Source organism: Candidatus Thiodiazotropha sp. AKAK2, from assembly GCF_058244685.1.
In genome coordinates this window covers 57,672-115,342 of the sequence record NZ_JBSYOP010000037.1, presented here as the reverse complement: position 1 = coordinate 115,342, position 57,671 = coordinate 57,672, and the positions used below count along the sequence as shown (strand labels likewise).

Below are 57,671 nucleotides of genomic sequence, written 5' to 3'. Positions count from 1 at the left end.
GAGCAGCCGTAAGCTGTCAGACTCAACAGGCCGAGGTAGAGAGCGGGTTTCACTGCTGCTGTACCCCTCTGTCCGTACTGATGTCGAGCAGACTGGCAACCCCGAAGCGTGCCTGGATCAGGTAGTTGTTAACCAGTGTTTTGCGTTGTTCCAGCCTGGCCAATGCCATCTCCTGAAGGTGTTTTGCCTGTTGTTTACGTAGCACCGTAACCTGCTCCAGCAATTCGGGAATTCTCTCCTGCAGGCTGTCTATGCGTGCTGACAGATCACCGAATCTGTTCTCTGACTGCTCTCTTGAGGCAGCCAGCTCTGTCTGCTGGACTTTTACCGACTCGATGTTCTGGGTCAGTGCCTTCATCTGTTTTTTCAGATTCCAGACACGGGCCGGGTGTTCCGTCACGGTTCGCCAGATCAGGATCCCCTCCATCAGTTGGGCAATCTCCTTTTGCACCTGGAACTGTTCTGGGGAGGCGGATTCATTGATCAGACTCTCGATACGCTGCATACGTTCGATTAACGTCTTCTCCTCACCCGTTGCCAGAATAAAGGCCGGTTCTTCCTCCGACACCGCGATGTTGTAGTGCGCGTCCAGCTCCGCGTGCTGCTCCTGCAGTTGCTTCAGCTTGTCGCCCCTGAGGAAGGCTTCCACCCGGGGTAGCTGTTCTTTATAGGTCTGCTGCTGATTGTCGAGCATGGTGAGATAGGCGGTGATCTTGGTCTGCCACTCCTGTAGGTTATTTTCCAGTTCCTGTAAGTCCCGGTAGTCCTGAAGTCGCTCTTGAAAACTGTTGCCTGTGAGCAGAAAGGGCAGCAGGGTATGCAGTTTTTGCTTATCCTCCTGGTTTTCCACCATCAGGCTGTCGGGGAAACCGCCCTGGTTGATCTGTTGAATGATCTGATCGACCGAGCCGAGGGTTTGATCGTAGGTTGTGATGGCGTTCTGATAGGCGTCCAGGGATTGCTGTTCGGCTTTCAGCTGTGCCAGTACATAGGGTATCGCCAGCTTGGCCTCCAGAACAGCTGGATCGCTTGGATTCCGCCCGGCAAGTAGTTGCCAGGGAGCGAGTGCCTGCTGCTCCTTGCCCTGCTGCAACGATGCCCAGCCAAGCCCAAGCAGGGCCTGGTTGCTTGAGGCTCCTTTCAGACGTACTTTTTGCAGGGAGTCCTTGGCGGGTTGCGGCTGTTCTGCCTCCAACAGCAGATACCCCCGGGTGAGATTCGCCCGGTCCCGTATCGCTTTGAGCTCTTCGTTATCCTGCTCGCTATGGCCATCACCGATGGTTTTGAGGATCTCCAGAGCTGAACTGGACTGATCACTCTGCAGCAGCGCCAATGCCCGGTTGAAATCACCATACAGCGACCACTCACTGTCACCGGAGATTTCCGTCAGCGACTCAACTGCATCCGTTGGCTTGTTCCGTTTCAGTGCGATCAGTCCTTCAAGGTGCTGTTTTTCATCTTTCGCATCGGTCGGTTGTTCAGCTCCGATCTGACTCAACGCCTTGGCCGCTGCGGGATCCTCTCCCCGGCGAAAACGGGATTTGCCCAGCTGCAGCCAGGCCTTGTTCTGTATTTCGGGGGTGGCGCTTGTCTTCAGAACCCGGTTGAACAGGTGTTCCGCCGTATCCGGCATGCCATAGGCCAGATAGAGTCCGCCAAGCAGCAGCTCAGGTTCATCCGCGTAGTTCTGCATCAGTCCCTGCTTTCTTGCTGAGAGCAGACGTACAATGGCAGGGAAGTAAGCCTCCTGGTAGAGCTGGAAGAGCGCCTCACCATAGTGCAGATCACGTAATTCCTGTGGCTCTCCCGGTTTTATCTCCGCGCTTGCGGTGATCGGGAGGGCCAGGCTGATCGTGAGGAGCAGACGGGGTATCAGACCGTGTGACACCTATCTCACTCCCACTCCCGGATCTCGAAATCCGGTTGCTGCAGTGCCGCGCTATCGACGATCTTAAGTTCCAGGTACTTGGGTCCCAGGCCTTTCTCGAAGCTGACCGTCGCGCCTCGCTTGTAATCCCGGCCTTTGGGGCCAACGCCGGTAAAGAAGGCAACCAGTTCATGGGTGCCCGCTTTCAGATTTCCCAGATAGATCCGCTGTACACCACCCCGTTGCAGCGCTTTCAGTTCACGTTCTGTATAGAGGTGGTTGGAGAGCTCCTTGTTATCGATCTGCACTTGTACGGAATCGAGTTTGAAGTAGGTGCCGATGTCCAGGGAGAGAAATACCGAGACCTGGGTATTCCCCGGAAACAGCAGCTCTTCCTCAAGGATAAAGAGTTCTCGGTTCAACTCGATCACTGCCTTTTTCAAGCTCTCGACCTGTTTGTCCAGCCCTTGGTCAGCCTGGGCAGGATCAGCGGCCCAGGAGGGCAGACTGAGGCAGCAGGCGAGGAGAAATAGCGTGCGGAATAAGATCTTCAAGATGTCATTTCCCGGGTCATGAATAAAACTGTGTAATGAAGAAACAAATCTATATGAATTAGTGTGTTGCGTTTGCGATCATAGTCACAGGTTGATCTTGGAAGTTGGTAAAAAATGCCCAAACAAGCAAATCATATGTGATGTTGCCGGTAATCGCTACGATTTGCTGATGATTCGGGTTTGCAACTGAAACTGGCTTAGGACCCTGTGCAATCTTAACTGATCGCGATTACACAAGTATTGGTTGAATTTATTATAAAAACTAGGGTCATAGCCGTTACGTAGTTTGTGATTGTATGCAATAGTTAGCAGACAGTCGCATATGAATAAGAACTAACTCCTTGTCGATCGCCGTCGTGTTGATCGGCCAGCACAATGTCTGTTGCATTGCTTCATGGTTAAAACTAACCGGTTCTGTCAGTCCTGGGAAGAAAATTCCCTTTTGTTGATCATTTTTCGGTCAATCTTGCTGCTTTGTTCGACAATGACCGGGGTGGCTCAGGCCAGCCAGCCGGAGCCTTTTCATGTGCGCAACATGAATCCCTTCACCCTGTTGCATGGTCTTCCGGTGGCCACACCCTCCGAATTGCTTGGTGATCAACAAAACAGCCTCAGCCTGCAGTTGGATGTGGCCAACACCTCGATGGAGACCGTTGAGGAGAGTGAGCAGGTGACGCTGGATGGGGAGACCTACCGGCTGGCCCTGACCTGGCAACGGGGCATAGGTTCCGGATGGCAGGTGGGTGTCGAAGTGCCCTACCTCTCTCATCGGGGAGGCGGCCTGGACAGCCTGATCGAAAACTGGCACGACCTGTTTGGTTTTTCCAATTCGGACCGGGATGACTGGCAGCAGAATCAGTTGCGTTATCTCTATATCCGGGATGGTGTGACTGAAGTCGATATCCAGGAGAAGGTCAGTGGTATCGGCGATATACAGTTTCACCTCTCCCGGGAACTGAGTCTGGCGGATGAAGAGATGAGAGCTTCCGTACATATGGGCTTGAAGCTGCCTAGCGGGGATGAGGAGTCACTGCTGGGGAGCGGTGCACCTGACCTGTCGATCTGGCTTACGGGTTCCGATCGCAAATTACTTCCCGGTTGGCCCTTTGGCGGGTATGGCCATATGGGTGTGTTGTTGATGGGTAAGGCGGAGGTCCTTGAGGAGGATCAGCGAGAGTTTGTGTTGTTCGGAACCCTGGGAATCAACTGGCGGGTCTATCAATGGTTGGACCTGAAGGCCCAGGTCGATGCCCATACCCCGTTTTATCACAGCAGCTCGGATCAGCTGGGCGGCTCAGCGGTAATGCTGACATTCGGCGGAACCATTCCTTTGGAGGGTGGTGATCATATCGATCTCTCGCTGGGGGAGAACATGACCACCGATATGGTGCCGGACCTGATTTTCAACATCCGCTATGAAGCCAGGTTCTAAACCGGAATAGCGTTTACTGCCGTCAGTCTGCCTGCTGATCTGTTTTGTCTCGGCTTCTTCGGAGCGCCAATATGATCAATACAACACCGGCGGCGATAAAGGGCAGGCTGAGAATCTGTCCTGTGCTCAACATGACATCGGTGGTGTAAGCGGCTTGTTTGGATTTAACAAATTCAACCAGAAACCGGGTGGTGAAAACGCCAATCAGAAACATCCCGAAGATCAGTCCATCCTCAATCTTCAGGCGCATGCGTCGGTAGAACAGCATCAGTACGACAAAGATCAGCCCATAGCCTATCGCCTCATAGAGCTGTGCCGGGTGGCGGGGAATCTGGTCGATTCGCTCGAAGATAAAGGCCCAGGGGAGATTGGTCGGGGTGCCGTAGATTTCCGAATTAAACAGATTTCCCAGACGAATCAGCATGCCCACCAGCGCAGTTGGTATGGCAAAGCGGTCGAGTAGCCAGAGAAAAGTCTCACCGGACTGGCGTTTGTGGATGTAGAGCGCGAGGATTACCCCGAGCCCTCCGCCATGACTGGCTAACCCCCCCTCCCAGAAGGCGAGTATCTTCCACGGATTAGCCAGAAAATAGGCTGGATCATAAAGCAGGCAGTGGCCCAGCCTGGCACCGGCAATCGTCGCAATCACCAGATAGATGGAGAGGCGTTCCAGGTGCGCGGCATCCCGCCCATCATTTTGATAGATCCAATAGATGGTCTGATAGCCCAGAAGATAGGCCAGTGCGAAGAGCGCGCCGTACCAGCGAATCTCCAGCCCGGCAAAGGCAATCAGTGTGGGATCGGTATTCCAAACGATGAAATCGAGGGCTTGTTGCTCCATCTTGGGATCTTCCTGGGGGATAACTGCAGGGGTGAATTCTAATCAATCGCAGGCTGGATTGGCAGCTGTTTTACCCGGAAATGTCATCAGTGTTGTCAGATAGAGCAGAATCGCACAGAGTAAAACGATTTTGAAGCCAAACTGGATGGCGATCACTGTGGAGAGCCCGGCGCTGATCACCGAAGCATAGCCATTGATTCCCCAGGCCCAGGGTATCTGATCTGCCCGGTTCTGCTTCATGGCTGCGATCGCCAGTGGAAAAGGCATCCCCATGCAGATTGCCATCGGCGCAATCAGCAGAATGGTTATCGCGATTTTTATTGCCATCGGGAGGTGGATGAGGGCGTCAAACAGGTCAGGGAGCATCAGCAGATATCCCAGACCGATTGCGCACAGGACGAGTATCGCCTTGCCGGCGCTCTGTTTGTAGCGCTGGTTTTCGGAAAGTCGTTCGCTTAGATAGCTGCCCAAGCCTGAAAAACACAAAAAAGCTGTCAGGGATGCGGCGATGGCGTAGATCGGGTGATGCAGAAACAGCTGGAATTTTTGAATGGTGCCGATCTCAATCAGCAGAAACGCCAGACCGATGGCGCCGAAATAACCGATGACGGATCCGTTCAGGTTGTTGCGGTCGGATGGCGATGGGTTTTTTGGCATCAACAGCAGTGGTAGCAGGATCAGCAAACCGCTAAGCAGACCAGTGATCCCCAGACTGAGCAGTAACACCACATAACCCCACTCAATCAACGGCATGCCCCCACTGCCGCGTAGCTCCAAGGCTTCGATAAAACTCTGCCATTTAAAGAAGTGATTGAAGTAGGGACGATCATCTGTAGCGGGTCGCAATTCAAATTTATAGTTGTCGATCAGATTCTCCAGCTCACCCGAGGCAATTTGTTGGGTCGCCTGATAGAAACTGACTTCGCTGAGCAGGTTGTAGCGATTGCTCTGCTCCGCTTTTAGTTGGTGGTGGTAAGCCTGGTCAAACAGACGCGTACGGCAGAACTGCTGCGTTTTCTCCAGCTCCCGGTTTGTGAACAGACCGTTCTTGATCAGTAGAGTACTGGTCTGCCAGTTACGAATCATCAGCAGACGTTTTTCGATGTTATCAAGTTGCCTCATCTGGAGAGCCTGGTGAGCGGTTGCAAACAGCTTCAGGCTGTCCCTGGGAGGCAGTTTGATCCAGCGGGTGATCGACAGAATACCGTCCGGACGCAACTTGGAGAGATAGAGTTGTATCGCCTCTCGGGTGTAGAGATAACTCTCATTGAGTGCATAAAGCCCTGATGAAGAGGCGCTGGCACCCTCGGTCAATGAGAGTTTGATCAGGTCATATTGCTGTTGATTCTCAAGCAGATAATCCCTGGCCTCTTTGATATGCAGCTGAGTGAACGGGTTGTCGTACACCGGTCCGGCAAAGGATCTGTAATCGCGGTTGACCAACTCTATGATCTGCGGGTTGAGTTCCAGGGCATCGATCGATTCAATCCGGTGGTAGTGAGCCTGCAACAGGTCTGAACCGGTACCGCTGCCGATCACCAGCAGCTTGTCAGGAGTTTTAAGATGATAGGCCAGCGCCGAGGTGGTCTGGTCGAGATAACTCAGCTCCTCGAGACGTTGAGGATAGCGGGTGATGGCACTCTGATTGTCCCCATCGATGAACAGACCGATCTGCTCTAGAGGTTCAGCCGTATTGAGCAGGCTCAGTCCTGGCGCATGCCGGAATGGTATCTGGGGATTGGTCACCAGGGTCAGATGGCCGAGCGGGCTGGTCCGTTGATCGATGATGCTGGCGCCTTTGACATTCAGGGTCTGGGCCAGCGCTTTGTAGGGCGAATAGTTGAGTTTGATCTCAGGGAGGATTGTGAAAAACAGTGCTGTGATCGTAACGGTCAGCAGCTGCAGGATCGCTTTAGGCTTGATCGCCGTTTCCCAAATCGCGATGAGTGAGGCAAGCACACCGGTCAGACTCAGGCTGACCAGCAAATATTGAGGCATCACGTAATAGATTGCGATCAAAGTGATGATTGCGCCCAGGCCGGCGCCGATCAGATCAGCCGCATAGAGTTTTGAGACTGTGCTGCGCGGATAGTACATGAACGTCATACAGATGGCTGAGGCGGCAAAGGCAAAAGGCAGGGCCAATAGCAGAAAGATCAGAATCAGTCTGAGTATCTGGGCTGGATTCCAAAACAACTCTTCGATATTGAAGCTGATCGATTGTGCGAGCATGAATCCGCTGATGCTGCTCAAGGCAAACAGCAGAAGGGCGAGAGCATAGAGCTGACTGAAGCGGCGTATTACGATGGCTGGCCTGAGGTAGAGCAGGCTGCCGCTGATACCGTAACCCAGCAGCGCCAGAGCGATCACCAGGTAGGCGAAATGGTGCCATTGAATGATCGAAAAGAGGCGCATCAGCAACAGTTCATAACCCAGTGCCGATGCGGAGAGCAGCATCAGTGAGAGATAGGGTGGCGAGCTTTTGCCGGTCACAACTCGGACTTGTTGATCAGCGGTACGAAGCGAACCGGCAGAACCTGCCGTACGGTCACTTCATTCTGCTGGTCCTTGTTCACCAATAGCAGTTGTTGGGTCATGAAACGGCTGCCCACCGGTATGATCATTTTGCCGCCGGGTTTCAGTTGTTCGATCAGTGGGGGTGGGATATGACTGGCTGCGGCAGTAACGATGATGATGTCGAAAGGTGCCTCTGAAGCCCATCCGTGATAGCCGTCCTCGATGGCCACCTCGACATTCCGGTAACCAAGCTTCTGCAGTCGAGCTTTAGCAAGCTGGCCTAATGGTTCGACGATCTCCATGGAGAAAACCTGTTTCACAAGCGGTGACATCACTGCAGCCTGATAGCCGGAACCGGTTCCGATTTCCAAGGCCTTATGTTGCGCTTGCGGCGCGATCAGATCGGTCATGATGGCAACGATGTAGGGTTGTGAAATGGTCTGTCCGTAGCCGATCGGCAAGGGTCTGTTTTGATAGGCTGAATGGCGTTGTGATTCTGGTACAAAAAGATGCCGGGGAACCGTTTTCAAGGCTTCGATGACCCGCTCATCAAGCTGTTTCTTCTCCAGGTGGTCACTGGTTTGACGCACCTCCCGCTGAATGGTTTGCACCATTCTCTGCCTTTCTTCAGTGTAACCCTGGTCCGTTTGCTGAGCTGTTAAGCCGGTGGCCACCAGGCTTATCAGCAGCGCTGTGAAGAGTTGTCGAGTCGTCAACATGAGCAGCTCCTACAGGCCCTAAGACCTTGAAGTTGTCTGATTCAGACGGATTGGAATAGATTGAGAAATCCTCTGGTCATTTCATTTTTCGTCATCCTGGCATATGCCGGGTTCCAGGAAATCCGGCACATAACTTTTCGATCTAACCGAAATGTGCAATCCTGATAACTTAAATATAGCTCGAAGTGAATCTGTGCAGTAAATTCGTCTCAACAGGCCTTGGCAGTTGGGCGCTATTGGTAAGCGCAGTTGGCGCCGTTGGGCAGGGTTTCCGATCTGAGCCAGGCGATGGCGCAATCTTCAGGATCATAATCACTACTTTGCTCGACCCGTCGCAACAGCTCATCCATCGATGCCGCAGTGCCGACATTGGCAAGGAAGAATTCTCTGAGGATTTGATCGAGCAGATCCACACCCAGTGAAAATTCCAAGTGTCTGAAGAAGAACGCCCCCTTCATGTAGGGGGCTGTACCGAACAGCCCATCCTGCAGAATATCGATCTGCTGGCATCCGGCCGGCCAGGCGATTTTGTTGCCACTGCTCTGTTGCAGTTGGGCCAGTCTCGCTGCATAAGATGCCCAGACCTGTTCACCAGATGCCTCACCGGCGATCGCACTGACGGCTCGTGCCGTTAGGTATGAGGCAAGGCCTTCAGAGAGCACGAAATCCTCCCAGCAGGCGATGCGCACACCGTTGCCAAACCAGCCATGTGCGGCTTCATGAACATGCACCCATGGATCGGATATCGAGCTTGAGGCGATATGCCAGAAGGGGTGGTGCTCCATGCCGCCGAACTGGCCTGGACCCCAATCGACCGAGACACTGGCAACAGCCTGACCGAACGGGTAGGGACCATAGGTCTGTTCATACCAGTCAAACGCATCACGCAGATAGCGACTACCGTCGAGCGCCTGCTGTTGCAGGTCCGCTGGATAGTAGACGCCTACCTCAGTACCGGCTGCGGTCGTTCCCAGATTGCTGAAGGTATAATCGCCTACCGACCAGGCCAACATGTAAGCCGGTGCATCGCTGATTACCGATGCCGGGTAGATCGCTTCAGAACCCGTTGGCGCGCCATTGATCTGCAGTTCATAGCCGCTTCCCTCTGCCGGTTCGGACTTGCATGGGAACAGATTGCCGCAGTAGTAGGGCCAGGTGAAACTCATGCCGCCATCCAGTAAACCGTTAAAATTACTCTGCAGGTTGAGGCTGTAATCGATGGAGAGTGTCACTTCAGCAGACGATGGGGGGACGCCGATATGCAGACTGCCGTTTTCGTTTCGGTAGTTGAGCTGGCGGCCGTTCGCCGTGACCTGTGCAATGATCAGATCGCCCGCCTCAAAGGAGGCGCCACTGGAGGTGGTTGAGCCCGCCAGCAGGATGTCCGCACTGCCTTGCATCGCATCGAGGTCGATGGTCAGGCTGGTGAGTAGGATATCCCGTTGCCAATCCTCTGTTGCCTGTGGTGTGGTGCTGTTCCCCGAGTCATCACCGCCACCACAGGCGGACAGCCACAATGCGAGGCTAACGGTTGCCGGGTAGAGTAGTCGTTGTCTGTTATCCGAGGTAGAACGCTTGGCCTTATCCACTGGCAGCTCTCTGAAATCAACACGCCAGCATTAATGATACTTGTTTATGAGAATAAAACCGCAAATGAGTGCCATTCACTGCGAAAAGCGCTAGCGATAAGGCTTCTTATTGCGGTGATTGGAATTGCGTTAACAGGCCCATATTTGCAGTTAATCTTTAAATAAAGGCCTGCCGCGCCACACTACATAATCGGATTGAAAGCGGTCAGACTGTCGAGCATGGTTGCATTCCCCAGACTGGTGCCAAACAGGGAGCTGAACTGACCCTGTTCACCATGCAGCGCGAGGTAGTTGAGCGCAACGCTCAAGACCAGCTGATTGACATTGTTGGCCGCCGGGCTTGAGCCGTTGTCCACCGCACCATCGGCGGTGAAATAGCCGATCTGCTGATGGCGCAGCTGCTCATCGGCGCTGGCGCCTGCCAGTGTGGGTTGGCCGGCCGGGTTGAACACTAGGAAGAAGGAGGCGGCGGTGGATTGATTATCACCGGTCCAGACTCCCTTGCCGCGACCGTCGGCCGAGTTGTCCAAGGTGCCGTTACTGGAGACTGAGCCGTCACTGAAGACATACAGCATCAACGGGGTGCCGATACGGGCGGCATACTCGATACAGGCCCCCATGCAGCGACCGGCTCGAAGATCCCGAATCTCCCCAACCGCACGGTCACCGGTGTGGTAGTCGTAGCCACCCATGGTGATGGTGCCGGCGCCGGCATAACCGTTGATGACCAGTTTCATGACTGAGGCGGTTTTGCGGAATTCACCGTCACCGTCGAACTCCTCCTGAGTGAAGATCGGGCCGATGATGTCCGGGTCTGCGGTGACATCCAGCGCCGCCGGATCGCCATAACGATCCACCAGGTCGGCACTCTTTACATAGCCGCAACGGACCAGCTCTTTGACGATCTGGTCGGTGGAGATGCCGGTGTTGACACTGTCCAGCTTCATATCGGAGATCCGCTGGATCGCCTCCATAACCGCAACCGCATCGGACTGGTCGAGCATGCCGACCAGCTTGCCGGTGTCCACCAGGCCGGTGGTGTCACTGGGACGATCGACTTTGGTAGGCCGCACGGCAGGATCGATCTGATCCGCCGGCGCCAGGGAGTTGCCACCCGAGTCCGAACTGCGGGAACCGATCAGTGTCAGCAGTTCCCCATCGGCGCCGCAACGGTTGATCGCATACATCGGATTGTGGGGATTGTTGCCGGTATCGTTTTCCGAGCGGGCCGGAATGATCGCGCCATTGATATTGGCCCGATTGCCCACCGAGACCTTTTCCAGAATACCCCGCAGAAAAGCACTGTCAGAGTGAAAGGCCAGCCCCAGCTCACTGTTGATGAAGTCGTTCAGATTGGTATCAGGGTTGACGATCGAAGGCACCATGTCACCCGGCAGCCCAAGCCGGTTGTATCCCGCGGTGGTGAGGAAGTCGAGCTGACCTCCCTGGCGTCCGGCCAGGACGTTGGAACCGGCGATATTCGCACCGCCCGCCAGATCGAAACAGATGAACGGTATCTTACCGCCACCCAGGGTATCGATACCGCAGCTGTTCTTGAGAGTCTCAAGGTCCGGCGAGAGAGCGGCCCTGGCTTCACCGGGATTGGCAAACAACCCGAACAGGGAGGGGGTGGTGACCGCACCGAGACCGGCCATCATGCCCTGACGGATAAAATCCCTGCGGCTGACCGGGCGAGGGTGATCCGGGTGGAGCAGGGGGGCGTCCGGCGATAGGTTTTTCACTTTTCTACGCATCTTTATCTTTCCGTCTGGGTTTCTATTGCAGTAGCACTATGGCACTGCCCAGCAGTGAGGCACAGGCTGCCTTGGTTGCCTTTTCAGTTCGGTCCGCGGCACATTGACCGCTACAGCGGGCCAGTCCGACACTGCCGGTAAGCAGGCTCATCAATTCGCTCTCGACCATTGCAGGATCGGGTTGGGTGGTGAGATTCTCACCCATGAAATTGACGATCAGTGGGGATACCACCTGACTCTGCCAGGTCGCTGCAGCGATGTCGTTGGCGTTGACATTGAAATCGAATCCGGGGAAGAAGCCCGTTCTCAATGTGGTGTCGTCAACCATCGCGCTGCAGTATTCGATCGCCAGTTGCGAAACAGCCACCTGATGGGATGAGAGAAAGCCGTTGATCGCTTCCGCTGAGGGCAGTTGTTGCTTGATGGTGGTATAGGTGGTCTGTACCGCTTCAAGGGTCTGACTGACACCGGTGAGGGATGCCATGGTGGCGTTGATCTCATCGAAGGTGCGCAAGCCGACTGAGGAAGCCGGTTCACCATCAGACGGCTCTGCCGGGGGCAGTGCTTCAGGCTCTATGAAGACATTGGTGTGTTCACCCAGTCGCTCGAAGGTGAGGAAGAACTGATCGTTTTCCGAACCCTTCTCGGTGGCGATGGTGGTGCCGATGTTCGACAGCAACTGACCATTGAGCGTGTATTCCGAGTCGTTGATGGTGGTATCGAGGGTGGCATAGGCCTGACCAATGGCGGCCTCTTTACCATTGATACCGATACGCATCCCCTGAATCGGAATCGAGCCCGGCAGCACGCTCTCATCCAGGCTGATGAACTTCGGCTGACGGAACAGGTAGCTGTAGTTATCGAACTGGCTGACCTCGATCATCACATAGCTTTGAGGCAGGTTGAGCAGGCTGCTGACATTGAACAGCAGGAAGTACTTTTCACCAACACCCGCTTCGAAATTCTGTTGGATCTGTGCGGCATTCAATGCGCGGTTGTGGATTGCCAGCAGTCGCACCTTGCCCGCCCAGGGGCGATCGCCTGAGGCCTCATTTCCCAGTACCAGCGCGTAGGTGTCGTCCCAGTCGTTAAGATTGCCCGCTGCGGTCTCATCCAGGTCATCGGTGTGGATGCCGTTGACATAGACTTGGCGTCCATTCTCCGGGTCGAAAGTGACCACCACATGTTGCTCGGTGGCCTGCAGATCCTCGTCATCATCCGAAGTAGAGTGGGCTGGCTCACCGTTGCCGTCCGTGGTGCTGGAACGGTGCAGGAAGTTGTAGTTGTAGAGAGTCTGTCCCAGGGTGAAGTTGCGATCATCGGTACCTGCAGAGTAACTGATGATTCTGGCCGGACCCTCCTGGGTGACGTTGCTTGGCACTACCCAGGCCTCCACCGTATATTCACCGGTTGCCTGGATCAGCTGGCTGAGCTTGCGGCTGTCGCTGGTACTGCCTTGGGCCTTACCGGTTCTGAACTCCAGTCCCCAGCCTTCCACCCAGGTGGTGTCCCCACTCAGGGTCAGATTGATTGACGGATCCACACCGCTGGTGTCGTAGGCGGTGTTACCGCTGCCGGTTTTGAACTCATACAGTGCGATGACATCGTTCTCCTGGCGACTGCCGCCACTCGCCACCGTACCTTCCGGCAGGGTCAGCGCCCGACTCACCACCAGATCCGGGTCAACCGGAGTCGGCGAAATGCCGCTGGCCATGTCGTCGATCGCGGTCTCCATCTCCTGGGCATTGCTCGGGCAGTCATCCCAGCAGTTGTGCAGCTCGATCAGACGTTGAACCAGACGGGAGTTGGATGGGGTATCGAGATCAATCGAAGTCTTGACAGCCGCATAGGCGGTCTCCACATCCGCTGCGGCAAAATAGGGGGATTGGGGCGCAGCCGCATCATCAACGTGACATTCAGTGCAGTAGTCGGTCAGTAGCGGGTGGACATGACTGGCGAACAGGCTTGAATCGTCCGGGAAGACCTTGCTTTCCCCAACCACGTTTTCCGGCGGGGCTTCCAGTTCGATCTGTCGGCCCGCATTGGCGCCACCACCAACCCAGGACTCGATGTAGTTGGCGATGATGGTGGCACAGGCGCTATCGCTGGCCTCCCAGCAGTTGTGTCCAGCAGCGACCTTGGTGACCAGGGAAGACTCATCCGGTTCGCTGCGGTTGATAAAGGGATTGGCCGCCTCATAGGCCTGATTGACATCATCCTCGCGGACGAACAACGGTGCCTGACCACCGGCGTTGTGACAGGAGCCACATCGATTCTGTGCCCTCAAAGGCTCCCACACACTGACCCTGAACCCCTGTATATCACTGGTTCGGGCGGCCGGTCCGCTGTAGGTGCTGGAGGTGACCGTGGTCTCCTGCTGCGAATCGTTGGAGACCCCATCCTGGCACGCCTGCAGGCCGAACAGTGAGAGTGCCGTTAACAGCAGCCAGGTAGATCCGTTGATTCCCCGATGGTTTTTATATCCGTTTAACATGTTCACTGATCACTCTCCCGCACAATGGACGGCCGCTTGTGCGAACACGCTCTTCATGTTGTAACCGGATTTGAAACTGCTGGTAATTTCGGCGATCTTGCTGCGGTCCGCACTGTCCACCGGTGCACGCAGACAGACCGCCTGAAATGCCTTGGTGACCTGGCACTCGGCAAACGCGTCGCTGTTGGCCAGCTCCTCGCCCATCGACTTGGCGCCGAAACCGGTACCCGGCAGGCTGCTGTCCCAGCCCAGGCTGGCATTTGGCCCCTCCCGCCAGTAGTTATCCCAGCGATCGTCCGGTGTGGCATAACCATCTTTGAATACTGAGCTGTTGATCAGAAACTTAGGCTGAACGCTGCCCGGGGTATAGGCCAGAGCGCCGGTCTCCGGATCATCGGTATATTCAAAGTTGTAGTAGGCGTAGGCCTGTCCGAGGGGTTCCATACCGGCGTGGCAGCCGACACAGTTGTTAAAATAGACGCGGCTGTCACCACCTGGACTGCGCGATGCGTCCTGGCGTACACGGTCACTGGGGCGAGTTGGATCCTTGATCAGCTCCAGGTCCTTGCACAGATGGTTGAGCATGGTGAAGCGGAACATGCCCCGGTTGGTGCCATCGATGAAAAAGGCTCGCGCCGAGGCGCGGGTAGTGATCACCCCAGCGGTGCCTTCAGGCGGCAGACCGGTGACACTCGATTGGGTGTTTTGCTGTAACACCTGTTTCAGATCGAGGCCCTGGTTTTCCATCGTCTCATAGTGATCGTTGTTACTGTTGGAGTAGGCTGGGGAGTTGCTGCCTGTGTAGATGATGTCCGCAGAGAGCAGCTGATTGAACGGTACCTCGTCGCGTACCATGCCGATCACGGTCGCCGTGTAGTCATTCAGGGGAGCAAAAGGGGTCTGGTCCTCATTGGTCCAGGGGGTCGCCCAGTTTTTCAGGGTAACGTTATAAAAACCCGGGTGTTCAATCGCCAACATGGCGGCGGCGAGCGGATCGTTGTTGTTTTCGATCTCGTCGACCATTTGTGCCAGGGTATCGGCACTCGGGGGAACCCCGGCGATGCGATCATGCATACGCTTTGCCTGTTCCCTGGGGCCGGAGACTGCCGGCATCATCGTGCTTAGCGTCAGAATCAACGCAACCACCTTTACCGATGTTGTTGTAAAGTTTTTTCGAGCCGCAGATGGGTGTGTTTCCGACATATTGACTTGCCCCTAAATCCCTATTCTCTACACCGACGGCTGAATGCTCGGTCGGCTGAATGCAACGCTTTCCCTTCCTTCTATATCAGGGGCTGTTTTTGTCAATCCTAAGTCGCGGATTCGTGAACACTGTTTCTCCAGGTTGTGAACTTGAGCACTGATTGGGGTTTTCGATGAGGTAGACTCTCAAGTCCATGATTTTATTAGTCGATAGCAGAATTCAACTCTATCCAAAAGAGACCTCTGTCCGAGCTGCGACAATCATTTTTTAAGGGAACGGACTGTTTAATGAGACCAGTGAAATCCAAGCGGCTATTGAGTCCTCTGTTAGTGCTCTCAATGGTCATTTTGCTGTTCGGTTGCGGTGGCGGTGACAGTCAGGATCCAGACCCGGTGGTGGTCGACTATCCGGTCGCCTACGTCAAACGGCCGATCACGGAGGAGAGCACAACCGATATCCGGCTCAGTCAGGCCACCGAGACGGGTGGGGATCTCTACCTGAAAGACAATGCCTCTGCCGGGGCGGATGAGATCAATCTGACCGGAAATGTGACCGGCGGTGAAGGGGATGTACGGGATGTTTCGGTCTCATTTGACGGCATGAAACTGCTGTTCTCCCTGAGACTGCCGTTGATTGAGGATGCGGAGCCTGAGGATCAGCCCACCTGGAATGTCTGGGAGTACGATATCCCGGCGGCACAACTGAGACGGGTGATTGTCTCCGATATCACGGCAGAGGATGGGCACGACCGTTTTCCCCACTACCTGCCCGACGGACGCATCGTCTTCTCCTCGACCCGTCAGCGGCAGGCCAAGGCGCGTCTGCTGGATGAGGGCAAGCCACAATATCTGGCGATGGAACGGGCGGTGAATGAGCCGGCGATGGTGCTGCATGTGATGAATGCTGACGGTACCGACATCAACCAGATCTCATTCAACCGCAGTCATGACTTCTCACCCACGGTGATCTCCAGCGGCAAGATCGTATTCAGTCGTTGGGACAATGCGGACGGCAACAATGCGATTCACCTCTATCGCATCAACCCGGATGGTACCGAGCTGGAACTGCTGTATGGTCTGAACAGTCACGACACCGGTACCGACGGCAGCACCATTCAGTTCATGCGTCCCCAGGAGATGCCGGATGGCCGGATCCTTACGCTGATCCAACCTTTCGACGGAACCCAGGAGGGTGGGGCGCTGATCTTCATCGATGCCGAGACCTATATCGATAACGAACAGCCAACCTGGGACAACCAGGGGATGACCGGGCCTGCCCAGAGCAATGCCACAAACCACGAAATTCCCACCGATGGTACGATCACCATGGGCGGACAGCTACGCAGTGCCCACCCCTTGTTCGACAACACCGACCGGTTGCTGATCAGCTGGAGCCCCTGCCGTGTGATCGAGGATGAACGCATCGTTCCCTGCAACGATGAACGATTGGCCGATCCGGCCGTTGAGCAGGCGCCTCCCCTCTACAGCCTGTTCATCTACGATCCGTCGAAACAGACCCAACTGCCGATCGTGAAACCTCAGGAAGGGGTTATCTACAGCGACGTGGTTGTGGCGGTTGAGCGTTCCGAGCCGCTGATCATCCATGACAAGACAGCCGGTATCGATCTGGATCCGACTCTGGTATCTGAGAAGGCGGGTCTATTACGTATCCGCAGTGTTTATGACCTGGATGGTGTGGATAGCGCAGAGCCGGATATCGCTACCCTGTCCGACCCCACGCTGACCAGTGCCGACAATCGGCCGGCCCGCTTTCTGCGCCTGATCAAGCAGGTTACCCTGCCAGACGACGATGTGCTTGAGTTCTCCAACTCCGCCTTCGGCGCCACGGCTCAGTTCGGCATGCGTGAAGTGCTGGGCTATGCACCGATCGATCCCGATGGGTCGGTACAGGTCAAAGTCCCGGCCAATGTACCGGTCAGCTTCAGCGTACTCGACGCAGACGGTCGGCGTACCGGCGAGGTGCACAGTTTCTGGTTGCAGTTCAGGCCAGGTGAGGTGATCGAATGCGGCGGTTGCCATGCCGGCGACAGTCCACTGGCTCATGGTCGTCTGACGGCGGCGCCACCCAGTGTGAACAGCGGCAGCCTGGAGACCGGACAGCCCTTCCCCAATACCAATCCGGAACTCTGGACCGATGTGGGCGAGACCATGGCTCAGACCCGCAATCGTCTGCAGTGTAGGGCCGGCTCCTGTGATCCGGAGTTGGATCTGGTGTTTGAGGATGTCTGGAGTGATCCTGCGATGCGCCAGCCCGATTCGCCATTCACCTATCGGTACGCCGATCTGGACACTCCGAATCCACTCAATGATGCGCTCTGCACCTCCAGTTGGAATGAGCTGTGCCGTGCCATGATCCATTATGAGCGGCACATCCATCCGCTCTGGTCTCTATCCCGGCTGATACTGGACAATGAAGGGAATACCCTTGAGGATCGTACCTGCAATGTCTGTCACGATACGGACGATGCCGGCGAAACCGTGGTGCCCGATGCCCAGCTCGATCTGAGTGACGGCCCATCTGAAGATGAACCGGAACACTTCAGTGCCTATCGGGAGCTGCTGTTTGCCGATAACATGCAGGAGGTCGTGGATGGCCTGCTGGTGGATATATTGGTGCCTGCGGTGGACGAGAACGGAAATCAGCTGTTTGAAACGGATGAAAACGGGGAGCTGGTTCTTGATGGTGAGGGAAATCCGATCCCTCTGCCCGATGTTCCGGTGCCGGTGCCTGGCGGGGCCTCGATGGTTGCGGGTTCTGCCAACGACAGCCGCTTTACCGAGGTTTTTGAAGTGGGTGGCGCGCATGCGGGCTATCTCACGGATGCGGAACTGAAACTGATCTATGAGTGGCTGGATATCGGTGCGCAGTACTTCAATGATCCATTCCTTGCACCTGCGGATGACTGACGCTTGAGACGGTTTAGTAAAATTCCATTGCGCATCGGCGGGCTGCTGCTCGGGCTATTGCTTTCCTGGCCAATGCTGGCGGAAGAGACACCGATGCGGGTACAGGTCTTTGCCCCTTTTATCGAGATGCATACCGGTCCAGGAGCGGTCTATCCTGTCCACCATGTGGCCGAACGGGATGAGTGGGTGGTGATTCACAAGCGTCGCACCGACTGGTTTCTGGTGGAGACCCGCAGAGGCAAGCAGGGTTGGGTGGCGATCGATGAGATGCGCCAGACCCGCCTGGAGGATGGTACCCCTTTACCGTTGACGGCCTACTCCGAGAAAGATTTTCGTGATCGTACCTGGGAGTTCAGTTTCTACGGCGGTGACATGGAAGGTGCGGCCCTGCTGGGACTCTACGCGGGTTATGCCTTTAACGAGAATCTTTCCACCGAGGTCAGCTTCTCCCAGGCGCTCGGGGACTTCTCCAGTGAGTATCTGTTTGATGTCAATCTGGTGTCCCAGCCCTTTCCGGAGTGGACATTCAGCCCCTTCTTCACCCTTGGCGGTGGTGTGATCCGCACCAACCCAAACGCTACCCTGGTGGAGACTGAGGACCGTACAGACACTACCGCCCATGTGGGTGCCGGATTGAAGGTCTATATGACCAGGCGTTTCTTCCTTCGCGGGGAGTTTCGTCACTATGCCGTATTTACCAGTCGTGATGAGAATGAGGATTTTGACCAGTGGAAAATCGGACTCGGTTTCTTTTTCTGAGTACAGCAGCCCTGCTGGGTCTGTTTAACCTCTCTACCGGCCAGGCGGAGGAGCAGCTGCTTGGCGAAAACCTGCGTGAAGAGTTGCTGGTGGAGCCCGAGATCGCCCGTCGGGAGATCACCGAACCCAATTTCGATGAAGAGGATTTTGAGATCGGAGTGTATGCCGGGCTGATGAACATCGAGGATTTCGGTACCAGCGCCGCCTATGGTTTGCGGCTCGCCTATCATGGTACGGAGTCGATCTTTCTTGAGGCGGCCATTGGCACTTCCGAAGCCAACGAAACCAGTTATGAGCAATTGAGCGGCGATGTTCAGCTGCTCACCGACAGTGAGCGTCGCTTTACCTATTACAATCTCTCCGCCGGTTACAATATTCTACCCGGAGAGGTATTTCTCGGCGGCAAGTATGCCTATAACAGTCAGTTCTATCTGATTGGCGGGATCGGCACGACACGCTTTGCCGGGGATGATGAATTCACTGTGAATGTGGGTGCAGGCTATCGCTTGCTGATTAATGATTGGCTGACCATCCATCTCGATGCCAGGGATCACATGTTCGAATCGGATTTGCTCGGCGAGAGCAAAACCACCCATAACTTCGAACTCACCGGTAGCCTGAGCTTTTTCTTTTGAGGTATAGATAACGTGAAGATGAACTCCTTGCTGTTGAAGCGAATCTTGAAATCCACCCTGCTGCTTGGTCTGCTGACCAGCTTCACGGTTTCACTCGCCGCCACGGGCGACACCACCCCGGCACCGGACTTCACCCTGAAGAGCCGTAGTGGGGAGAACATCAAACTGAGTGAACTGCGGGGCAATGTGGTGATGGTCAATTTCTGGGCCTCCTGGTGCGGTCCATGCCGTCAGGAGATGCCTTTGTTGCAACAGCTCTATGATCGCTACCAGGGGATGGGATTCACCCTGCTTGGGGTCAATGTGGATGAGCAGCCAGCCGCAGCACAGAAGATGCTGAAAGAGATTCCGGTCGACTTCCCGATCCTCTACGACAGCAGCAACCAAGTGAGTAAACAGTATCAGGTGAAAGCGATGCCCAGCACCTTTATGGTGGACCGGGATGGCAACATCCGGCATCTGCATCAAGGTTACAAACCTGGATACGAAGATGACTATCAGCAGCAGATCCGGGCATTGCTGAAAGAGTGAGGCAAGTTGTCATGTTAACCAATCATCGTCTGCTGCCGGTTTTGCTTCTGCTGGCGCTCAGCGGATGCAGTATCGAGCCTTGGGTGCAACCCTATGAACGGGCGCGCCTGGCGGATCCGATCATGAGCTTCGAGCGGGATCCGGTAGCCAACGGATTCCGTCACCATGTCTACCAGACCAGAGAGGCGGCCCGTGGCGCCGAAGGTGGTGGAGGAGGCGGCTGTGGCTGTAATTAAGCCTCGTGCGCTGACACAAAGGATCGCTTCGCTGCTCTCTTCCGGTCGTCTCTGGCTGCTGCTGATGCTGGTGTCTCTGCCCGGATTCAGTCTGTTTGCCACGGTCCTGCCGGAGGATCGGGCCGACGTCATGTACCACCGTTACGATGGAGGCGGTGTCGAGGTGGATGGTCCCTCGATCCTGGTGCGTAAATCGGTGATGGATACGGTTTCATTGAGCGCCAACTACTATGTGGACTCGATCTCCAGTGCCTCTGTGGATGTGGTCTCCACCGCTTCGCCTTACACCGAAGAGCGCACCGAGAGCAGCCTCTCACTGGACTATCTGCACAACAAAACCCTGATGAGTCTGGCGTTGACCAAAAGTGACGAGAGCGACTATCTCTCCGAGACCGGCAGCGTCAGCATCAGCCATGACATGTTCGGCGATCTGACCACTGTCTCCCTGGGCTACTCGGTTGGCAATGACGATATCAGTCGTAATGGGGATGCGGATTTCGGTGATCAGGTGAAACGCCAGAACTACCGGGTAAGCCTGAGTCAGATCTTGACCAAGAACACGATTCTGGGGGTTGGTTGGGAGACCATCACCGATGAGGGTTTTCTCAACAACCCCTATCGCTCCTATCGTTATCTGGATCCCCTGGCCGGGAATGGCTTCAGCTATCTGCCGGAGGTCTATCCACGTACCAGAACCAGCAACGCGCTGGCATTCAGGTTGAAATACTACCTGCCGTATCGGGCGGCTCTGAGCAGTGAGTATCGCTACTTCAACGATACCTGGGGTATTGACGCCAACAATTTCGAGCTGGCCTATACCCACCCATTCAGGGAGAAGTGGATCTTCGATATTCGCTACCGCTACTACACACAGGATGGGGCCGATTTCTACAGTGATCTGTTCTCCCGGCGCGCCCCCCAGACCTACCTGGCGCGGGATAAAGAGTTGAGCAGTTTTCAGAGCCATACCCTGGGGCTGGCGATGAGCTATGAGATCAAACCGGGCTTCCTGCAGTTCGTCGATCGCGGCACACTCAATCTGGCCTATGACTACATCCGCTTCAACTACGACGATTTCCGCGACCTGACCCGGGGTGGGGTAGTCGGCGAAGAGCCCTTCTACTCCTTCTCCGCCAATGTGATCAAGGCTTATGTCTCGATCTGGTACTGATACCTGAATCAATTGGGTGCGGCTCTGCCGCACTTCCAGTCCGGCTTCAGCCACGATCGTTTAAAGGGATTGGCCTACAGTTTGTCAGAGAATAAACCGCAAATGAACGCGAATCACCGTAAAATGTCGCGAATAGCCGTAGGGTGGGGCCCTGCCCCACCATGAGAGGCAAAAGAACCGCAAGTTTTTTCCGGTTTTAACCATTTCGGTGGGGCTGGGCCCCACCCTACGATTGGGGGAGAGGGCTTTTGATACTGATATCAAGGATGATTGTGAGTAAACGGACCGCAATGATTTGATCCAGGTTTAACACTGTTATATTCAGCTTACCGGTCTCTGTCGGTTCAATGTAAACACCTCATCATCTGATTCATCAACTTCCCCGCAAGATGAGAGTAGGATCTGAAAACGGTAATCAAAACCCTGCAACCCCTGATTCTTGCACGCTTCTGTGTCATAATCGGCGGCTGAATTTTTCTGCCCGGTGCAGCCACAACTGAGCTGGGCTGACTTTTTATATCCCCATTGAGAGGTTGATAGCGATGAGTTTCTTTATTTCCGATGCCATGGCGGAAGCGGCACCCGCCGCCGGTCAGGCTGATGCGATTACCGGTTTACTGCCATTGGTGATCTTTGGCGCGGTGCTCTATTTCCTGATGATTCGTCCCCAAATCAAACGTCAAAAAGAGCACAAAAAGCTGGTTGAAAGTCTGTCGAAAGGGGATGAAGTGGTAACCGCTGGCGGCGTAGCCGGAAAGATTTCCGATCTGGGTGAGAACTTTATCCTGGTCGAAATCTCTGAAGGCACTGAGGTCAAGGTCCGCCGCTCGGCTGTGGAGACCGTAATGCCCAAGGGGTCACTGAAAGAGCTCTAGTCCTCCTCAGGCAAGCGGGGGCAGCCTCTGCGGGTTGCCCATTTATTGATGGTTAAACTGAATTAGAAAAACACAATGAACCAATATCCAATTTGGAAGAATCTGATGGTTCTGGTGGTGGTCCTGCTGGGTGCGCTGTATGCGCTGCCCAACCTGTTCGGTCAGGATCCCTCCATGGAGATCTCGGCAACCCGTGATGCGGTGGTGGACCAAACCACCCAGAGTCGGATCGAACAGGCACTGGAGAAGTTGGGCATCAGTGCTAAAGGGATGGAGATGCAGCAGCAGAAACTGCTGGTGCGTTTCAACTCCTCGGAAGATCAGCTGAAAGCGATGGATCACATCGCCGCAGCTCTGGGTGAAGATTATACTGCAGCGCTGACGCTGGCCCCCGATCTGCCCGATTGGCTGATCGGTCTGGGTGCGGAACCCATGTATCTGGGTCTCGACCTGCGGGGAGGCATCCACGTGCTGATCGATGTGGATATGGAGTCCGCCATCACCCAGGCGGCAGAGCGTTACAGCAGCGATATCCGCACCCTGCTGAGGGAAGAGAAGCTGCGCTATGTCCGCATCAGCCGTGAAGATGAACGGGTTGTGGTGAAATTCAATACCGCTGAAAAGCGGGATCAGGCGATCGAACTGATCGGTAACGAATTCCGCAATCTGAATGTCAAGGATGTCGACCAGGAGGAGGCATTCCTGGTGGAGGTCAGCCTCTCCCCGGCTGAGAAGCAGGAAGTTCAGCGATTTGCCCTGCAGCAGAACATCACCACCCTGCGTAATCGTGTCAATGCCCTGGGTATCTCAGAGCCTTCCATCCAGCAGCAGGGGGTACGACGTATCGTTGTCCAGCTCCCCGGTGCCCAGGATCCCGGCAAGGTGAAGGAGATCCTCGGTGCCACCGCCACCCTGGAGTATCGTCTGGCGGATACCGAACACAGTGTCGAGGATGCGGTCAACGGGCGTGTACCGCCAGGCGCCAGCCTCTACTACGAGCGTGATGGCCGGCCGGTATTACTGAAAAAACGGGTGATCGTCACCGGTAACCAGATCGTTGACGCCTCCTCAGGCCTGGACCAGCAGAGCGGCTCACCCGCCGTGTTTGTCAGTCTGGATGGGGTGGGCGCCAAGCGCATGCGGCGCATGACCAATGAAAATGTCGGCCGACCGATGGCGGTGGTGTTCATCGAGAACCGTACCACCACCCGTATGGTCGACGGCAAGGCGGTAAAGGTGAAACGCAAGGTGGAGGAGGTCATCTCCATTGCCACCATTCGTGAGCCCTTTGGCCGCCGCTTCCAGACCACCGGACTCGACACCACGGAAGAGGCCCGGGATCTGGCCCTGTTGCTGCGCGCCGGTGCCCTGGCTGCACCGATCGAAATCGTCGAGGAGCGGACCATCGGACCCAGCCTGGGACAGGACAGTATCGATCAGGGCTTCGCCTCTGTGATGATCGGCCTGGCATTGGTGATGGTCTTCATGGCGGTCTACTACCGGGTCTTCGGACTGGTGGCGGATATGGCCCTGGTGATGAATCTGGTGTTGATCGTGGCCATTCTGTCGCTGTTACAGGCCACGCTGACGCTGCCGGGTATTGCCGGTATCGTGCTCACCGTCGGTATGGCGGTGGATGCCAACGTGCTGATCTTCCAGCGTATCCGTGAGGAGATCGCCAACGGCAATTCACCCCAGGCGAGTATTCAGGCCGGTTATGAGAAGGCGTTTTCAACCATCATCGATGCCAACATCACCACCCTGATCGCGGCGGTGGTGCTATTCAGTTTCGGTACCGGTCCGATCAAAGGCTTCGCCGTAACCCTGGCGATCGGTATTTTAACCTCCATGTTTACCGCCATTATCGGCACCCGTGCCGTGATCAACTGGATCTACGGTCGTAAGCGCGTGCAATCCCTGGCGATTTGAAGAGGCTAAACAGATGCAGATATTGAAAAAAGGCACTTATCTCGATTTGATGGGGAAACGCAAGCTGGCGATCTATTTCTCCTCTGTGCTGCTGCTGATCGCACTGGGTGCGATTATCGCGCGGGGGCTCAACCTGGGCATCGATTTCACCGGTGGTACCCTGGTCGAGGTGAAATACCCTGAAGCGATTGAGCTTGCGGTTGTTCGCGAGGCTTTGAATCAGAATGGTTTCTCGGAAGCGGTGGTGCAGCACTTCGGCACTCCTCAGGAGGTGTTGGTCAGACTGGCTCCCCAGGAAGGGATGGAGAGTGCTGAGCTGAGTGATCGCGCCTTCCGCGCCATGCAGGGCATTACCTCTGACGCTGAACTGCGACGGGTGGAGTTTGTCGGTCCCCAGGTGGGTGAAGAGCTTACCGAGCAGGGTGGCCTGGCCATGCTCTACGCCCTGATCGGCATTCTGATCTACGTCGGTTTGCGGTTTGAGTACCGCTTTGCGGTCGGTTCGGTGATCGCCCTGGTACATGACGTATTGATCACAGTCGGCTTCTTCGCCCTGTTTCATGTGGAGTTCGATCTGCCGGTCCTGGCTGCGGTCCTGGCGGTGATCGGTTACTCACTCAACGACACCATCGTGGTGTTTGACCGCATCCGTGAGAATTTTCGCAAGATGCGTAAAGGTGAGACGGTCGAGATCATCAACACCTCGGTCAATCAGACCCTCTCCAGAACATTGATCACATCCGGTACCACCTTGCTGGTGTTGGTCGCTCTGTTCCTGTTCGGTGGTGAGATCATTCACGGTTTCGCTCTGGCCTTGATCGTGGGTGTGGTGGTCGGTACCTATTCTTCCATCTATGTGGCCAGTAGCTCAGTGATATCCATGGGCGTCAGCCGAGCTGATCTGATGCCGGTGAAAAAGGATGATGAGGTAGTGGATGAGACGCCCTGAGGGGGCGTAACAGGGAGAGTATCCCACAAGCCGATGCAGACAGATCGGTTCTTATTGCTGGTTGAAGTTGATCGCGGGCCCATACATGATGGGCCTGCAATAACCAGTCAGAGGTGTGAATCGCTGTTACTTCAGCTGCGATTTTTTACCGCTTCGAATAGCCTCCGTATTCTCGTCCTGTGAGGTCATTAAGATCTCGGCGGATGATGTTTCCAGGCACTCTTTCCCTAACTGCATTGAGACATCCATCAGTCCACTCATCACATCACGCATGACCAGCTCAAGCGCTCGGTCACTCAGAGTTTTCTTCTTTTTAAGGTCTTCTAGCATCTGCAATTGCCCATCTGGGTGAGAGATTATCTACACTCCAACTAACGGTTATTTGGGGCAATTCTTGAGCGGCAGATAGACTGCTACCTGCAATCTGTGAACCGGGTTCTTACGCCTGGGAATTAAGCGGTGAGTTTGTCATTCAGATGGGGGCGGATGCGTCTCAGCATGGCGTTGTGGACCTTCACATTACCGGCAATCACATTCCCGGTCTCCAGGAAGCGCTCTCCACCACCAATATCGGTGACCAGGCCACCGGCTTCCCTGACCAGTACTGCACCGGCGGCAAAGTCCCATTCACTGAGACCAAGTTCCCAGAAACCATCAGTCCGGCCGGCGGCCAGATAGGCGAAATCGAGGGCGGCTGAGCCGGGACGACGGATGCCGGCGCTGTCTTTGATCAGATCGCGCAGCATACCCATGTAGTTCTCTTCGAATCGGAAGTCCCGATAGGGGAGTCCGGTGCCCAGCAGGGCGCCATCCAGACTCTTGCGTTTGGAGACCCTGATTTTATGATCGTTGAGCAGAGCCCCTTCACCACGACTGGCGGTGAACATCTCTTCGCTGATCGGATCGTAGACCACGCCGAGTTCCAGGCGGCCTTTGACCTTCAGTGCAATGGAGATGGCAAACTGGGGGAAGCCGTGCAAAAAATTGGTGGTGCCGTCGAGGGGATCGATGATCCACTGATAGTCGTCGCCGGCCTGCAGGCCACTCTCTTCAGCGAGAATGCCATGGCTGGGAAACTTCTCCCGCAACACATGGATGATCGCGGCTTCCGCATTGCGGTCCACTTCGGTGACGAAGTCGTTACTACCTTTGTCGGCGATGGTCAGTCGGTCGATCCGATTGAAGTTGCGGGTGATCACCTTACTGGCCTCGCGGGCAGCACGTACAGCTATATTTACCATGGGATTCATGGGCGGCGAGGATACAGCATGTGGCTGGCGGGATAAACACTTTCTTCCGGATCCCAATCGTCCGGCGGTGAAATCTCTCATTTTCAGGGCTTCTGGTCTGCCCTTACTACCCAATGTGGCTCCTGACCCGTCGAAACCCAATTTCTGCTGGCACGCCTTGCGGTCAGCCCCCAAAAAGAGCTGCTGATTGGCAGAGACTCCATGATGGCATAGAGCAGCTACAATCGAATCATCGATTCAGGTACTCTTACCCGGTTATGCTGAACAATATCCGAATCGTGCTGGTCGATACCAGCCACCCGGGCAATATCGGTGCGGTTGCCAGGGCGATGAAAAACATGTGCCTCTCCCAACTCTATCTGGTCAATCCGCTGCAGTTTCCTGATGCGGAAGCCACTTCCCGCGCTTCCGGAGCCGATGACCTGCTGGATCGGGCCAAGGTGGTGGAGACGCTGGATCAGGCACTCGATGGCTGCCGTCTGGCGGTTGGCACCAGTGCCCGGGCCCGAACCGTCAACTGGCCCGTCACATCCCCCAGAGAGTCGGCGCAAAAACTGGTGGCTGAGGCGGCACTGGGGGATGTGGCCTTGGTATTCGGCCGGGAGCGCTCCGGCCTCACCAACAGCGAACTGGATCGCTGTACTTTTCTGGTACACATTCCCACCAACCAGGAGTACAGCTCTCTCAATCTCGGTATGGCGGTTCAGGTGTTGAGCTACGAGGTCTATCTGGCGCACTTGCAGAAAACCCCTGCCGAGGCAGAGCCAGCCAGGGATCTGGCCACCGCGGATATGCTGCGGAGCTTCCATAGTCACCTGGAGCAGGCACTGGATGATATCGGTTTTACCGATACCCGGCAGTCGGAAAAACTGCTCAGACGACTGCGCAGTATGTTTCAACGGGCGCGGCTCGACAAAGACGAGGTCAACATCCTGCGGGGTATTTTCAGTGCGATGCAGGGGCGTAAATCGATGCGCCGCTAAACGGCTCGGTAACCGCACCTTTTCGCTCTTTGGGGTCAAGTTAATATATCTTATAAAAACAAACAGTTAGTTTGTTATCTCATGTCTGGCATGGAACTGGATTGATCAATACCCTAGTATTTTGTGCGGGATTGTGGATAATCTGCTCCCCTCATGCCACCATTATGCTTATGGAACCTCTGTTTCATACCGGATCCGGCCTGTTCTAAAGACAGCCCGATTGCACTTTCTGGACGCATAGAGTGGCCTCACCGTTAACACAACCAGTCGTAGGTAAGCAGTTGCAAGAATCAGGAGAACGTAAAGTTTCACGCTGGAAAGAGGATATCCAGAGTGTTTTCGAGCGTGATCCTGCCGCCCGCAATGCCTTTGAGGTGATCACCACCTACCCGGGTGTGCATGCGGTGATCTTTCATCGCCTCTCACACGGGTTATGGAATATTGGGCTGAAATGGCTGGCGCGGATCATCTCCAATCTTGCCAGATTGCTGACCGGGATTGAGATCCATCCGGGCGCGGTGATCGGCAGACGGTTTTTTATCGATCACGGCATGGGTGTGGTGATTGGTGAGACAGCGGTGATCGGTGACGATTGCACCCTCTATCATGGCGTGACCCTCGGTGGCACCAGTTGGGAGAAGGGCAAACGACACCCGACCCTGCACAACGATGTAGTGGTTGGTGCCGGTGCCAAGGTACTCGGCCCCATTGATGTCGGTGAAGGGGCCAGGATTGGTTCCAATGCGGTGGTGGTGAAAGATGTTCCTGATGGGGCCACGGTTGTGGGTGTCCCCGGTAAGTTGATTACACCGAGCAAGCCTGAGACCAACGGCCACCGGGAAGAGATCGCCAAAAAGATTGGTTTCGATGCCTATGGCGCAACCAAGGATGCCACCGATCCAGTGGCGCATGCCATCAATTGCATGCTGGATCATATCCACGTCATGGACAACAAGATGCAGTCGATGTGCGAGGCGATGAAAAAGCTCGGTATCGATGAGGATGGCACCCGGCTGCCGGATCTGGATTCCTGCGAGATCATCTCCACAGCAGATGAGCTGAAAAAGTTGGATGAGGTCTCCACCGAAGCTGAGAAAACCACCGAATGATCAGGGTGGGATAATCTTGACTAATTTGGTTGGGAATGTATATTAGCGTTTGGAAATATTCATGGAGCTGACGAAGTGAAGCTGACCACAAAAGGCCGTTATGCGGTAACTGCAATGTTGGATCTTTCACTCCACTATGGAGAGGGTCCGATCACCTTGGCGGATATTGCCCAACGGCAGGGTATCTCGCTCTCATATCTGGAGCAGCTGTTTTCACGCTTACGCAAAAAATCCCTGGTTGCCAGTGTTCGCGGGCCCGGTGGCGGATACAGTCTGGGACGCAATGCAAATGAGATCTTCGTTGGCGAAGTCATCTCGGCGGTTGATGAGAATATCGACACCACTCGCTGTAACGGCGCCCACAACTGCCAGAACAATGAACGTTGTCTGACCCACGATCTGTGGTCGGATTTGAGTAATCAGATATACGGCTATCTCAACAAAATAAGCCTTCAGGATTTAATGGACCGTCAGGCGGTTCGTGAAGTTGCCGAGCGACAGGGGCAACCGGAGCAGGAAGCGAATCCGGGCATGGATGTTTCAATGACAGATATGTCCAGTGGTCCTGCCGGGGCCTGATCAGTTCTAGAGTCGGAGTTTGAGATGAAGTTACCCATATACATGGATTATTCGGCAACCACGCCGGTTGATCCCCGTGTTGCGGAATTGATGTGCAGCTATCTGACACCGGATGGTGATTTCGGCAATCCTGCCTCTCGCTCCCACGCCTTTGGCTGGGCTGCAGACGAGGCGGTTGGCAAAGCCCGGCGACAGGTGGCGGATCTGGTCAATGCCGATCCGAAAGAGATCGTCTGGACTTCCGGCGCGACCGAGTCCAACAATCTGGCGATCAAAGGTGTTGCTGAATTCTACGTCAAGAAGGGCCGCCACATCATCACCTGCAAGACCGAACATAAAGCGGTACTTGATACCTGCCGACAGCTTGAGCGTCAGGGTTATGAAATCACCTATCTCGATCCTGAGCCGAACGGCCTGATCGATCTGCAGAAGCTTGAATCGTCCCTGCGGGAAGACACCATTCTGGTCTCCATCATGCACGTCAACAATGAGATCGGTGTGATCCAGAACATCGAAGCGATTGGCGAGATAACCCGTGAGCGCAAGATACTGCTGCATGTGGATGCCGCACAGAGTGCCGGTAAGGTGCCGATCGATCTGCAGAACCTGAAGGTCGATCTGATGTCTTTCTCCGCACATAAAATCTATGGACCCAAAGGCATCGGCGCCCTCTACGTGAGGCGCAAGCCGAGAGTCCGTCTGGAGGCCCAGACCCATGGCGGTGGCCATGAGCGGGGGATGCGTTCCGGTACGTTGGCAACCCATCAGATCGTCGGCATGGGTGAGGCTTTTCGCCTGGCTCAGCAGGAGATGGCGGCTGAGAACGAACGAATTCTCGGCTTGCGGCAACGACTCTGGGACGGTATCAAGGATATGGAAGAGGTCTATTTGAATGGTGACGAGAGCCATCGGGTGGCCGGTAACCTGAACGTCAGTTTTGCGTTTGTCGAGGGGGAATCCCTGATCATGGCGCTTAAGGATCTGGCGGTCTCTTCAGGATCCGCCTGCACCTCAGCCAGCCTGGAGCCAAGTTATGTACTGCGCGCACTGGGGCGTGAGGATGAGCTGGCGCACAGCTCGATCCGCTTTACCCTGGGACGCTTTTCCACTGTGGATGAGGTGGATTACGCGATCAACAAGATCCGTAGCGAAGTGGAGCGACTGCGGGAGCTGTCGCCTTTATGGGAGATGTTCAAGGACGGCATCGACCTGAAATCAATTCAATGGGCTGCGCACTAAGCGCGTCATTACGAGGTTAGATTATGGCTTACAGTGACAAGGTCCTGGATCATTATGAAAATCCACGTAACGTGGGTGCCTTCGATAAAGAAGACACTCAAGTCGGTACCGGTATGGTCGGTGCGCCGGCTTGTGGCGATGTGATGCGTCTGCAGATCAAGGTCAATGACGATGGTGTGATCGAAGATGCCCGGTTCAAAACCTATGGTTGCGGCTCTGCGATCGCATCCAGCAGTCTGCTGACCGAATGGGTCAAGGGCAAAACCCTGGATCAGGCACAGGAGATCAAGAATTCAGAGATTGCCGAAGAGCTGGCGCTGCCGCCGGTCAAGGTTCACTGCTCGGTTTTGGCGGAAGACGCCATCAAGGCCGCGATCAAGGACTATTCGGACAAAAACGAGAAATAATTTCGGCACTGTCCACTGCCGATCTGATAGAGTAGAGACATGGGTATCACGATCACAGAAGCCGCCGCACAGCGTGTACAGAACTTCCTCGTCAATCGGGGTAAGGGAATCGGCATACGTCTGGGTGTCCGCACCTCAGGTTGCTCCGGCATGGCTTACGAAATGGAGTTCGTCGATGAAATACACGATGATGACCAGGTGTTTGAAGACCGGGGTGTGAAGGTCATCATCGATGAGAAAAGCCTGGTCTATCTGGATGGCACCGAGGTGGATTATGCCCGGGAGGGGTTGAACGAAGGCTTCAAGTTCAACAATCCCAACGCCAGTGGCGAATGTGGTTGCGGTGAAAGTTTCACGGTTTAGAACATCATTAACAAAGGATAAGGGACGGCTGCCTTAGGGCAGCCGTTTTTTTCGATATGCTGGATTTTTCGAAAAATTACTTTGATCTTTTTGGACTGCCTGTGGGCTATATTGTGGATGCCTCCTCCCTGGCGGATCGCTATCGCGATCTGCAACGGGTGGTGCATCCGGACCGATATGCCAACGGCACTGAACAGGAGCGACGTCTCTCCGTTCAGGGAGCATCATTGATCAACGAGGCGTTTGAAACCCTCAAGGACCCGGTGGCCCGAGCCGCCTATCTGCTCTCCCTGCATGGTGTGGAGATGGATGCGCAAAACGAGTCGACTCAGGACATGGCCTTTCTGATGCAGCAGATGGAGTTAAGGGAAGAGCTGGAGAGCCTGCGGGAACAGGCCGGGCCTTATGAGACCCTGCTCGACCTGAGTGGCAGAATCAACAAACAAATCACTGATCTGGTGGCACAGATAGCGATGCAGTTTGAAACCCCAAATGATGAGCAGCTGCAGGAGGCTCGAGAGATATTGCGGAAAATGCGCTTTCTACAGAAGCTCCGTTCGGAAACGGAGCGTGTGGAGGCGGAACTTGAAGATCGTTTGAATTGAGTGGAATGAGATAGATGGCACTTCTTCAGATTGCTGAACCCGGTCAGGCCCAGGCCCCCCATCAGCACCGACTCTCTGCGGGGATCGATCTCGGCACCACCAACTCACTGGTTGCCACCGTTCGCAGCGGTAAGGCCGAAACTCTGCCGGATCCGCAGGGGCGTCATCTGTTACCTTCCGTGGTGCGCTATCGGCAATCCGGTATAGAAGTCGGCTATGAAGCCAAACAGTCGGAAGTGGACGATCCGCTCAACACCATCTCCTCGGCAAAACGTCTGATCGGTCGTGGTGTTGATGATATCAAGACCCTGGGCAGCCAGTTGCCCTACGATTTTGTCGGGCAGCAGAGCAGTGTCCCTCGAATCAAAACTGAAGCCGGTGATATCTCCCCGGTGGAGGTCTCAGCCGAAGTGCTCAGACAGCTCTCGGAACGGGCCGAGGGAACGCTGGGCGGTCCGCTGGAAGGGGTGGTGATCACCGTACCCGCCTATTTCGATGAAGCGCAGCGTCAGGCAACCAAGGATGCAGCCAAACTGGCGGGACTGCATGTCTTGCGACTGCTCAATGAACCAACGGCCGCCGCAGTCGCCTATGGTCTCGACAAAGGGGCTGAAGGGGTGCATGCGATCTATGATCTGGGTGGTGGCACCTTCGATATCTCCATACTCAGACTCAATAAAGGTGTCTTCGAGGTTTTGGCCACCGGTGGCGATTCGGCACTGGGTGGCGATGATTTCGATCGCTGTGTGGCTGAATGGATTATGCAGCAGGCCGGTCTTGATGAGAATGTCAGTCCGGGGATGGTGAAACGTCTGATGCAAGCCGCCTGCACGGCCAAAGAGGCCCTTACTCAGACTGAACAGACAGACATCGAAGTCTCAATCGAGGCCGGTGAGAGCTGGCAGGGTAGTTTGAGCCGTGAACAGTTCAACTCCCTGGTCGATCCTCTGTTGACCAAAAGCATGATGGCCTGCCGTCGCACCCTGCGAGATGCCGGGGTGAGTGTCGACGAGGTTCAGGAAGTGGTGATGGTGGGTGGCTCCACCCGGGTACCCCGGGTCCGGGAAAAAGTCGGCGAGCTGTTCAATACCAAACCCCTGGTGGACATCGATCCGGATCGGGTTGTGGCTGTAGGCGCCGCAATCCAGGCGGACATCCTGGTAGGTAACAAACCCGGTGATGAGATGCTGCTGCTGGATGTTATCCCACTCTCGCTCGGGATAGAAACCATGGGTGGTCTGAGTGAGAAACTGATCAGCCGAAATACTACAATACCGGTTGCCCGGGCCCAGGAATTCACCACCTTCAAGGATGGTCAGTCGGCAATAGCGATTCATGTTGTGCAGGGTGAGCGGGAACTGGTTGCGGACTGCCGCTCACTGGCCCGATTCGAACTGCGCGGCATTCCACCGATGGTCGCCGGCGCGGCACGAATCCGAGTAACCTTTGCAGTCGATGCCGATGGCTTGTTGAGTGTCAGTGCGATTGAGCAGAGCAGTGGTGTTCAAGCCAATATCGAGGTGAAGCCCTCATACGGTTTGACCGATCAGGAGATCGAAACCATGCTACGAGACTCCATTGCCCACGCGGATCAAGACAAACAGGCACGTAGCCAGAGAGAGCAACAGGTCGAAGCGGAACGGGTGATCGAAGCGCTGCAGGCCGCGCTGGCCGAGGATGGGGAAAGGTTGCTGGATGCAAAAGAACGTCAGCAGGTGGATGCTGCCCTCGAAACCCTGCGTAATGTGAGCAAGGATGGCGATCAGGAGCAGATCAAGAATCAGATAGCCGAACTCGAAAAAAGCTGTGGCTTCTACGTGGAGAGACGCATGAATCAGAGCATTCAGCAGGCCATGTCGGGACACAGTGTCGATGAGTTCGAACAATAGTTAAACCTAGTTTCCGCAGCTTAAAGGAAGTCGTATGCCTCAAGTCATCTTTCTACCTCACGAAGAGATCTGTCCCGAAGGGGCGGCGATCGATGTGGAACCGGGAACGACCATCTGCGACGCCGCACTGAAGCACGGTATCGAGATCGAGCATGCCTGTGAGAAGTCCTGTGCCTGTACCACCTGCCACGTGATCGTGCGCGAAGGTTTCGACTCTTTGCAGGAGGCGGAAGAGGTGGAAGAGGATATGCTGGATAAGGCTTGGGGACTCGAACCTGAATCGAGACTCAGCTGCCAGGCAACGGTCGGCGATGAAGACCTGGTGATCGAGATACCGAAATACACCATCAATATGGTTTCAGAACATCACTGATTGGGAGATTGTCATGGGCTTGAAATGGGTGGATAGTCTCAACATAGCGATTGAGCTCGACGAAACCTATCCGGATGTGGATCCACGTACGGTCAACTTTGTTGATCTGCGCAATTGGGTAATCAAACTGGATGAATTCGATGATGACCCGCACCACTCCGGTGAGAAAATACTCGAAGCGATCCAGGCCGCATGGATCGAGGAGCGGGAGTAGTCCCGCAAACCTGAAGCACAGGGAAAGGCTGACACAGGAATATTCAATGAAACAGGAGAGCTCTGTAAAACCACCTCTGACCCGTCGTCTGCTCAGCTGGGGGTTCCAGTTGGCTGGCCTCTTGCTGGTGCTGTTTCTGATCCATCTTTGGCAGACCCGTGATCTTGTGGCGGGTGTGGCACCACCCCTGTCGGCGAACAGCCTGGAAGGGCTTCCCGTCGATCTGGAAACGCTCGGCAGTGAACCGGTGGTGGTCCATTTCTGGGCAACCTGGTGTCCGGTATGCAAGCTTGAGGCGCCGGCAATCGACGATCTGGCTGATGATCATAAGGTGGTCACAGTGGCCATGCAGTCGGGACCGGCCGCAGAAGTCAGCGACTATCTCGAAGCCAATGAGCTTGGCTTTACCACCATCAATGACCCTCAGGGAAAACTCTCTTCCAGCTGGCGTGTCCGGGGGCTGCCCACCAGCTATATCATCGATGAAAACCGTCAAGTGCGCTTCGTATCGGTAGGCTATACACCGGAGTTGACTCTGCGGCTGCGACTCTGGCTGCTGGATAACATTCTGTAAGGTCGATATCGATCGATTTTGCCAGCCCCAGCATCGCAGCCGGTCAAAGGCAATGATATGATGAGTGGATAACAGAAAATTGGCCCGGTGACTCAGTTTATCGCTTTCAGCCGCCGTGTTGATGAGTGGGTAGAGACTCGATCTGGATGCCCCGCTGATGCTTGGAACGCCCCGGAGATGTAAGCTATGACGCTTCTAAAAAGATGTGCTTATCTCATTGTTTTGGGAGTGTTGTTTGTCGGTTGTACCACGGCCCCAACCCTCTCCCAGACCGATGTATTTGAAACCTACGCAGAGATTGCGAGCTTTAGAAAGCGCCTGGCCGAGGATGAGACGAACGGACTCTTCAACCTGGCACCCGAAGGGTTTCGCAAGGCAGAGAACAAACTGAATCAGGCCATCTCCCTGGGACGATCCAAGAAAGACGAAGCCGTAGCTGAAACGATCCGTGATGGGCGGGTGATTCTCGACAAGGCGGAAGCCGATGCGATTACCACCAAATCATTGATGCGTGAGGTGCTGGAAGCCCGTCGGTTGGCAATCGCTGCAGAAGCCGACACGATGATGGCGGATCAGTTCAAAGCCCTGGATAAGAAGTTGCGTCTGGCGGCTGAACAGGTGGAGCAGGGTGACCTTGAAGCGGCGAAGAAGTGGCGTCCCGAGATGCTGGAAGGCTATTCGGAAATTGAACTGGAGGCGCTGAAGCAGGATGCCACCGAGAATGCCCGCTATGACATCTCCCAGGCAATCAAAAGTGAAGCGGATGAGTATGCGCCGAAGACCCTGAAACTGGCCCGAGAGGAGCTGGCACTGGCTATCGCGGTGCTTGAGACCAACAGAACCCAGCGCACCAAGGCGAAGAACCATGCGCTGGAAGCGAGTAAGCAGGCACGAAGAAGTATCGAGCTTACCGAACTGATCAAAGAGTTTGATAACAGAGAGTACTCTTCGGAAGATGTTCTGCTTTGGTATCAGAAGCAGTTGGAGCAGATCAACGAATCCACAGATGAACCGCTGCCGTTTGATCTGCCCAATCACGAAGTGGTGAACGTACTGCAGGACAAACTGGCCAACTATGCGGAGTTGCGCAAAACTGAACTGGCAACGCGCATCGATCTGCAGACCCGGCTGGCCGCCGTGGAGCGTCAGAACCAGGAAGCTCAGGCCCGCTTCGATAAGATTCAGGATCTGTTCAGTGCCGAAGAGGCCAACGTCTATCGGCAGGGCCACAACATCCTATTGGAGATGAGAGCCTTCAACTTCCCCAGCGGCGGTACCGATATCCAGGCTGACAATTTCGAACTGCTGGACAAGATCGTAACGGCAATCAAATCCTTTCCCAGTCCCGATGTGGTGGTCTCCGGGCATACCGATTCGGTTGGGGGGGATGAGACTAACCGTAAACTCTCGCAACAACGGGCCGAGACGGTGGCCTCATTTCTTGAGAAGGTCGGTGGCGTGGAGCGAACCCGATTAACGGCAATCGGCTATGGGGAGGCACGCCCGGTGGCCAATAATGAGACTGAGATTGGACGCAAGAGCAATCGCAGAATCGAGGTGCTCATCATTAATGAATGATCAACAATCCTCTGCCCTGAGCAAACCCTACTCGGTAGCAATAACCGGTTCAGGCGGAAGTGGTGCGGTGACTGCTGGCCGTATTCTGCTCGAGGCGGCGGCACATTGTGGTTATCAGGGCTTGATGACCCGTTCCGCAGGTCCTCAGATCCGTGGTGGCGAATCGGCGGCGATGGTCAGGTTCAGTACCACCCCGGTGGAGTGTATGGGGGATGAATACGATCTTCTGGTGGCGCTTGACTGGTTGAATATCGAACGCTTTGCCGATGAGATCCTGCTGTCAAACAAAAGCCTGATACTTTGTGATCCCAAGGCGGGCGAGGTTCCGGCCCTACTGCGCAGCAATGGCGCAGAAATCCGCGAAATACCCTTTAAGACCTTCGCCTCCGGCCTGCCGGATGGGCGCATCAATATGGTGGCGTTGGGTGCGGCGGCGGTGGTCTGTGGTCTGCCCCTCGATGCCATGGAAAACAGTGTCCGCCAGGTACTGCAAAGCAAGTCCCCTGAGGTGATCGAGAGTGCTTTGCGAGCGCTTGAGCTGGGCTACAATCATGACCGGCGTCCACAGATCAAACAACCACCTCCAGGCAAGCAGGAAGACCGTTGGAGTATCACCGGCAACCAGGCCTGCGGCCTCGGCGCCCTGCGTGGCGGCATCAGATTTGTCGCCGCTTATCCGATCACCCCGGCCAGCGAAATCCTTGAATGGTTGGCGCCAAGACTTGAGCAGGTCGGAGGAGCGCTGCTGCAGGCCGAGGATGAGCTTGCCTCGATCAACATGATCATCGGCTCCTCCTTTGGCGGTGTGCCCTCCCTGACGGCTACCTCAGGGCCGGGACTCAGCCTGATGGTGGAGGGATTGGGTTTGGCGCTGGTCAGTGAAACCCCGGTGACGGTGGTCAATGTGATGCGTGGCGGGCCCTCCACCGGTATCCCCACCAAGTCCGAACAGTCTGATCTGAATATCGCAGTCTACGGTCTGCATGGTGATGCCCCGCATCTGGTATTCGCACCGCTCTCCATCCGCGATGCCATCTTCACCACCCAATGGGCGGTGCAACTGGCTGAGCACCTGCAGACGGTTTCGCTGGTGCTCTCCGATCAATCCCTCGGTCAGTCCCAGGCCATCATAAAAGCCTCAGAGGAGGTTGAACTGCCACTGCAAAGGTCGGTGACAAATGATCCTGGTGAAGACTATCGACGCTACCAGATCGTGGCGGAAAACATCTCACCAATGAGCCTGCCGGGAACACCCGACGGTATGTATACCGCTGACGGACTGGAACATAACGACCGGGGAACCCCCTCCAGCATGGCCAGTGATCATCGTGAACAGCTCAATAAACGGCTGCAGAAACTGAAGCAGTTTGATTACGGCGACTACTGGGCTGAGGTATCCGGCGACGGTGATACCTGTCTGATTACCTGGGGTTCCAGTACTGGTGCAGTGAAAGAGGCAGCGGATCATCTGAACCATGCAGGTAGCAAGGTCAGAGTGATCGCACTACGTCTGCTGGCGCCGCTGCAGCGGGATAAGATCCTTCAACTGATCGACGGCACCGCCAAGGTCCTGGTGGTGGAACAGAATCACGGTGGTCAACTGTTTCACTATCTGCAGTCGGAGTCGGTACTTCCGGGGAGAGCCCAATCACTGGCCCAGCCCGGTCCGTTGCCACTACGGCCAGGAAGAATCATCCGCGCCTACCAGGCCCTGGATTGATTATTTCGCCGCTTCCCACAACTCGATTGGATTGCCCTCAGGGTCCCGGAGTCTGGCAAATCGGCCGTTCGGGTAATCGGTTTCGTCCACGCTGACCTCAATGCCATGGCGGCGCAGTTGAGCAACCATGCTGTCCAGATCATCCACCCGAAAGTTGATCATCCACTGTTTTGACGGATCACCAAAATAGTCTGTCTCTTTTTCAAATGGAGCAAACACGGTCGGGCCAGTCTGCTGTATCCAGGGAGATTGGTCGTAGTCGGTCGGAACTTGAGCAACACCCAGGTGCTGTTCATACCAGGATGAGAGTTTTGCGGGATCCTCGGCGCGAAAAAAAAGCCCGCCAATGCCTGTTACCTTTTCCATGCGATATGCCCTTAACCTGTCATACAGAGAATGTTCATAGCAGCGAAAAGGATCAACCGCCCTTGATCTCTTTGATTGCGTTTAAACCCAGCGAGAGCGTGCCCGCAAGGAGTACCAGGATTGCCATCAGCTGATACTCAGGGTTAACAAATCGGATCATTACAAAGATCGATGCACCCAGCAGCACAACCACCAGCAAGGTGACGCTGGTGAGTATCGGAGTCCAGCCAGTGACCTTTTCAACAGGAAACGGGATTGTCGCGAGAGATGGGTAGGATGCACCGGGCTTATGGATGCTGAGTGGTACAGGTTTCGATGTTGTAGTATTTGTTTGTTCTGTTTCATCCTGAATCTGTTCAATGATGCGCTCATCCCGGGCTATGGCAGAACGAAAGGAGAGATAGGGGCCGAATCGATTCTGATAGCCGACCATTCGATGGCTCATGCCACCCTGTTTCAGCTTGTCGGCGGTGCTGAAAAACATCTGATGAAGCGGGAATAGTGAGGAGAACAGCTTTGTTACGCCGCTGAGCATTTCGATCATGCCGCCAGCGGAAGATTGATGAATGAAGTTGTATTCAACGGTTTTATTGGTGGTTGGTTTTTCCGCGATGGAATCAAAGTGGCTGGTGATATCGTATGGATTGTTCCACAGCGCATCGCCGGGGTTACCGCAGTGCTCGAAATTGAGAAACCGGGGCGGCACCTTGGGTACGATGTCATCAGCGATTCTGCTCTGATAGGTGACATCTCCCAGGGTGAGTCTGTCGTGATCCTGTGGCTGGATGCCAGCCGGTGTCTGGTTGTATTCGGCAGCAAAACCGGACGAGCCGGCCCTTGGGGCGCCGAATGTAAGTACCACTTCTACTCTATTGAGTTGCTGTTCGGCCAATGCTTTTGCGGCAATCACACCCATGGCGCCACCCAGTGAGTGGCCAGTGATGACAATGGAAGAGGTGGATGCAGAGACCTGCCTGTACCATTCGAACACCCTGTTTTGCATACCTGACCAGGCGTCATGAAAACCGGAATGGAGCTGCTCATTGGTTTTGAAAAAACGAAAATTGGTATCCCAATCATAAGCATCATCGGATCCACGGAATACCAGCCAGGCCCGTTGTTGAAAAACAAAGCCCATGCCGACTTTTGAGAAAAGTGCCGTGCGGGCAGGGAGGCCTTTGCCAAACTCAGTAGTAAAACCTTGAAAAGTGTCAGCGCCTTCAAGTTCCAATAGACGTCTCAGTCCTTCCAGGTTATAGCGATAGATCAGAGCGGAGAGGCCTGCACAAAAACATTGGAGCTCTCTCAATACCTGGTTACGATCTCCTCGAGTATCGACAGAGGGAGGGGTCGGTGCGATGCCCCCGCAATTAAGTATTGCGAGTTTCGGTGATGGAGGCGGTTTGCTGCTCTGTGTGGATTGAGCGGACTCGATCAGCATGAAGATATCCTTTGCTTCAATAGGTGAATGATTTACTCCATCAGCTTAATAACTATAGATGATATTTATACTCGCGAGATCAATAACCTTATAAAACCTGGCTGTATGGGAGTCAAAGAATAGGTCGAAGTAGTCGTATTGGGAATGAGCTACAAAGCATCACTTCCACAGCGCCTCGCATAAGTTTGTTACTCATCGTCATCCCGGCGAAACTCGGAATCAAGGTACCCCACAACCATCAATGACACACTTCGGGTAATCTACTTGCTCAACAGATTCACTATTAGGTATCTGTTATGTCAAGCAAGCGATCACCAAAGGCAGTGATGAAGAGAATACCAACAAGTGCATCATCGCTGCAGGCGCAAATGAGGAAGCGTGGAAAAACTGGGAACTTAGCCTGAATCGACGAATATCAGAGAGAGCAGGTTTGATACTGTTGTGAAAGAAAAAACCAAATAGAGCCGCGATCTGCAGCTCAATCATCAACATGAAAATCTCCAAACCGACGGCATCGATAAAAACAGCCAGCCCAACCGTCTCCGGATTGAGTATGAGGAAAACAACCACGAAGAGTGTGAGAACTTTCCAGATTGTGGGTTTTATCTTCATCATTTCATTTTGATCTTTGCCTTGGTGCCGGGGAGTTTTATTTCACATTGGTTAACCCCGGCAAATTGATCCCTGACGGCCAGAAGGCTCCATTTATCGTCCAGGCTAACCATAGCCGAGTCGACAGGACAGACTGAGCGCTTGGTGGTGCGACGGCTTGTGTCGGATTTGACCGCGGCCTAAACCTAGCCTGGTATTTACTAACTTGCAATTAACAAGTTAGTACACTAGGATTAAGTTACTTGCAAAATACAAGTATGTATTTTAATCGTTTTCAGTGCAGCGTGATCCTTACTGACAACTGATTATGTCAATACTCAGAAGGTTTCCTCGAGTCAGGAGCATGGTATGGAACCAATTGAAAAGGCGACTGTTTTAGTGACTGGTGCTTCAAAGGGAATTGGCCTTTCAATCGCTGAGGCGTTCGCTGCACATGGACATGACCTGGTACTGATCGCCCGCGGAGAGAAAGCGCTGCAGCGCGTGGCGGATAGAATCGAGGCGGAGTCCGGAGTGGAGGTTAGGGTGATCAGTGGCGATTTAACTGAAGCGGGTGTACCCCAGAAGCTCTACAAGCAATTGGAACAGTCCGGTAAGCCCATAGATATTCTGGTCAACAATGCCGGAGTAGGGATGAGTGGTCTGTTTCTTGAGGGCGATTACTCAAAGCTGAGCAGTATGTTACAACTCAATATGCTGGCGTTGACTCAACTGACACATCTGTTTCTACCTCAGATGCTGAACCGCAAGCGTGGTCGGATACTCAATGTTGGATCACTGGTCTCCTATTTTACTGGGGGACCGAACTGGGCGGCCTATGTGGCAAGTAAACACTATGTGCGTGCCTTGAGTACAGGATTATCCAAGGAGTTGAAGGGTTCGGGTGTGGCCGTGACTTTGCTCTCGCCTGGGGCAACAGCCACCGATTTTGTAAAGAGTGCTGATACAAAGGATATGTTGGCCTATCAGGTACCCATTGGGCCATCGCCAGAACAGATCGCCAAGCTTGCCTATCATGCCTGTCAGACCGGAAAGAAGTCGGTAATACCAGGAGTGTTCAACAAAATACTTGCCTTTATGGGTGAGTTGCATCCTCGGAACATCGCTTTTGAAGTATTTGGTTTCCTGTCAAACAAAAAAGGTAGTCAATAGGTATATGTCTGATTGAACTTGGCAGACTGATGTACTCTGAAATTTTCAAGATAAATAGGTTAAAGCAATCTCCTATCCTGATGGCGGCTATGTATTCTTATTAACCAACCCAAAAGTGGCCCTAACTATAAATAATAGTGCGTGAATGAAATTTACTTGTCAGCGGGTTGATGAATATTTGCTGTTCTCAAGTGCTGATGAAGTTTTACACCCGACTATCGCTGGCGCTTCGTGGATCAACTCGTCTCTCTCCAAGGCATCAATCATGAAAAGTGCAAAATCGATACGACGTGTGAGATTACTCTTCAGTATGGGATCGCCTACATGCCGACTCCAAACGGGTAGTCCTTGGCTTTCACCTTCCTCAAGGTCGCTACCGCGAACAACTGTCCACTGGGTATTGCTCTCAAATACTCTTCTGCAGGCTTCAATCTGATCATCCAACTCAACAATTCGAATCAGTCTGGCGAGTTTACCCACCACAGTGACCATTGTCTTGAATATCCAGGAGTAGACGTCTTTCCCATCCCGACTGATGTGCCAGCCACAGGAAAAGATCAGTCGGGCCTGAGGTTCAGCAAAATCCAAAACAGCCTGTGCTGTACCTGATGAGTACTGCTGTACACCCCAAGGTACAAGTACGGTCAGTACGCCGCCACATCCGGAAACTGCCTGCTTAATCACATCACGATTATTTGTAGCACCAGGAATGATGGTTATTTTATCCTTAAAATCAGACAGCTTGCCGACACTCTGTTGTCTACAGACAGCAACTACCTGATATCCTCGATCCAAGGCATGCTGAACCATGTATCGACCAAGCTTACCGGACGCTCCAATGATACAGACTTTTTCCAAGTTCACTCTCCTGGCGATTGAAAGGATAAAAAGCAAGACCGCTAAAATAGGCTAAGGTAATCTCAATTGCATTGAGAAAAGATCGACCAATCTCAAAATTGGTCCTTAAGACTTATTCCGGTGTTAAAGTCACTCGGTAATGGTGATTAGCCTCTTAACGTAAGGCGTCGCCGTGTTAGGTGACAAAAAGCACCAACAATTCAATAAGTTAATCAACAACTTTGACGTCTTTCCAGAAAGCCACCATACCCTCAATGTTTTTAGCCGCATCTGAGGCCTTAGGGTAGTACCAGGCTGCATCAACATTCTCTTCACCATTGACTGAGAGTGAATAGTAGTGCGCTACTCCTTTCCATGGGCAAACTGATGTTGTGCCACTTTCTTTTAAATAGTGCTGCACTACCGTGTTGGCGGGAAAGTAGTGATTAGCCTCTACAACGACAGTCTCGTTACTCTCTGCGATAATCTCACCATTCCAAATCGCTTTCATGGCTGTTCTCCTTAAGCGTACTGTTTGACCCAGAGCTCTTTCAACCTCTCAGGGTAAAACGGATAGGAGTATGTTGTTCGATAGTCTTATACTAAGGTCTAGCGTCAGACTCCTGCTTTTTCAATAGAGTCCTGCCAGCCAAATACAATCCCAAGCCGGGGAACAGAAGTAAAGCGGTAAAAGCTCCATTTTTAAGCTGCTTTTGATCGAGGAGCTGGAATTGGTCGATTCCAAAATGAATTTGTATATTTGATGTCACGATTAACAGGATACCTACAGCGCACCATGATAGGCCAAAAATAGTGAGCGCCTTTGCTAATTTGGTAACATTTTTCATGAATGTATAACATCCTGATGAGATTATTTTCGGTCTATTTCAGAGTTATCAGATTTAAAACTGGGTAAATCGGCTTTGCCAATAACAGTAAGCACGATACCAACACAGATGAAAAAAAATGTCGATGCCATAAAACTGGCGGATACGGGATCATCCTTACCCACACTCTCAACTTGAAAATAGAGCATTACACCTGATGCAATAGCCAGTAGAAAACTGATTCCCGCCGAAATGAGAGAGAATTTCTGAAATACACCTTTCTTTTTAGTCATGTCATTTATGCTACCTGGTTATAGTGATAGGCTTTATTAACAGGAATCATGTCAGAATCCTATGTTTTTTCCAATCACTAATGTATTTGATCAATTGCACCCATAACGCGCATACAAAATCACAGTGAGATCATGGTATTTACTTGTAAGATGAGTAGGATAGGCTATCTCGTCAGTTGTTGCTTACTCTCTGATGGATAGAGTCGGGGAGAGGGTCGGAGTGTGTCCTCAGCACCCATTACCACGCCCCTCTCTATAAGGGGAGCGGTTTTAGGCTTGGTAGTTGTGGTGCTGTCAAACGAAATACCAGGGTCTGGGGCGTGAGATTAGAGATTCTCCACCAGATCGGATTTTGCCTTCTGGCTGAGGAATAGTTCGAACGCGTCGTAGTGTTCGACTCCCGTCTTTGGGGTTTCGTCTTGCCTGATAGTCGTCAATACCGATCTCTGACTGTATAAATAGATTCCAGCCGGGTTCTGGAAAACAAGCAACAAATTCAGAATATAATGTTTAGCTCAGCTATGCACATCCTCTTTCCTTGATTGTACTAGCAGCTGTATGAACGAGATCCGAACTCTCGTTATACATTTTTAGCTTCTTCATGAAAGTAATAAATCAAAAACTATGACGTATCCGTTTTTGAGAGAATATTACTTACTGGAAGCTTAGCACCACACCAGAAGCAATTTTCTCTCCTGATTTTAGGCTCCTTGCCACATTCTGGACACGCTTTGAGGTTGTTACCAACCTTTCCATCAGCGCTGCCATCTCTTAGGGCCTGTTAACACTAATCCAATATGCCCTGCTGGGTCTGTTTTTGTGTCCAGCAAGGCAGAATGAGCGTGGTGTAGCTTGGCTACATGAGCGAATGATAACGCCGCTGGGCGCAAAAACAGACCCAGCCCTTCAGGCACAACAGGGCCTATTGGATTAGTGTTAACAGGCCCTAAGTCAATCTCATGAATTTTCTTCTCTAATTGGCTTTCACTAATGCCACTTTCCTCAAGGAGTTCCCAGATTGCTTGTGTTATTAAAACCAGATTGTCTATCTTCTTATCTATGTATCCAATATCCGTGGCATTCGAATGTGATTTGACCTGTGTTTGATTTGCAACAGATTTGGTACGCCCAATGTGATATTCCTGGAAGGTATCTCTTATCCAACTCATGATTGTTCCTTTTAAAGCTTGCGCCACACCCTGCGAGAGCTCGAAAGAGGCAGCGGGAAAAGTGTCTGCAACCGTACTTTGTTATGTCCTTTCACTAAATGCCAACTTTAAACCAAGCGCAGCAAAGCTGCCAGCAATCATCTTTTGAATAGCTACGCTGACTTTCTCGGAACGTAATACAAACTGACTAAAGCTACTAGCCAATACGCCATAGGTGATAAATACGCCAAGAGTCATAATCATGAATACAATACCAAGCGAAAGCATATCAAATAGTGGTTGTGATGCAGTTGGTGAAACGAATTGAGGTAAGAAAGCCAAAAAGAAAATTGACAGCTTAGGGTTAAAAATATTGATCAGAAAGCCTTTCATGGCTATCTCAGCAACGCTTGTTTTGGGCTTGCTGTGGTCCAATGTTAGTCGAGAAGAGGAACGCCACATAGACCAAGCGAGATAAATTAAGTACAACGCGCCAGCATATTTAATGACCTGAAATACTAGAGTGCTAGTATGAAAGATCGCAGCTAGACCAAATGCACTAGCGAACAGTGAAGGGATAATTCCGAATGTACAACCAATAGAAGCAAATAAACTGGCACGCTTCCCAAGGAATAATCCAGTCGCAACAGTGTATAACACACCTGTTCCAGGTATAAGAACAACGACTAGGGACGTCAGTATAAACTCCAATGAGATCATATTATTGTTCTCCTTTTATTTATAGATATAACGTCCTGCATCACCGGAAATAATGCAGAGAGAAGTGGTTTCGCTTGTTATCTTTAATGTCCTGCACCCTGCGATGCTAGGCCACTCATTATGTTCAGAAAAACCATAAATCCAGAATACATAAAAAAATAGATCGATAAACTAATGATTATTTCTGCCTTCCGTATTTTTTTAACCATAAATAGAAATAAATAGATAAACCCACTTGCTATCGGTATGAGATAAATGTTTGCCTTCAAAATGAGAAGATTCAATTCGAGATTGGAAAATAAGTTATACAGGCTGGGGTGCTTCATGCTCCCCCACTCTCCAAGAGCGACCATAACTGGAAACAGTGAGCAGATAGATATCAATAGCGGAAACACAACTAAAAAGTGGTAGAAAATAACCTGTGAAGGTTCTTTTCTGATAGTAGACAATACTACAGGCGCCATTAGAGCAAATATACTACTTACAAATATTATCCAATCGATTTTACCTTGTCTCTTAGCTGATTCTTTTTTTATTTGCTGAGATTCTCTCAGGCCTTGATTAAAGGCAGTAGTATATTCCTTTTCAGAAGCGTAGTTGCCCCAAAAATGTGGCTTTCTCGTATCCTCAGCAACTGCCGGTAACTGCAGAAAAAATAGGCCTATGACTAATAGAAAATATCTCATCTTATATGAAAGATAACGTTTAAATAGCTGCGCAGGATTGCTGCTAGATCTTCCCCCTTGTATTCATTTTGTGATTATGGTGATCATTAGTCTACTGGTTGTCTTGGTTTAGATCACATTACCCATATTGATAGGTTTCTGGTATTGATGGTTGTGTTGCATAAACTGTCCGGTCTCACCGGCGGTTATTGGCTATCGGGACTATTCGGTTGGGATAAGGGGGTGTGCCGTACCCTGGCCATCGAAGTGGGGGGTGCAGAACTTCGGCTTTAGCGTCGCACAATCAGTACAATACTTTTCAGCTGCGACAGCCCTACCAGGCGCCATAACCTCCGTTTGGCATAACTTGAGTAACTCCCTGCTGGCGGGTTACGGGCCAGGTTGTTAATAACGCTATCTCATGGTATGCACTGTAGCATAGGGTTCAAGAGAAAAAAGATTTTATGCGTCGGATTTGTCGAGCAATGATTTTATCCCAGTGACGGAGCAACGGTATCAGCTTTGCCAGCAGTGTGGGTGGCTTGGGTGTCAGCAACTTGACATCAGTCAAGGCAGTTTGACCGATTTGATCCAGCAGGCTGTCACGAACAGCCTGGGTCGGTGCCTCTGACAGTTCCACAGCTCTTTTCCAGGCAAGATCTCGGGCTATGCGAATGCCCTGGTCTGTAAGGATCTCGTCTTTGTTACCAAACAGCCTGTCCAGAAAGCCCAGAATGAATGAGTAGTGGGAGCTGATCTCCGACTGCACATCATCGATGCTGCGGCCAAGTATCTCATTCGCTGTCTGGTGGTCGCGCAGTCGACTCTCTCGGTACTCTGCTTCAACGCCTACCTTGTAGAGGGCAATCGGTAAATCATGGACAATGTGTGCCACCATGCCCAGCATCAGATCCTGCAAGGTTGTGCTCCGTTTGCGACTGGCAATGTCAAATACCCGTTTCCAACATTCAGGCAACCGCTCATGGTCCTGTTCATAGGCTCCAACCGCTGTGAAATACTCCTCGGCAAAAACAATATCCAGCCGGGTCATCCAGTCGGGATCCTCAAATTCACCAGCTGCGATGGCCTGCTCCATGGCGATAGTGATAATCCGGTATGAACGGACGAATATAGCATGATAATCACCATGAGCTTCCCAGCGCGCCAGTAGTTCATCCATCCGCTCGATGACCTCTTTGATCGTTGTTGCAGGCATTAGAGGTTACCTTTGTTAGCTATTCCTAAACGGATGCAATTTCTCCTTGAACATCAAATCCCAGGAGATTTCCACCGTCGAATGATCAATCATCCGCTGCCGTGTAGAAGTTATCGCTGAGTCTGTTTGCAGGACTATCGACAGATTTCGATATCGGTTAGACAGCCCTGCTCATCCACATGAATCGACACGGATAGATTTTTATCCCGGGCGAGTTCAAGCAGCTTCTGGATACGATCGTCATACAGCTTGATACAGATTCGTGTGCCGTCACACAGCACGATTCCCACCAGCTGACCGGACGCATTGAAGCGTAGGCAGCAGATCCTGCCTGGTATCTGTTTGCCGTCCTTGGACTCGACAATCCTTACCGGATGAATACTTTCAGCCTGAGGGTTGTAGGTGACAACTTCCCGTTCACCGGGTATGGCATGGGGTTTTACGCTGATCACTGCCCTTGCTGTGGAGCTATTGAGCATTTTAAAATTCGACACCTGAATATCATCACCAAAGCGCACTTGAGAGTAGCGTTTGAAGATGGCATCGTCGAGGGTCAGGGTAACGGTATACTCCTTGCCTTGCTCATAAGTGTCGGGTATCACACTGAATCGTGGATCACGGGCCTTACCCAACAACACAATGGCGTAGGCGATGCGTCCGATGGATTTACCGGTGGCGCTTAATTCACCGCTGATTTCAACCGGAATGATACTGATGCCCGGGCGACTGATTTCCACTTCTGATGTAAAGCTACCATCATCTTGCCGTTCCAAATTGACAGAGCCGCTACCCATGATGTGAGCAGAGACCTGGAATTTTCCTTCCGCCGGTTTGCCGTCCCAGCGTGGAATGGCGTTGATGGTCACTTTAGCGGGATGAGGGATGTGGCGGGGTTTCGCACTCACCTCAAAACCAAACCGTTTCTGCACACCACGAGCCATCAAGTCCATGACCATAGGTTGTAGTTTACGGTCCCCATGGACACGAACCCGCCAGGTACCTTGCTCCGGATTCGGAATTTTTAACGCCCAGGCATTCTCTACTCTGAAGCTTCGGGCGCCATTACTGTTTTGGTCGAATTCCCCACCCGAGGGTGATACTGCTACGATGCTTGGGGCTACACGACGTGTATGTGCTACCAGCACCAGAATCAGCTCTTTGCTGGATCCATCCACAATCACTTCAAAATCTTTATGATTGATCAATCGGGAAGTATGGGCAACGCTGACAATGTTGATGTCATCGACTGATCGAGGTCTTCGCAACGGCAGGCTGAACTGCTCCCACAACAGGCGGGTCGGAGTTTCACCGGCTGGGGCCAGAGGCAAGACGCCGTTATTGGAGACGATATAGATGGCGTTGCTGGCAATTTCAGCCGTACAGTTTTCAAATATACCGGCTTCATCGATGGGGAACAGGACCTTACTGGTACTGATTGGATTTTCTCCACCGGCGAGGGCTTGATCCACCAACTCCGCAAGCACCGCACCCAAAGCATCCGAGCCGGTTCCCCAGGCCACCAGTTTGATGCCGCTGGCGTCGAGCAGGTTGGAAAAGACCACCCCTTCATCGGCCTCATAATCGGCCATGCTGGTGCCCCCGTGACTGATCGTCTGAATGCCATCGGTAAAGACAAATATAACCTTGGAATCCGGCGCGCCAAAACCGGGTTGGTTGGCTGGGTTGTTCAAATAGTCAGCGACCCGGCGAATTCCATCATACAGGTCGGTCATGACGCCGACTGTGGCACTGCTGGCTGTCTGGTCTTCAATCGCAGCGATCGAACTCTGCATGGTTGCCAGTGAGGTCTCGAACCCGGCCTGGGACGAATCGATCTGTGCCCCTCCGGGAAGCAGCTGATAGTTGGAGGCAAATCGATGTACGGAAATCGCAAACTCACTGTCCGGATTGGCAGTCAGTTCATCAATGAGATTCTCAATAAAGAACTCACCACCCCGGGCGGCTTCATAGATCTTGGTATTGTCATTGTTGCCACCCACAGGGTGGAACATGGATCCAGAGTTATCGAGTAGTATGGCGATCTGTTTTGACATGTCCTTATCTCAGGGGCTGTTTCTGCGCACCCTGCTCCTGTAGTTTGAGTTGTTCCTCGATGTACTGCTTGGTCATCTCCTCTTCGGGGCCCACGTAACCGCGACGCTGCTCATTGGTGAGTGGACGTCCCGCCTCACCCCAGCGCCAGGGTCCCTGGCGCTGTTTGCGCAACATTTCCGCATGGCGGGCCGTGAGGGCCTTTTCATCCAGAGGCTGGGCCTTCTCCTGCTTGATGTCCCGTTTGGGCGCGATGGAGCGATCCCCAGTGATCAGCATCAGTTGTGGCTTCCGTTGCCGTTTCTGATCCCGCTTTTCAGTCTGCAAGCGTCCGAGTTCCGCATCCAGTTGCAGCTTGCCCTCCGGGGTGATCGCCAACAGATCTCCCTGGTTTACCCGCTCACCCTTTTCAAGGGTGGTGAAGCGATGATCGCCGAGGCGCAACACCTTGATGTTTTCAGCCTGAGTTACGTTTGCACCGTCCGCCCAGCTCACCATCATGCCCTGCTTGTCCAGGGGGGGCAGGGTGCCGCCACAACACTCGATTGATTTGCAGCGGGGATCGCACAAAGGCGGTGTGCGTAGGCACTTGCTGGGATTCGCCAGGCAGATCTCCACTTTACGGGTGGCCATAGGCATGAACTTGCAGATGCCGTTAGGGCAGATCAGCTGATTTCTGCTCAGGCCCAATGAAGCCGTGACCGAATCACTGTTACAGGTCAGGGTGCCACTGATCAGGTTGTCAATGGCCGGTTTCAGGTCGTTACAGATTTCCTGGTAGCTGCAGGGAACACCATTACATACCCGCAAGCGGGGTTCCGGTCCGATTGCCGTTGGAGCGATGCCGGCCAGCCAGAAATCCGGGGTCTGTATCATCACACCGCACAGTCCTCGCAGTTTGTCTTCCAGGTTGGCAAGCGTTGAGGCATCCGTATTGAGTGCTGACCCGAAGTAGTCGGCCAGTACGGTGGCTTCGTCCTGTAACAGGGAATCCGGGACAGTTGTGGCAATGGTGCCATCTGAGATCAGCCAGTCCTTGAGCAGGACGGTCAGATCTTCCAGTGTCAGGGGGCCACCGCCGCCACCGAAACCGGCAACCTGGGTCATCACATCGTCAATCCAGTCACTGCCCACGACACCGTTTTTGTCACACACGCCATGTACGGATTCCCAATGCAGCAGGGCTTGAAAATCGGTGCTGGTCGAGCCGGCGGAAGAGTCGCTCAAGTATTGGCCGATCGCTCTTTCCAGATTGCTGTCCGGGTAACCGGTGGCCGGTGGAAAGCGTTGTGGCTCCGGCCAGTCGAGGGCGCTGTTGATGGAGCTCAACAGATTGTGAGCGGTATAGCGATGGATACCATCCGACATGGCATTGTTATGGACCTGGGGATTGCTGCTGGGATCATATCCCGCCTCACTGACTGGTGGCACGCGAGGATCGGCGTCAACCCAGGGATCGTAGATCATCGGCAGATGATAGGGGGTGGTGCCGGCCGCAAACCTTGGGGCGCTGCGATTGAAGTACTCAGAGGTGAGAATCTTCACCAGCAACTCCTTAAGTGACCAGTTACTGGGAATGAACACCGACTCGGTCAAGTGCCAGAGTATATTGAGCTGACTGTCGTTGCGTGGGAAGTAGTTGGCAATGGTCAAGGGGTAGCCCATCGCCTGCTTCCAGACATTGTCGACGATACGTTCCGCGAGCAGGAAGGCGGCCGCTTCATGTCCCGGGATACTGACGGGGTAGGGCGGATTGCAATCCAGGGTATCGCAAACATTACAGGCGGCACCTGAGGGAATGTCGTTGATCCAGTTCTCAATGGTGCTGATCTGTCCGGCGGCCAATGGACCGCCGCCCAGGGGCATTTGAGTTCCACCGATATCGACACCGGTCAGTTTGTTGATCAGATAGCTGTCCGAAGCGGAACCCGGAACCACCCGAATCTGATTGCCCCCCGCCGGTTCGGTGGTTGCTTCTATATTGACAAGATCCGTATGCCAGCTGTCGTCGGTGGGGATCTGGAAACTGTCACCGCCACCGCCACCTACGTCATGACAGCCGGCCGTGGCACAGTTATCCACCAGGATGGTCTTGACCGCTACGGCGTTCACTGCATTCAACGGAGCATCCTCATCCACCGCAACGCCGTCACAACTGGTTGAGCAGAACTCGCACTGCTGTTGTTCGGAGATCGGCAGCGAACGGGTGAGGCCGTCGCTGTCCAGTTCCACATAGCCGAATTGAAGGATTTCCGACACATTGCGCACCGATACTTGACGTCCCAGGGGGCGGGTGAACCAGGCGGAGAAGTTCTCCGGGTCTTTCTCCACGGCGGGTTTGAAACTGCCACAGCTGTTATTAATGCCCCAGGGATTGAGGGAGCCAAAACGTACATCGGTACGGAAAATAGCCGAGGCCTGTTCCGGTGATGTCCCTGATGAGGAGCCGTAAATGGCCGCTTCAAAATGGCCTGGAACGGCATGGGTTCGATCCCAGCCCGACTCCTCACCGGAGGCGGATGTCTCGGAGTTATGACACTGCAGGCACAGCTGCTGACGATTCAGATAGGTGTGCTCGAAGTTCGTCGCCAGGTCGGCCCGGCGCATCTGTTCGGCCAGATCACCGAAAAACGAGGCCGGTCTGTTGACCATCGGAAACAGGTGGGCTTTATAGAGGGTGAACAGATTGTCATGCTTGACGATTGAAGCCAGCAGATCCGACATGTTGAATGAGGTGCCGAAGTCGGCTGAGGGTACGTTGTTCAAGACAAAGTCAGCCAGCGTGTCGGTAACCGGTCCGGCAAGCAGCGGCGCACCGTAGCAACCGAATTGGGATTTCCCCCCCTCCCGGGCGATACGCAGATGGTCGACCAACGCCTCGGACCAGTAGCTGACGAACTGATCCTCTTCCATGAGCGCCCGTATCAGGGTTTCCCGATCAGTCGCAGTAATGATGTCGGTCAGTGCTGTGAGCTCTTCATAGCCCCGTACTTTGCGTCCCAGCAGTATGGGTACCACCTGTCGTACGAAGGAGATGTCCCCTGCATCGTCGGCGATCGGCTCTTCCAATGGTGGAGCGGTGGAGCATGAGACCAACAAAACCGCGCCTGTGACCACAGCCACGCTGATGGTCAGCATGAATTTAATCTGTTTGATGAATTCCATGTTCGTAAACCTCATTCATGAGACGCCAAAAAAGACCTGGCGTAGGTTTTCCATAGTGGAGTGGTGGGGGTCCGCGCTGGGTACCACCAGGTCCGGCGTCAGGGAACCCAAGGCAAAGTTTTCTCCGGCGAAGGGATTGACACCCCCTGCCATCAACAGGGCGGCCTTGGTATCCGTGGCGTTGTATGGCACATCTGACATCACCGTTTCATCGGCACCATCGGTAATCGAGCCGACCACGCGATTCGCCACACCATCGCTGATCTCCAAGGGAATCGGTCCGCCGATGAGCACCTTGGTGTAGCATTCCGGATAGTGGTCACGACCATTGGATCCCGGGGCCGGTGTGTTGCCTGAACTCTTAAACGGCGTACGACCAAAGTCGGTATTGATCACCACCAGAGTCTCCGACAGATCTATCTTGTTGGCATCCTCGGGCGTCGGGTTGTTGGGGTCGCGTATCACCGAGACCAGGGAGTCCAATAAGTTCCAAAGATTGGTGCCAGTGTCCGCTGCATTGAAAATCGAATGGACGTCATACGGGAGACCGGTACGGGCAATGCCGGAATCGAGCACAAATACGGAACTCGCCGCCTCATTGGCGGGACGGGTCAACAGATAAGCGGCAAACTCCAAAGCGGCGCGGGTACCGTTATCGGCGGTGGTGAACGGTGATGCACCTTCCCTGGCGCAAAAATCCTGTGGATTGATGGTCTGAGGCGCACCGGACAGCAGACTCTCCAGCGTATCCGCATTCATCAGTCTGGAAGCGGCCGCGTCATAATCGGAAAAGGCGGTGGAGCGGGTGACAAAGTTGTCTGGCTGCCAGCGCAACTTATCCCGGTACTGGGCGCGGAATTGATCGATCAGGGTATTAACCGAATCTTTGGTGGCCCCCAGGTTATTGCGGTTCAGTTGGGTGATAAAATCACCAAAGGCGTTGCCGATTTTCAACACCATGGATTTGGATGAGCCCGGGTGGGCGCCAACCAGGCTTTGAATCTGCTGCACCAGGGTGAACAGAGCACCGCCGGTAAAATTGGTTTCAGGCAGCAGGGCATAGGAATGGGGCAGCACTCGGCCATTGTCCGCTTCCATATCGAGTTCCCCAAGCCGATGTTGAATCGCTGCGCCGGGTGGTGCCTGGTTCGGCCTGCCCAGGCGGGAGCCGGTGGCCACATAGGGAATTGCCGCCTCGTGGGGCAGCAGATCATGACGCTGGACCACCACACGCATCCGTCGACGGATATTCTGATTGTTCCATAGGGGTTTGGCGAAAGGGCCCAGGTGTACAGACTTGCCGTTTGAGTCGGTGGAGAAGGCATGGGTCTCCAGTCCGCTGGGGGTGTTGTTGCACATGGGATTCCAATTGAGTGCGCCAACTTCGGTATCGAACCCCCGGGTACGAGACCCGGCTACATCGCGATAGTAAAAACTTTCAAAGGGGGCCATGCCACCGAAGCAGTGCAGCTCCAGTATCTTGTAGCCGCTGATGCCCGCTGCCCAGATATCCGATGGTAATTCGCCCCAGGCTGCATGGGCTCTACGGGAAATGGCGGGTCCAAGACAGACAGCCGCGGCAGAGAGCAGACTCGCTTTCAGCAGCTCACGGCGGGTAAATCCTTTCGATTGAGAGTTTGAGGCCATAATCTTCCATGCTCCTTGCCGGTTGGTTACTGATTGTGTTTATGACTCTGGTTGAACTGTCTCTACATTGGTTAAAAAACACCATTCTCATGGTGAGCTTCATGAACTTCGGTAGTGCTGTGATTTGCAATGCATGACAGCTGCATTGACTTGAGTTGGTGCTTTTTAAGAAAACGTGTTTCGTAGCTGAAAGTGTGGGTCGTTGCTGAAAGGTTATGTTGTGCGGTATTTATCGTTAGAGCTGTGACAAATTAACGGCAGGATTTCGGTTGAGTATTGTCTAACTTCTCTTGGGTCGACGCACTTGTTAAGGGCTGTACGCATAAGCAGCGGGTGATCCAAGTACGGGGTGATCTGTTTTGGTGCAATACCCAATCCAGGCAGGTTCTGTCGGATCTGAATGTGATTTTAAAAAATGGTCGTTGAGGAGGTAATGAAATGAACTCTTTTTCCTAATTCATACAGGTAGACAGCTGACAGAGTCTTCGAGGTACCCTTTCATGTGCTGTTTGTGGGTGGCGTTTACACTGCTGGAATAAGTTGCAGTGCGAAGCGGCTAAGTTATATCTTTCCTTATTGCTGCTTCTGCTGACTATTTGTGGTTATACGATCTTCCAGTATCCTGACTCCAATCATAGCTCGGAAGTATCTGTCATACTGTGGGAGCACCAGTAGTTCAAGTAGGCGTCTACCTAATGGGGGAAGGTTTCGAAGGTTTCACGTCCCAGCCCGAAGGGCGACTGGAATTGCTAGTTAGCCCTCTAAAATTTACCATTATTGTTTTTCCATTCACTCTCAGGCGGTATTGCCTCGGTTGTACTCCAGTGTTCAACTATTTTTCCGCTACTTAAGCGATATAGATCGAAAAACGACGATAAAACATTGTCTGAATGTCCCTCACATACCGACAACACAAAATTCCCCTCTGCTAGTAACCGGTGAAGCTTCTTATAACGAATTGATTTGCTATTATTGTCAGCAGACTCAGAAAACATGAGTTGAATTTTGGCTAGGTCATCACCAAAATCAGGGCTATGCTCCGTATATTCTGTTGGGTTTATATACTTAAGTAAACTGTTATCAGCACGACTTATAAGTGTTTCTTCAACAAATGATTGAATTAATAACCTATTGCTTTCAGTCTTTTGGATATCGGTAATTTCAACTGCACCATCAACCATGGTGTGACCAGATATATTTGGCCCGCGCCTTGTTTGAATGTTGTCCCAGTGTTCTACTGCTTTTTCATTTTCAAAACGGAATATTTCGAATCCAACATTGCGATCAGCAAAGTCATACTCAGTATGGCCAAAAATAAAATCGCCATCTTGGAAAATACGTACGATATTTACTTTGGGAGACGTTTTTGATAAACGCTTAAATAATACGGACAAACCCTCACTTCCTTCATGGGTTTGAGGGTTGTGTTGAATATATTTTTCTTCGTTAACTACAGAAACACTTGAAGGATCGCCGGTTTCAATTCCTTTTAGCAAAGTGCGAATTAGTTCTTTTCTGTTTAATGCCATAGATAGTCAGTTTTCTTTGAAGGCTAATGTTGCCATAAGCCGCGCGAGGTACGAGCGTCGGATTTGATGGCCTGGTTAGAGCGGTGTTCTGTGATGAAAGCCTTCATACAGTTCCTTTAGGTTTTGTGGCAACGCTTCCCAGTAGCTTTTACAATTAATTTCTGGCACTTTCCAGAATAGATTTTCTACGAATGCTACATCAATAGCCTGACGTACTTCTTCTTCATGAGTCTCGTAAGCAGTACTTATTATTTGAAGCAATTCTACAAGCTTATCAGGTGCAGTTTCTTTCCGCATTTCTTCATTTAAAGCGTTCGCTAATGCTTCGAACCAAGAATATGAATAGTACTCAGTATCTGTGAAATCACCCCACTGACGATTGTACTGTTTATCTGCCCGCGCGGAAATTGCCGGGAATTCCCTCTTTATCTTTTGGCAGAACTCATCTCGGTTCATTTTTTAGCTCTAACAACTGATTATCTTGCTACCGCCGATATTGGAATATATTGCTCGCGCTGATATTGTAATATCATGCATAATGTTCTATAAAAGTACACACTATGATATCTGCAGAGTTGTGGTTTAGTGTGGAAGTGTCTTTTACATCTACATAGCTCTGGCATAGCTAAAGAATCATCAGGACTAATCTTACTCATGGCTGTCCCACTAAATGATTCATGTACCTTCCTATTCGATACCTCAGAAACAGATGAAGCTGCACACTGGATACTCTCAGACGATATTGTCTCGGAAGTGATGCCAGGGTTCGAGAGATAACTTAGAAATCGGCTGAACAGCAGATATAAACAAAATGAGTTTGATTTCGTGATTGCCGGAGCGTTATTCAGTATAAAGTGTGGTTCTGTGACTGCACGTTGATAACCGTGTGACAGTGTAACGGGTGGGCCGATCGATTCCTCAATTTCCATAAAGAGAAGCTTCCCTGTGATTGGGCTGTAATAGCTATTATCTCTTTTGTAGAGGATTTGAGATAGAAACTCAAGATCTGGAGGTTCTCACCCTAAGCTGGTGGGACATCATCCACGATCCTCTATTTTTATATGTGGTGATATAAGTGATTGATAATGTTTTATAAATTATGGCCTGGAAATGGAGGTGTTTGGGTGAGAGATGAGTTTACAGTGAAATAGAATTTTCTTGGTTGCTCAGGCAGTCAGTATGAGTCGAAAATAAGACAGCTCAATGGAGTGACTGAGACCTGGTTTCTTTAGGCTTACTTTTTCCCGATAGGTCTCTGTCCAGCCGATGTATGAATACCATCTACAGAGGCAGGGAAGAGCCCCGCCAGACGCGCTAAGTTCTCTATAACATCGATAGCTGGCCATCCTGACTGATATGCAGCTTATCCACGTCGATCTTGAAACTGGCCAGTAACAGTTCTCTAGCCATGTTCTTGATGTTGGTCACCGTCTTCTGGTCCGGACCCTTTTTATAAGTATCCTGAAACATCACCATCCAGTTCCCGGTCATGGCGAGATATTCATACAGTTTCTGCCGATCGGCCGGGGTGGCATTCTGCAGACCTAGGCTCAGGGCTTGGTTGCCCTCTATCATTTGTGCTACCTGTTTGTGTAGATGCAGCAGATTCTGCTCCGGTATCTCTGCCCCTTCGTTATAGGCTGACCAGACACCATAGAGGAACGAGGCTGTGGCCGTCGGAATGTCCCCTTCAGGTATCTGCGCTGCCTGTTCTATCCTTTTTTGAACGAATAGGGCGATATTGAATATCTTCTCCATATTGGCCCGGTTCGGCTCAGGAAAACTGCCAGCCAATTGGGTGGCGTACGGTGATTTGTTGTTTGCTGCGGCCTGGATATCCTGAGGTGTGATCGTACTTAGCTCCTCAGCGAAACGTTTCCCCGCATCACCACTGCTTTGAAGGCTGCTGATGGTTGGAGCCTTTACGGGCTGCTCAAACAACTGATCGAATCCATCCACCAGGAATCCTGGCGTAGCTGCTGAGTTGTCAGCCGGCGCACTGTTGATCATGGTAGAACAGGTGGATAGAAACCCTGCCAGTAACAAACGGGATAGCAGTCGCCTGATGTTCATCTTGTCTTCCTTCACTGGGTTGTGCAGTTTTGATCGGTGATGGTCAGCTCGCCTTCCTGGCT

General features: G+C 53.1%; 54 protein-coding genes (2 of these 54 cut by a window edge). 24 read left to right on the top strand and 30 right to left on the bottom strand.

Going from position 1 to position 57,671, the window contains the following annotated elements:
* The 3 genes in view from AC4IE8_RS19995 to AC4IE8_RS19985 are tightly spaced (at most 5 nt apart) and all read right to left on the bottom strand, a layout consistent with a single transcriptional unit that may run on beyond the window.
* Positions 1-53 carry the 5' end (the start) of a tetratricopeptide repeat protein gene (locus tag AC4IE8_RS19995; protein WP_083225941.1) on the bottom strand. The gene continues 2,776 nt to the left of window position 1, outside the view, so 53 of the gene's 2,829 nt are visible here — the first part of the coding sequence; the start codon lies at positions 51-53; its stop codon lies off the left edge, out of view.
* On the bottom strand, positions 50-1,888 hold the full coding sequence (locus tag AC4IE8_RS19990; RefSeq protein ID WP_490791829.1) for a tetratricopeptide repeat protein: 1,839 nt from the start codon (positions 1,886-1,888) through the stop codon (positions 50-52). The genes AC4IE8_RS19995 and AC4IE8_RS19990 overlap by 4 nt, the downstream gene beginning before the upstream one ends.
* A gap of 5 nt (positions 1,889-1,893) precedes the next feature.
* Positions 1,894-2,421: an AraC family transcriptional regulator gene (locus tag AC4IE8_RS19985; RefSeq protein ID WP_068988348.1), complete on the bottom strand. Its 528-nt coding sequence runs from the start codon at positions 2,419-2,421 to the stop codon at positions 1,894-1,896.
* A 394-nt stretch (positions 2,422-2,815) separates the two neighbouring features.
* Between AC4IE8_RS19985 and AC4IE8_RS19980 the strand changes: the two genes are divergently transcribed.
* A complete protein-coding gene (locus AC4IE8_RS19980) occupies positions 2,816-3,853 on the top strand; it encodes a DUF3187 family protein (protein WP_490791828.1) in 1,038 nt (345 codons plus the stop codon).
* 22 nt (positions 3,854-3,875) lie between these two features.
* Here the strand turns inward: AC4IE8_RS19980 and lgt are convergent, their stop codons facing one another.
* The 7 genes from lgt to AC4IE8_RS19945 form a co-directional block, all read right to left on the bottom strand.
* The gene (lgt, locus tag AC4IE8_RS19975; protein ID WP_068988354.1) at positions 3,876-4,694 is read right to left on the bottom strand and encodes a prolipoprotein diacylglyceryl transferase; all 819 of its coding nucleotides are present in this window, start codon (positions 4,692-4,694) and stop codon (positions 3,876-3,878) included.
* Positions 4,695-4,736: 42 nt separating this feature from the next.
* Positions 4,737-7,187, bottom strand: coding sequence for a spermine/spermidine synthase domain-containing protein (locus AC4IE8_RS19970; RefSeq protein WP_490791827.1), 2,451 nt, complete (start codon positions 7,185-7,187; stop codon positions 4,737-4,739).
* The gene (locus tag AC4IE8_RS19965) at positions 7,184-7,825 is read right to left on the bottom strand and encodes a protein-L-isoaspartate(D-aspartate) O-methyltransferase (protein WP_083225966.1); all 642 of its coding nucleotides are present in this window, start codon (positions 7,823-7,825) and stop codon (positions 7,184-7,186) included. The genes AC4IE8_RS19970 and AC4IE8_RS19965 overlap by 4 nt, the downstream gene beginning before the upstream one ends.
* 338 nt (positions 7,826-8,163) lie before the next feature.
* Entirely contained in the window at positions 8,164-9,519 is a 1,356-nt protein-coding gene (locus AC4IE8_RS19960; protein WP_068988359.1) for a M1 family metallopeptidase, read from the bottom strand.
* Positions 9,520-9,701: 182 nt separating this feature from the next.
* Positions 9,702-11,273 carry a general secretion pathway protein GspF gene (locus tag AC4IE8_RS19955; RefSeq protein WP_068988361.1) on the bottom strand — a complete coding sequence of 524 codons (1,572 nt, stop codon included), beginning with the start codon at positions 11,271-11,273 and terminating at the stop codon, positions 9,702-9,704.
* A gap of 22 nt (positions 11,274-11,295) precedes the next feature.
* Complete coding sequence (locus tag AC4IE8_RS19950) at positions 11,296-13,767, bottom strand: LamG domain-containing protein (RefSeq protein WP_490791833.1); 2,472 nt, start codon at positions 13,765-13,767, stop codon at positions 11,296-11,298.
* A gap of 9 nt (positions 13,768-13,776) precedes the next feature.
* Entirely contained in the window at positions 13,777-14,970 is a 1,194-nt protein-coding gene (locus AC4IE8_RS19945; protein WP_490791826.1) for a hypothetical protein, read from the bottom strand.
* A 288-nt stretch (positions 14,971-15,258) separates the two neighbouring features.
* Here AC4IE8_RS19945 and AC4IE8_RS19940 point away from each other — a divergent pair, with 288 nt between their 5' ends.
* The 9 genes from AC4IE8_RS19940 to secF all read left to right on the top strand — a co-directional run bounded on the left by AC4IE8_RS19940 (position 15,259) and on the right by secF (position 24,983).
* A complete protein-coding gene (locus tag AC4IE8_RS19940; RefSeq protein ID WP_068988362.1) occupies positions 15,259-17,898 on the top strand; it encodes an HzsA-related protein in 2,640 nt (879 codons plus the stop codon).
* A gap of 3 nt (positions 17,899-17,901) precedes the next feature.
* On the top strand, positions 17,902-18,657 hold the full coding sequence (locus AC4IE8_RS19935; protein ID WP_068988364.1) for a porin family protein: 756 nt from the start codon (positions 17,902-17,904) through the stop codon (positions 18,655-18,657).
* Positions 18,627-19,292 carry an outer membrane beta-barrel domain-containing protein gene (locus AC4IE8_RS19930; RefSeq protein WP_068988365.1) on the top strand — a complete coding sequence of 222 codons (666 nt, stop codon included), beginning with the start codon at positions 18,627-18,629 and terminating at the stop codon, positions 19,290-19,292. The genes AC4IE8_RS19935 and AC4IE8_RS19930 overlap by 31 nt, the downstream gene beginning before the upstream one ends.
* A gap of 18 nt (positions 19,293-19,310) precedes the next feature.
* Complete coding sequence (locus tag AC4IE8_RS19925; protein WP_068988367.1) at positions 19,311-19,823, top strand: TlpA family protein disulfide reductase; 513 nt, start codon at positions 19,311-19,313, stop codon at positions 19,821-19,823.
* Positions 19,824-19,834: 11 nt separating this feature from the next.
* A complete protein-coding gene (locus AC4IE8_RS19920; protein ID WP_068988369.1) occupies positions 19,835-20,059 on the top strand; it encodes a DUF4266 domain-containing protein in 225 nt (74 codons plus the stop codon).
* Positions 19,989-21,230, top strand: coding sequence for a DUF3570 domain-containing protein (locus AC4IE8_RS19915; RefSeq protein ID WP_490791825.1), 1,242 nt, complete (start codon positions 19,989-19,991; stop codon positions 21,228-21,230). Before AC4IE8_RS19920 ends, AC4IE8_RS19915 begins: the two co-directional genes overlap by 71 nt.
* Before the next feature lie 542 nt (positions 21,231-21,772).
* A complete protein-coding gene (yajC, locus tag AC4IE8_RS19910) occupies positions 21,773-22,105 on the top strand; it encodes a preprotein translocase subunit YajC (RefSeq protein ID WP_068988371.1) in 333 nt (110 codons plus the stop codon).
* Between the two features lie 75 nt (positions 22,106-22,180).
* The gene (gene secD / locus AC4IE8_RS19905) at positions 22,181-24,034 is read left to right on the top strand and encodes a protein translocase subunit SecD (RefSeq protein ID WP_068988373.1); all 1,854 of its coding nucleotides are present in this window, start codon (positions 22,181-22,183) and stop codon (positions 24,032-24,034) included.
* A 13-nt stretch (positions 24,035-24,047) separates the two neighbouring features.
* On the top strand, positions 24,048-24,983 hold the full coding sequence (gene secF, locus AC4IE8_RS19900) for a protein translocase subunit SecF (protein ID WP_068988374.1): 936 nt from the start codon (positions 24,048-24,050) through the stop codon (positions 24,981-24,983).
* A gap of 126 nt (positions 24,984-25,109) precedes the next feature.
* Here the strand turns inward: secF and AC4IE8_RS19895 are convergent, their stop codons facing one another.
* Positions 25,110-25,313 (bottom strand): hypothetical protein, encoded by a 204-nt coding sequence (locus AC4IE8_RS19895; protein ID WP_068988376.1) that lies wholly within the window; start codon positions 25,311-25,313, stop codon positions 25,110-25,112.
* Positions 25,314-25,435: 122 nt separating this feature from the next.
* Positions 25,436-26,233 (bottom strand): inositol monophosphatase family protein, encoded by a 798-nt coding sequence (locus AC4IE8_RS19890; protein ID WP_068988377.1) that lies wholly within the window; start codon positions 26,231-26,233, stop codon positions 25,436-25,438.
* A 257-nt stretch (positions 26,234-26,490) separates the two neighbouring features.
* Between AC4IE8_RS19890 and trmJ the strand changes: the two genes are divergently transcribed.
* The 13 genes from trmJ to AC4IE8_RS19825 all read left to right on the top strand — a co-directional run bounded on the left by trmJ (position 26,491) and on the right by AC4IE8_RS19825 (position 37,866).
* Positions 26,491-27,216 carry a tRNA (cytosine(32)/uridine(32)-2'-O)-methyltransferase TrmJ gene (trmJ, locus tag AC4IE8_RS19885; protein ID WP_068988380.1) on the top strand — a complete coding sequence of 242 codons (726 nt, stop codon included), beginning with the start codon at positions 26,491-26,493 and terminating at the stop codon, positions 27,214-27,216.
* A 281-nt stretch (positions 27,217-27,497) separates the two neighbouring features.
* Complete coding sequence (gene cysE / locus AC4IE8_RS19880) at positions 27,498-28,325, top strand: serine O-acetyltransferase (RefSeq protein ID WP_068988383.1); 828 nt, start codon at positions 27,498-27,500, stop codon at positions 28,323-28,325.
* 75 nt (positions 28,326-28,400) lie between these two features.
* Positions 28,401-28,904: a Fe-S cluster assembly transcriptional regulator IscR gene (gene iscR / locus AC4IE8_RS19875; RefSeq protein WP_068988385.1), complete on the top strand. Its 504-nt coding sequence runs from the start codon at positions 28,401-28,403 to the stop codon at positions 28,902-28,904.
* Between the two features lie 24 nt (positions 28,905-28,928).
* Positions 28,929-30,143, top strand: a complete 1,215-nt coding sequence (locus AC4IE8_RS19870; protein ID WP_490791824.1) for an IscS subfamily cysteine desulfurase — start codon at positions 28,929-28,931, stop codon at positions 30,141-30,143.
* 23 nt (positions 30,144-30,166) lie between these two features.
* On the top strand, positions 30,167-30,550 hold the full coding sequence (iscU, locus tag AC4IE8_RS19865; RefSeq protein ID WP_068988388.1) for a Fe-S cluster assembly scaffold IscU: 384 nt from the start codon (positions 30,167-30,169) through the stop codon (positions 30,548-30,550).
* A 39-nt stretch (positions 30,551-30,589) separates the two neighbouring features.
* Positions 30,590-30,913 carry an iron-sulfur cluster assembly protein IscA gene (gene iscA / locus AC4IE8_RS19860; protein ID WP_068988391.1) on the top strand — a complete coding sequence of 108 codons (324 nt, stop codon included), beginning with the start codon at positions 30,590-30,592 and terminating at the stop codon, positions 30,911-30,913.
* Positions 30,914-30,969: 56 nt separating this feature from the next.
* On the top strand, positions 30,970-31,518 hold the full coding sequence (gene hscB, locus AC4IE8_RS19855; RefSeq protein ID WP_490791823.1) for a co-chaperone HscB: 549 nt from the start codon (positions 30,970-30,972) through the stop codon (positions 31,516-31,518).
* Between the two features lie 14 nt (positions 31,519-31,532).
* Positions 31,533-33,407 (top strand): Fe-S protein assembly chaperone HscA, encoded by a 1,875-nt coding sequence (gene hscA, locus AC4IE8_RS19850; RefSeq protein ID WP_490791822.1) that lies wholly within the window; start codon positions 31,533-31,535, stop codon positions 33,405-33,407.
* 34 nt (positions 33,408-33,441) lie between these two features.
* Positions 33,442-33,780, top strand: a complete 339-nt coding sequence (gene fdx / locus AC4IE8_RS19845; RefSeq protein ID WP_068988398.1) for an ISC system 2Fe-2S type ferredoxin — start codon at positions 33,442-33,444, stop codon at positions 33,778-33,780.
* Positions 33,781-33,799: 19 nt separating this feature from the next.
* Complete coding sequence (gene iscX / locus AC4IE8_RS19840; protein ID WP_490791832.1) at positions 33,800-33,994, top strand: Fe-S cluster assembly protein IscX; 195 nt, start codon at positions 33,800-33,802, stop codon at positions 33,992-33,994.
* A gap of 46 nt (positions 33,995-34,040) precedes the next feature.
* Positions 34,041-34,568 (top strand): protein disulfide oxidoreductase, encoded by a 528-nt coding sequence (locus AC4IE8_RS19835; protein WP_068988401.1) that lies wholly within the window; start codon positions 34,041-34,043, stop codon positions 34,566-34,568.
* 186 nt (positions 34,569-34,754) lie between these two features.
* A complete protein-coding gene (locus AC4IE8_RS19830) occupies positions 34,755-36,146 on the top strand; it encodes an OmpA family protein (protein WP_490791821.1) in 1,392 nt (463 codons plus the stop codon).
* Entirely contained in the window at positions 36,139-37,866 is a 1,728-nt protein-coding gene (locus AC4IE8_RS19825) for a 2-oxoacid:acceptor oxidoreductase subunit alpha (protein WP_068988405.1), read from the top strand. Before AC4IE8_RS19830 ends, AC4IE8_RS19825 begins: the two co-directional genes overlap by 8 nt.
* On the opposite strand, the gene AC4IE8_RS19820 is transcribed toward AC4IE8_RS19825, so the two are convergent.
* The 3 genes from AC4IE8_RS19820 to AC4IE8_RS19810 all read right to left on the bottom strand — a co-directional run bounded on the left by AC4IE8_RS19820 (position 37,867) and on the right by AC4IE8_RS19810 (position 40,288).
* The gene (locus AC4IE8_RS19820; RefSeq protein ID WP_490791820.1) at positions 37,867-38,232 is read right to left on the bottom strand and encodes a VOC family protein; all 366 of its coding nucleotides are present in this window, start codon (positions 38,230-38,232) and stop codon (positions 37,867-37,869) included.
* A 52-nt stretch (positions 38,233-38,284) separates the two neighbouring features.
* A complete protein-coding gene (locus tag AC4IE8_RS19815; protein WP_490791819.1) occupies positions 38,285-39,673 on the bottom strand; it encodes a lipase family protein in 1,389 nt (462 codons plus the stop codon).
* 294 nt (positions 39,674-39,967) lie between these two features.
* The gene (locus AC4IE8_RS19810; protein ID WP_490791818.1) at positions 39,968-40,288 is read right to left on the bottom strand and encodes a hypothetical protein; all 321 of its coding nucleotides are present in this window, start codon (positions 40,286-40,288) and stop codon (positions 39,968-39,970) included.
* Between the two features lie 345 nt (positions 40,289-40,633).
* Here AC4IE8_RS19810 and AC4IE8_RS19805 point away from each other — a divergent pair, with 345 nt between their 5' ends.
* Positions 40,634-41,437, top strand: coding sequence for an SDR family NAD(P)-dependent oxidoreductase (locus tag AC4IE8_RS19805; protein ID WP_068988412.1), 804 nt, complete (start codon positions 40,634-40,636; stop codon positions 41,435-41,437).
* A 159-nt stretch (positions 41,438-41,596) separates the two neighbouring features.
* Here AC4IE8_RS19805 and AC4IE8_RS19800 read toward each other — a convergent pair whose 3' ends face one another.
* The 15 genes from AC4IE8_RS19800 to AC4IE8_RS19730 form a co-directional block, all read right to left on the bottom strand.
* A complete protein-coding gene (locus AC4IE8_RS19800; protein ID WP_490791817.1) occupies positions 41,597-42,295 on the bottom strand; it encodes an NAD(P)-dependent oxidoreductase in 699 nt (232 codons plus the stop codon).
* A gap of 208 nt (positions 42,296-42,503) precedes the next feature.
* Complete coding sequence (locus AC4IE8_RS19795; protein WP_068988416.1) at positions 42,504-42,785, bottom strand: DUF427 domain-containing protein; 282 nt, start codon at positions 42,783-42,785, stop codon at positions 42,504-42,506.
* A 91-nt stretch (positions 42,786-42,876) separates the two neighbouring features.
* The gene (locus AC4IE8_RS19790) at positions 42,877-43,122 is read right to left on the bottom strand and encodes a hypothetical protein (RefSeq protein WP_068988418.1); all 246 of its coding nucleotides are present in this window, start codon (positions 43,120-43,122) and stop codon (positions 42,877-42,879) included.
* A gap of 23 nt (positions 43,123-43,145) precedes the next feature.
* The gene (locus tag AC4IE8_RS19785) at positions 43,146-43,394 is read right to left on the bottom strand and encodes a hypothetical protein (protein WP_068988420.1); all 249 of its coding nucleotides are present in this window, start codon (positions 43,392-43,394) and stop codon (positions 43,146-43,148) included.
* Positions 43,395-44,149: 755 nt separating this feature from the next.
* The gene (locus AC4IE8_RS19780; RefSeq protein WP_490791816.1) at positions 44,150-44,563 is read right to left on the bottom strand and encodes a hypothetical protein; all 414 of its coding nucleotides are present in this window, start codon (positions 44,561-44,563) and stop codon (positions 44,150-44,152) included.
* A gap of 81 nt (positions 44,564-44,644) precedes the next feature.
* Positions 44,645-45,262, bottom strand: a complete 618-nt coding sequence (locus AC4IE8_RS19775; RefSeq protein WP_068988423.1) for a LysE family translocator — start codon at positions 45,260-45,262, stop codon at positions 44,645-44,647.
* 83 nt (positions 45,263-45,345) lie between these two features.
* Positions 45,346-45,948, bottom strand: a complete 603-nt coding sequence (locus tag AC4IE8_RS19770; RefSeq protein ID WP_490791815.1) for a hypothetical protein — start codon at positions 45,946-45,948, stop codon at positions 45,346-45,348.
* Positions 45,949-46,372: 424 nt separating this feature from the next.
* A complete protein-coding gene (locus tag AC4IE8_RS19765; protein ID WP_490791814.1) occupies positions 46,373-47,143 on the bottom strand; it encodes a DUF5995 family protein in 771 nt (256 codons plus the stop codon).
* 134 nt (positions 47,144-47,277) lie between these two features.
* On the bottom strand, positions 47,278-49,197 hold the full coding sequence (locus AC4IE8_RS19760; RefSeq protein WP_068988430.1) for a vWA domain-containing protein: 1,920 nt from the start codon (positions 49,195-49,197) through the stop codon (positions 47,278-47,280).
* A gap of 4 nt (positions 49,198-49,201) precedes the next feature.
* Positions 49,202-52,360, bottom strand: a complete 3,159-nt coding sequence (locus AC4IE8_RS19755; RefSeq protein ID WP_490791813.1) for a hypothetical protein — start codon at positions 52,358-52,360, stop codon at positions 49,202-49,204.
* 15 nt (positions 52,361-52,375) lie between these two features.
* Positions 52,376-54,007 (bottom strand): DUF1501 domain-containing protein, encoded by a 1,632-nt coding sequence (locus AC4IE8_RS19750; protein ID WP_490791812.1) that lies wholly within the window; start codon positions 54,005-54,007, stop codon positions 52,376-52,378.
* A gap of 761 nt (positions 54,008-54,768) precedes the next feature.
* Positions 54,769-55,536 (bottom strand): nuclear transport factor 2 family protein, encoded by a 768-nt coding sequence (locus AC4IE8_RS19745; RefSeq protein ID WP_490791811.1) that lies wholly within the window; start codon positions 55,534-55,536, stop codon positions 54,769-54,771.
* Positions 55,537-55,611: 75 nt separating this feature from the next.
* Complete coding sequence (locus AC4IE8_RS19740; RefSeq protein WP_490791810.1) at positions 55,612-55,992, bottom strand: DUF7674 family protein; 381 nt, start codon at positions 55,990-55,992, stop codon at positions 55,612-55,614.
* An 867-nt stretch (positions 55,993-56,859) separates the two neighbouring features.
* Positions 56,860-57,609 (bottom strand): DUF6683 family protein, encoded by a 750-nt coding sequence (locus AC4IE8_RS19735; protein WP_490791809.1) that lies wholly within the window; start codon positions 57,607-57,609, stop codon positions 56,860-56,862.
* Positions 57,610-57,620: 11 nt separating this feature from the next.
* A protein-coding gene (locus AC4IE8_RS19730; RefSeq protein WP_068988445.1) for a DUF6683 family protein crosses the window boundary here: on the bottom strand, positions 57,621-57,671 show its end. The gene runs 594 nt beyond the window's last position; only the last 51 of its 645 coding nucleotides appear in the window; its start codon lies off the right edge, out of view — the gene reads right to left on this strand; its stop codon occupies positions 57,621-57,623.

Coding starts and splice junctions, on each gene's coding strand:
- AC4IE8_RS19980 (WP_490791828.1), top strand. CDS start 2,816: ATGGTTAAAACTAACCGGTTCTGTCAGTCCTGGGAAGAAAATTCCCTT.
- lgt (WP_068988354.1), bottom strand. CDS start 4,694: ATGGAGCAACAAGCCCTCGATTTCATCGTTTGGAATACCGATCCCACA.
- AC4IE8_RS19965 (WP_083225966.1), bottom strand. CDS start 7,825: ATGGTGCAAACCATTCAGCGGGAGGTGCGTCAAACCAGTGACCACCTG.
- AC4IE8_RS19955 (WP_068988361.1), bottom strand. CDS start 11,273: ATGCGTAGAAAAGTGAAAAACCTATCGCCGGACGCCCCCCTGCTCCAC.
- AC4IE8_RS19950 (WP_490791833.1), bottom strand. CDS start 13,767: ATGTTAAACGGATATAAAAACCATCGGGGAATCAACGGATCTACCTGG.
- AC4IE8_RS19945 (WP_490791826.1), bottom strand. CDS start 14,970: ATGTCGGAAACACACCCATCTGCGGCTCGAAAAAACTTTACAACAACA.
- AC4IE8_RS19940 (WP_068988362.1), top strand. CDS start 15,259: ATGAGACCAGTGAAATCCAAGCGGCTATTGAGTCCTCTGTTAGTGCTC.
- AC4IE8_RS19925 (WP_068988367.1), top strand. CDS start 19,311: ATGAACTCCTTGCTGTTGAAGCGAATCTTGAAATCCACCCTGCTGCTT.
- AC4IE8_RS19920 (WP_068988369.1), top strand. CDS start 19,835: ATGTTAACCAATCATCGTCTGCTGCCGGTTTTGCTTCTGCTGGCGCTC.
- AC4IE8_RS19915 (WP_490791825.1), top strand. CDS start 19,989: ATGTCTACCAGACCAGAGAGGCGGCCCGTGGCGCCGAAGGTGGTGGAG.
- yajC (WP_068988371.1), top strand. CDS start 21,773: ATGAGTTTCTTTATTTCCGATGCCATGGCGGAAGCGGCACCCGCCGCC.
- secD (WP_068988373.1), top strand. CDS start 22,181: ATGAACCAATATCCAATTTGGAAGAATCTGATGGTTCTGGTGGTGGTC.
- secF (WP_068988374.1), top strand. CDS start 24,048: ATGCAGATATTGAAAAAAGGCACTTATCTCGATTTGATGGGGAAACGC.
- AC4IE8_RS19895 (WP_068988376.1), bottom strand. CDS start 25,313: ATGCTAGAAGACCTTAAAAAGAAGAAAACTCTGAGTGACCGAGCGCTT.
- AC4IE8_RS19890 (WP_068988377.1), bottom strand. CDS start 26,233: ATGAATCCCATGGTAAATATAGCTGTACGTGCTGCCCGCGAGGCCAGT.
- trmJ (WP_068988380.1), top strand. CDS start 26,491: ATGCTGAACAATATCCGAATCGTGCTGGTCGATACCAGCCACCCGGGC.
- AC4IE8_RS19870 (WP_490791824.1), top strand. CDS start 28,929: ATGAAGTTACCCATATACATGGATTATTCGGCAACCACGCCGGTTGAT.
- iscU (WP_068988388.1), top strand. CDS start 30,167: ATGGCTTACAGTGACAAGGTCCTGGATCATTATGAAAATCCACGTAAC.
- iscA (WP_068988391.1), top strand. CDS start 30,590: ATGGGTATCACGATCACAGAAGCCGCCGCACAGCGTGTACAGAACTTC.
- hscB (WP_490791823.1), top strand. CDS start 30,970: ATGCTGGATTTTTCGAAAAATTACTTTGATCTTTTTGGACTGCCTGTG.
- hscA (WP_490791822.1), top strand. CDS start 31,533: ATGGCACTTCTTCAGATTGCTGAACCCGGTCAGGCCCAGGCCCCCCAT.
- fdx (WP_068988398.1), top strand. CDS start 33,442: ATGCCTCAAGTCATCTTTCTACCTCACGAAGAGATCTGTCCCGAAGGG.
- AC4IE8_RS19835 (WP_068988401.1), top strand. CDS start 34,041: ATGAAACAGGAGAGCTCTGTAAAACCACCTCTGACCCGTCGTCTGCTC.
- AC4IE8_RS19830 (WP_490791821.1), top strand. CDS start 34,755: ATGACGCTTCTAAAAAGATGTGCTTATCTCATTGTTTTGGGAGTGTTG.
- AC4IE8_RS19825 (WP_068988405.1), top strand. CDS start 36,139: ATGAATGATCAACAATCCTCTGCCCTGAGCAAACCCTACTCGGTAGCA.
- AC4IE8_RS19820 (WP_490791820.1), bottom strand. CDS start 38,232: ATGGAAAAGGTAACAGGCATTGGCGGGCTTTTTTTTCGCGCCGAGGAT.
- AC4IE8_RS19815 (WP_490791819.1), bottom strand. CDS start 39,673: ATGCTGATCGAGTCCGCTCAATCCACACAGAGCAGCAAACCGCCTCCA.
- AC4IE8_RS19810 (WP_490791818.1), bottom strand. CDS start 40,288: ATGATGAAGATAAAACCCACAATCTGGAAAGTTCTCACACTCTTCGTG.
- AC4IE8_RS19805 (WP_068988412.1), top strand. CDS start 40,634: ATGGAACCAATTGAAAAGGCGACTGTTTTAGTGACTGGTGCTTCAAAG.
- AC4IE8_RS19795 (WP_068988416.1), bottom strand. CDS start 42,785: ATGAAAGCGATTTGGAATGGTGAGATTATCGCAGAGAGTAACGAGACT.
- AC4IE8_RS19790 (WP_068988418.1), bottom strand. CDS start 43,122: ATGAAAAATGTTACCAAATTAGCAAAGGCGCTCACTATTTTTGGCCTA.
- AC4IE8_RS19785 (WP_068988420.1), bottom strand. CDS start 43,394: ATGACTAAAAAGAAAGGTGTATTTCAGAAATTCTCTCTCATTTCGGCG.
- AC4IE8_RS19780 (WP_490791816.1), bottom strand. CDS start 44,563: ATGAGTTGGATAAGAGATACCTTCCAGGAATATCACATTGGGCGTACC.
- AC4IE8_RS19775 (WP_068988423.1), bottom strand. CDS start 45,262: ATGATCTCATTGGAGTTTATACTGACGTCCCTAGTCGTTGTTCTTATA.
- AC4IE8_RS19770 (WP_490791815.1), bottom strand. CDS start 45,948: ATGAGATATTTTCTATTAGTCATAGGCCTATTTTTTCTGCAGTTACCG.
- AC4IE8_RS19765 (WP_490791814.1), bottom strand. CDS start 47,143: ATGCCTGCAACAACGATCAAAGAGGTCATCGAGCGGATGGATGAACTA.
- AC4IE8_RS19760 (WP_068988430.1), bottom strand. CDS start 49,197: ATGTCAAAACAGATCGCCATACTACTCGATAACTCTGGATCCATGTTC.
- AC4IE8_RS19755 (WP_490791813.1), bottom strand. CDS start 52,360: ATGGAATTCATCAAACAGATTAAATTCATGCTGACCATCAGCGTGGCT.
- AC4IE8_RS19750 (WP_490791812.1), bottom strand. CDS start 54,007: ATGGCCTCAAACTCTCAATCGAAAGGATTTACCCGCCGTGAGCTGCTG.
- AC4IE8_RS19745 (WP_490791811.1), bottom strand. CDS start 55,536: ATGGCATTAAACAGAAAAGAACTAATTCGCACTTTGCTAAAAGGAATT.
- AC4IE8_RS19740 (WP_490791810.1), bottom strand. CDS start 55,992: ATGAACCGAGATGAGTTCTGCCAAAAGATAAAGAGGGAATTCCCGGCA.
- AC4IE8_RS19735 (WP_490791809.1), bottom strand. CDS start 57,609: ATGAACATCAGGCGACTGCTATCCCGTTTGTTACTGGCAGGGTTTCTA.